The organism is Nocardia amamiensis (genome assembly GCF_015477605.1).
GTDB lineage: Bacteria > Actinomycetota > Actinomycetes > Mycobacteriales > Mycobacteriaceae > Nocardia > Nocardia amamiensis_A.
Genome location: NZ_JADLQX010000039.1, coordinates 1 through 56,739 on the forward strand (window position 1 = coordinate 1; position 56,739 = coordinate 56,739).

The following is a 56,739-nucleotide window of genomic DNA, read 5'->3' on the forward strand; positions in this document are numbered from 1 at the left end:
ACCGCCCCCAACTCCACGCGATCCGACAACCCGGTCCAAGGATGCATGCCCGATACAAGATCACATCACCAACATGTGTCACCACGACCGCGACGAACCACTTGCCTTGTCAAGCAACGGCATTGGCACACGGCGTGGTGGTGGTTGTCTCCGACGCGCGTCTCGTAGCGCGCCACGGAGCCCATCGGCTGGATGCGCCGGACCAGTCCGGCGGCGGTCAGCGCGCGCAGCACGTCGTACACGGCCTGGTGGGACACGGCACCGAGAGTCTCGCGCACCTGAGCGAGGATCGAGTCCGTGTCGGAGTGCGGATGGTCGTGCACCGCGGTCAGCACCGCCAACCGTGGTGCCGTCACTCGCAGGGCCGCCCCGCGCAGCATGCGCTCGAAGTCCGAAGTCGTGGGCACAGTCGTAGTGTGCCGCCTTTTCTGGAATCGATCAAGTCTCTGCACAAATGCAATCTTGCAAATGTTGACATCGCCTGCTGTTGACAACATATGATGTCAGAACTCCGCGCAGCCTGATCAACTCGATGCAGACGTCATCGCGAGAGCTGTGGGCATGCAGGCGCTTGAACCGATTCAGCAACGACCGTGGCAAGGGAGTAAGGGTGAGGGCGAAACCACCCGCGCTGGGATATCTCCGCAAGGATGTGTCCGGCGTGTCCCAGACCTGGGATGAGGCGCAGCTACAGAGCTTGGCGAAGCGGCTGGGCTACGAGTTGTCCAAAACCGTGACCTTCGGCGCCGCCACCGACGAGCCGGTGGGCCGATTGATCGACGTCGTCCGAACCTGCGCGGTGGATGCGGTCATTTCACCAGGGCTGCACCACTTCGACGGGGCGGTACCCGAGGAACTGGTGGAGGTGTGCGACCTGATCACCGTGGCACCGCAGCAGACCTTCTCGCGAACGGTCCTGAAGAAGCTCTGGGCCTAGGTCGCATTCCCTGCCGCACGCCGCGCGGTCGACCTGGAATTCCTTGTACCGCAGGGCCTTCCGCTCTGGACCAAGTGTGACCACAGACCTGCACCGCGTTGCGCCGACATGGAGCACGCCACGATCACGCGGTCGCTCATTTTGCGCTCCAGACCTGACGGACAATCAGGTCAATCGTCGATAAGGGGATGCTCCTCACCCCATTTGAGCATCGCGTACAAGACGTCGCTGAGGCTCTCGCCCTCCTCGGTGAGCTGGTAGACGACGCGGGGCGGCACCTCGGCGTACACGGTCCGGGTAAGGATCCGCTGGTGTTCCAGTGCACGCAGGCGATCGGTGAGGGTCTTGGCGCTGGGGGAGCCCAGGGCGGTACGCAGGTCGCCGAAGCGTTTCGGGCCGGAGAGCAACTCCCGGACGATCAGCGTCGTCCACTTCCCGTCGAGGACCTTCAGCGTGCGCTCGACGCCGCACCCGCGCGGTGCGCAATCGAGCAGCCGTTCGACCTGCACATCCCCAATAGTTTCCATCCTGACACTATATAACTTTCTGGGTATTGGTTCACTGTGAAAACTAATGTCGCTGGCATGAAGAAACAAACCGTGATCGTTCATGGCGCGACTGGCGAACAAGGAGCCGCTATCGTCCGTGGCCTCCTGAGCGCGGGACACCGCGTGCGGGGCATCGTCCGCCGCGTCTCCGGCTCCCGGCTGCACCCGGATGCCGAGCCGGTTCAGGCGGACCTACTCGAACCCGGATCGCTCGCCGCGGCGTATTCCGGCACCGACGCCGTAATCGTCCAGTTGCCACTGGTTTTCGCCGCCGAACCGGCTATCCGGCAGGCCGAAGCGGTGCTGGCCGGGCTCCGGGACGCGGGGGTGCGGCGGGCGGTCTTCAATACGGGCACGATGCTGCCGACCGCGCCCGTGGGGGTGCCCTTCGTGGATGCCCGCGTACTGGTGTCGGCCGAACTGCGCCACAGCGTCGAGGTAGCGACCGTCGTCGGGCCCGCCCGCACCTACATGGACAACCTCGCCGCCCCCTGGTCCGCTCCACTGGTACGTGCCGGCGAGGTCGCCTACCCGCTTCCGCGCGACCTGCCCGTCCCGTGGGTCGCGCTGGACGACCTGGGGACCGCCGTCGCCGCCCTGGTCACCTCGACAGCTCCTGCGCCATTCCAGATCGTGGCGGGTCCGCAGGCCCTGACCGGAGACCAGATCGCCACCGAGCTCGCCGCGGTCCTGGGTCACCCCGTGCGGTGGAACGCCATAACTCCCGCCGCCTATCAGGAGATGCTGGCCCCGCATCTAGGGGCCGAGGTCGCCGAGGGTGTCGCCGCGGCATACACACCACCGCCCCCGGGAACGCCTCCGCCTCCGCAACCCGACCCCTCGGTGGTGACGACCGGCGCGACCACGCTGCGGGACTGGGCGGCGCGCCAGACCTGGCCCGCTTACGCCGCAAGGCCCGTTCTTCGTCCTTGACCCGGGAATAAGGGCTGGTCCGAGAATTGTGTGGCCCGCCCGCCGCCGCGGCGGGCGGGCCACTTCCCCGTTGCCGAGCGAACGCCGCCACGTTCACCGGGCACGGCCATCGTACGCAATGGCGAGGCCGAATTGGGGAAGGCACGCAAGATACCGCGGGTCGATCCGATCGCGTTCGGCCGCAACTCGATCCACCTGCGCATCGAGACCGGCGTGTTGCCATCCGCTCTCGGCGTGTCGAGTTCGGGACCATGCCGTTATAGCCTGGCCCTCGACTGTTCAGGCCTTTGTCAACGTCGCGGAGTTTGATCGGGTTATGGGGTAGCTGAAATGCGGCTGCCGGAGGGGTGATTGGGGCCCGACCATGGACAAGCGCAACGAGGTTGGTGATCGGGGGCACGACCCGGACGATCATAAGTATCGGATGCGGATCAGCCGGTTGGCCATCGACAAGCTCGGAATAAAACTCTACGACCGGGTTTCGGCGGTGCTCGCAGAATTGATCGCCAATTCCTACGACGCCGATGCCACGCTGGTGGAGGTGTCGCTTCCGTGGGGTGTGACGTTGGCGGGCACGGTTCGTGCCGCGGAGGAACCGCAGTACGAGATCGCGGTCACCGACAACGGCCACGGTATGACCGCAGCGGAGGTGAACGAGCATTATCTGATGGTCGGTTCCGACCGCCGGATGCGGATGGGCTCGGATTTGTCACGCGAGCAGAAGCGCCCTGTGATGGGCCGCAAGGGCATCGGAAAGCTGGCCGCCTTCGGCATCTGCCGGACAATCGAGGTGATTACGGCGGGCGGCGGCGCCGCGGACCGGACATCGCACGGTTGGCCGGTGTCGCATATCGTGATGGATCTGCACGATATGCTGTCGGACACCGAACGCGACTACTATCCGGCGGTCGGTGCACGGGACGGAACTTTCGCTCCGCATCGCGGCACCACAGTGATCCTGCGGGATTTCTTCCGCAAGCGGGTGAATTCCGGTCCTGAACTGAACCGGCAGTTGGCGGCCAGGTTCGGGATCGAGCGTCCGGACGGGCGCGTAGAGGTCCGCAACAGCGCTGTCGCGGATTCGGCGGAGAGTTTCATCCTGAGCGATCTTCCGATCGACGTGATGGAGGAAACCAGGATCGACGTGCGGAACCGACCGGTCGACGTCGGGCACCAGTTCCTTCCGGTCGCGGGATGGGTCGCCTACTCCAAGCAGCCGGTGATCGACGCCGCACGTATCCTCGTCGCGCACAAGGACCGGGCCGCACTGGAAGATCACGCCCATGTCGAGAGCATCGTGCGCCCTGCCTCGTTGTCGTCGCTGGACAGCGACACTCGCATCGATCGCCACACCTGGCGGGAATTGCTGGACTCGACATTACGGGCGCACCGCGACTTCCTCGAACGTGTCTACGCGATGCGCGGCGAGGAGGACGATACCCAGACGAGTGGAGCCCGAGCCGGTTGACACCGAACAGTGTCCGGGACGTGTCAGCACTATGGGGCCGGGTATGTGGCGTCCCCGGCCCCGCTCGGTCAGCTCGCGCTGCCGCTTCCGGCTTGGAGCACGGCTGTCAAGAGGTCGGCGAGAACGGTGAGGATTTCCACAATTACTCCATTTTGTCCGGAAACAGGAAAGCCAGGAGTCTGTACGCCGCGGTTGTACCTCGCGTGAACGCAACTTGAACAATAAGAGTCGAATTCGACGGGCTGCAGATCGAATTTTGTCGATCGCGGCCGCAATTCCGCGATAGCGACGGGGAATTCGCCGCGTGCGTCAGGATCGGCGTGCCGTAGCCGGCCACATCATTTTCCATGGCGCTGGTCGACCGGATCTCGGCCGCCGACGCCGGAGGTGAACTCGCGCCATCGCCATGGTCCGCCGGCATCGGCGGCCAGCGGTGGGGTGTCTTCTCCTGCCCCCGCGCGCAAACCGGCGAGCAACTCTTGCAACGCTTCGACCGCGGTGTAGCGCGGCGTCCACCCCAGCTCGGCCCGGGCCCGTCCGGTGTCCAAGATCGGTAGACGCATTACCGCGTCGAACAACGCCGGCGCCGCAGGCAGCAACCGCGCGTGCCATCCCACAGCGAGCATTCCGCGCATCAACGGAGGCGGCACCGACACCGCGCGGGCGTCGAACAGCTCGGCCAAGCGCGATCGGTCGAGCACCGGTTCCGCGGCCAGATTGAACGGACCATGGGCGTCGGTCGTGACTGCGCGCGCATAGGCGCGGCCGATATCGTGGCTGTGCGCCGCCTGGAACCGCAGGCCGCGCGGAATCGGCAAGATCGGAGTGAGTCCGGGCCGAACAAGAGGATTCGGCAGCAATGGACCAGCAAACAGTCGGCGCTGCTGACTGGCAGTTTCCCGTCGGAAAATGAACGCTGGTCGCATCCGAACTGTTCGGCGATCCGGGTACTCGGCCTCGAATCGATCCAGCAAACGCTCGACATAGGCTTTCTCACGCATATAAGCCGCAGGAGGCCACCCGTCGGTGGGCCAGCTCTCCGGCACCGGCTCGTCATCGCGGCAAGGGGAGTAGGCACCGACCGACGAGGCGTACACCAAGGCGGGCACCTGCGCCGCCGCTACCGCTCGCAGCACGCGTTCCGTGCCGCCGACATTCGCACGCCAGGTGACCATGGGCTGATGTGTGGGCTGGAACAGCCATGCCAGGTGAACCACCACGTCGGCGCCGTGGAAGTGGGATTCCAGGTCGTCGGTGCGCACATCCGCGCGCACCCATTCGACGCCGTCGCGAATTTTACCCGGCACGCGCCGCGCGATCCCCACGATCGAGCCGACCCCCGCTTCGTCCGACAAAGCCTCCAGAACGCTGGTTCCGACGTTCCCGGTGGCACCGACGACGACAACTCGCATTGTCCGCTCCTTCACTCGGCGGCGGGATCTGTAAGCGACTTACCCCAGGTCTCGGCAACGACACCCGAGCCATTCGGTCGGTGGCTCATCGTCAGCTGCCGGTATCGCTGCGTCACCGATGGCAATCGGGGTACGCCTCCGAATAGGGAGTTACCGAGCCAGGAGGAGCTATGGAACGCGGAAGCAGCAAACACGGTCCGCAACGTGACGACGAACTGGCCCGCGAGTTGGAGGGCACTTTGCGCGGCAACCGGTCCAGCCGGGCGGAGGAATGGCGCGAGCCGGAGCCGCCGGCCGATGACGACACGCTCATCAACGAACGAGTACAACGAACGGAACGTCCGCCGGAGACCGTCGAGCCGGAATGACGCCCGCGAGGTCGAGCGGTGGTCAGGACTCAGCCGAGTCGAGCCGCGAGCCGGGATCGCCGAAAGTGGCGGCGGACAACTGGTCGATCTTCCGCTCGATCCGCTCGATGTCCGCCGCGTCCGCCCGGAAGAGAAGGTGTTTCGCGCCGAGCAGCAGGATCGCTTGGAAGACGAGTTGCAGCCATTCGCTCTGCCAGTTCTCGAATGTGCTGGCGAAAAAGTGCGCCCAGAATCCCGGCCACTCGAAGGGCTGCCCATGGACCTGCTGAAGGCGGTGATAGTCGTTGAATTGGCTGACGAACTGTCCGATCCATGAACCCGCGAAGAGCAGAACCAGCAGGTAGACCGCTCCCCAGCGTCGCAAATGAGACATACGCCAGCGATACCCAGGGGGAGTCGCCACATGCCGCTGTATCGGTCGTTGCGGCGGGTGACTTATTCGGTGCGGAACCGCGCATCCACCGCCACGTCCGGACACCGCTGCCCGAGCGGATGGCATCGCAGGACCGAACCACCCGCCGTGGGCAGCGACTGATCAGATGCCCGACTTCGCGAGGCGCGCGGCCAGCAGTTCCTTGCCTAGGCGCCCACCTTTTCGGCTATCGGCCTGCGCTTTGCGGAAGAACTCCACGAGCTCGCTGTCTCCGTCGCGTTCCGCATCCTGGATGAACGTGTCCAGACGCAACGCGTTCTCCAGGGACGCCTCGACGAACCAGATCAGGTTGTAGTCCTTGTCGCGAGTCCCGGTGATGGTCCCGGTTTCTCTCTGCTCGGCCATATCCACTCCTCACCTCGTCGGCTTGCATATCCGCTCGATCGCCTACCCCGGCTGACGGCGACCAAACCGTCGCCGGCCCTGGGGACATGCGCAGCGCGGGATTGCTGCACGGTCGCCCTGCTCACCCGCAGGTGACCTTGCGGCCGGTCGCCATCGTGGCGGCGGCCGCGAACCGTAGGTGAAATCGAGTCCGGTTTCAAGGACTTGACGTAGATCACAATTTGAGGTTGAGTTCAGTTTCAATCGCGGCCCCGACCTCGGTCGGAGCCCGAATCCGAACCATGACATCACGACTCGAGGAGCCGCATGGCGTCACAGATCGGCCTATGCATCGTGACGGCGAGATGTTCGGGGTATCGCGCTCGCCCCGGTCATCGCGTGCCCGACCGCCGGGGGAGTGGCCGAGGTGCGTGATTTCTCCGCCGCAGTGGAATTCGAAGGAGCGACCATGCCCAAAGTTTCGCCGGAGACGGCTCGGCACACCTTCCGTGCTCTCGAACCGATTCACGGGATGATCTACTTCAGCCCGTACGGGCAAGAGTGCTATGCCGAAATCGGCTTGAAACAGCGTGGCATGACATACTTCGCACCGCGTTCGGCGCCGATGGGACCGGTCCCCGCGGAAGTCACGATCGCGACGTTCTTCAATTTCAATCCTGTGGCTGTCCATGCGGCGCTGCCCGCGGCCTGGCAAATCGCGAGCCCTGCTGATGTTCTCGCAGCGAGGTACGAGGCCGCCGACCGGTCGCTGCGCCGAGCATGGGGCGAGGACGTCGACAGCGGAGCGGTTCGCGAGGCTGCCGACCTTGCGCGCCGTGCCGCGGAACGCGCATGCGAGCGGCCGCAAGGACGTCCGCTCTTCGCCGGACACGCGCAACTGCCGTGGCCGAGCACTCCACACATGGTCCTGTGGCACGCGCAGACCTTGCTGCGCGAGTTCCGCGGAGACGGCCACGTCGCGCTGCTCTTCACCGAAGGTCTCGACGGCCTCGAGGCGCTGATCACACACAGCGCGACCGGGATCATCAGCCCGGAAGTCCTCCGCGTGACCCGGTACTGGAGTGAACAGGAGTGGGCTGCGGGAGTCGAGCGGTTGCGTTCTCGCGGATGGCTTCTCGATGGCCCCGGCCTCGCCCTCAGCGCGGAGGGGAGCCGGCGCAGGCAATCGATCGAACTCCGGACCGACGAGCTCGCCGTGTACCCGTACGAAGAACTCGGCGAGGAGGGATGTTCGCGTCTGCGCGAGCTGGGTCTGCCCCTGACGAAGGCGGTTGTGCAAGCTGATCTGGGTTTCCCGGCCGAGCTGGTCGCACGGCACACGCGTGCCCAGTGACCGATGTGCCGAGACGTGGCAAAGGAAATGCGGATGAAAGTCGATATCGCAGCGTGGGAAGCCCTCGGATCTCGTCATATCGCGACCAACGGGATCGAACTACAAATTGTCGAACACGGGAAGGGACCGGCGGTAGTCCTCTGCCACGGATTTCCCGAACTCGCATTCTCATGGCGCCACCAGGTTTTCGCGCTCGCAGAGGCGGGGTACCGCGTTGTCGCCCCGGATATGCGCGGTTACGGAGGTAGCTCGCGACCCTCCGCGATCGAGGCATACGACGTGCTGACCATCTGCGGCGATCTGGTGGGATTGTTGAACGCCCTCGACATAGACGATGCGGTATTCGTCGGACACGACTGGGGTGCCGCGGTGGTCTGGCAAATGGCGCTGGTGCATCCGGACCGAGTGCGGGCCGTAGCTGGACTCAGCGTTCCGCCGGCATCGCGCGCACCGGTACCACCGTTGAGCATTCTCCGTTCTCGGCTGGGAGATTCGTTTTATATGTCCTGGTTTCAGAAGCCAGGTGTCGCCGACTCCGTCCTTGCGCAGGACGTGCGATGGACTCTCCTGAATGACGAAGCGCTCTCGCCGGAGTCCATGGCGCAGCGGCCGAGCGGAGAGCTACCGAGCCGCCCGTGGTTGCCGGAGGACGAACTACAGGTGTTCATCGACGCGTTCGAGCGAACAGGCTTCAGCGGAGGACTCAATTACTACCGCAACATCGACCGGAATTGGGCCCTTGCGGCCCCGTTCGACGGCCACGTCATCACCCAGCCGGCACTCTTTCTGACCGGCTCCGACGATCCGGTACGCCAGTTCATGCCGGCTGACGCCTTGGAATCGCTGCTCACAGACCTGTGGGGACACATCGTGGTGGCGGGCGCAGGCCATTGGATTCAGCAGGAGCGACCAGAGGTGGTCAACGACGCGCTCGTGAAGTTCCTCGGTCGCGTATCCGAAATTTCTCGAACGTGAGGTTCGAGGGCACCAAGAAGAAGGAAAGAGATGAGGAAAACGATTGCAGCAGCGACGCTGCTCGTCTCCGCGCTCGGCGTGACAGCCGGGACGGCATCGGCCGCACCGGACCAGGCCGGTGCGGTGGGATACAAGCTATCGGTCGGCGAGAAATCCACAGTGATCGATCTCGAGGCCGGATCGCTCGCCGTCGAAGATGGGGCATTGAAGATCAAGGCGCCTGGCGGCATGGTCCTGGCCGGTACGGAATTGTCTTTCCGGGTGGATGATTTCGTCTTCCCGATCGCCGCCGACCTCCAGGGCCGCACTGCTACCTTGACGCCGCAGTTCGATCTCGAGCACGCGGCCTACAAGCCGGTGGCGCTGCCCTACGAAGACCAGGCTCCCTGGAGGACCCAGTACGACCGGGAACAAGCCGCTTGGGCGCGCTTGTCCTCGACGATCCTGATGGGTGCGACGATCGGTACCGCCGTTGGTGGCATCGGCGGCGCGGCGGTCGGCTGCGTGCTGGGTGGCATCGCTGGGGCAACCGTCGCTTCCGCGGCGATTATCGGCTTGTTCGGAGCCTTGATTCCGGCAGCCGCCATCGGATGCCTGGGTGGAATCATGGCTGTCGGTCCGCTCGGGGCGATCGCGGGCCAGCTGCTCATCACGGCTCCGGTCGCGATCATGGCGGCTGTCCAGTACTTCACGACGATCAACCAGCCGATGCCGGCTCCGGCTCCGGCTCCGGCGAAGTGATGCCGAGTCGCACGTCGTCGATTCGGTGAGGCGATTGTCCTGCCCGGTCGGTTCCAATCGGCCGGGCAGGGCGATCCCGAAATTTGAAGCTGGGGTCAGATTCGACTAACGTCGATATGGTTGCGACCCCATGCTCGAGCATGCCGGGAGTGGTCTCGGCCCAGTGGTCGCCACCGTCTCGGAGCGTGAATGCAGATCGACGACGCGTGTGCGACGATCACTGCGAGCATCCGGGGCAGACAGGGAGGGTATGCATGGCTAGGACGGTCGAGAACGAAGCGGCATTGGGCGAGATTCCCTCGCTTGTCGATACCTCCGTCCTCCGGGAACCTCCGCTCACTGCCCGCGGTCTTCGAACCCGGGCGGCGCTGGTGGCGGCCGCCCGAGTGGTGTTCGAACGCGACGGCTACCTCGACGCGCGGCTGTCGGATATCACAACCGAGGCGAAATGCTCCACGGGTAGCTTCTATACGTATTTCTCGAGCAAGGAAGAAATCCTCCAGGCGGTGCTCGAAGCATCCCAGGACGACATGCTGCATCCGGGAATGCCGCGTCTGGATGCCGACGAGGCGTCGCCGGTGGCGGTGATCGAGGCGAGCAACCGCGCCTACTTCGAGGCGTACAAGCGAAACGCGAAGTTGATGCTGATCCTTGATCAGGTGGCCGCGATCGATCCGAAGTTTCGCGAAATGCGCCGCCGCCGCGGACGCGCGTTCGCCGACCGTAACGCTCGCTCCATCAGGGATCTGCAGGAACGCGGCCTCGCCGACCGCGAACTCGATCCGCATACCGCGTCACGCGCGCTGTCGGGCATGGTCGGCCGGATGGCGTACTACGCGTTCGCCCTGGAAGAGGAAGCGTCGCTCGACGAGCTCGTTCGAACAGCCACGCGGCTATGGGCGAATGCGCTGAAACTCGACGAGGCCGCCAGCTGAGCCTGCGGGTGGGGACCGCACTGTACGTGCCGGACTCGCCGGAGGCGGCATACCGAGCGGCCGCTGCTACCACGACCTACCTGCATCTCGCATAGACAGCGGCGGGCTGTCGCGATGACTGCCGCGCCGTCGTCCACCGCGATGTGACTCACGTCATACGAACCGAATCGGTGGTGGTCTTGACCACTACGCGGGCGATCCAGCATGGTGTCGAGAGCTAAATAAGCGCTCAGTAAGTTGCGCGGAGGTGGCAGCCAGGGCATGGCCACGGCGCTCGAAAGGATTCACCGATGAAGAGGTTCGAAGGCAAGACCGCGATCGTGACCGGCGCCAGCCGGGGCATAGGTCTCGGCATCGCGCGGCGGCTGGTCGATGAGGGCGCGAATGTCGTGATCACCGCCCGCAAGCAGGAGGCTCTGGACGCAGCGGTCGAAGCGCTGGGCGGCCCGGGGCGGGCGCTGGCGGTGGCCGGCCGCGCGGACGACGTCGCCCATCAGGCCGAGACCGTCGCGCGTGCGATCGATACCTTCGGTGGCGCCGACCTCCTGGTCAACAACACCGGCATCAACCCGGCTTTCGGCCCGATGATCGAGCTGGACCTCGACGCCGCTCGCAAGATCGTGGAGGTCAACTGCCTGGCCGCGCTGTCGTGGGTGCAGCAGGCCTACCGGGCGTGGATGAAGGACTACGGTGGCGCGGTCGTGAACGTGTCGTCGGTCGCCGGTCTCAAGCCCGCGCCGGGTATCGGCTTCTACGGTTCGAGCAAGGCGATGCTCACGCACATCACCCAGGAACTCGCGGTCGAACTCGGCCCGAACCTGCGGGTCAATGCCGTGGCTCCGGCGGTGGTGAAGACGAAGTTCGCCACCGCTCTCTACGAAGGCAGGGAGGACGAGATCGCCGCGGCCTATCCGCTGAAGCGGCTCGGCGTGCCCGAGGACATCGGCAGTGTGGTCGCGTTTCTGCTGTCCGAGGACGCGAGCTGGCTGACCGGCCAGCTGCTGGTCGTCGACGGTGGCATCACCCTGACCGGCGGGGTGTGACATGACGTCGATGAAGGCATGGCGGGTACATGAGCTGGGCGAGCCGAGTGCGGTGCTGCGGCTGGAAGAGGTCGAGCGCCCGGAGCCCGGCCCGCGACAAGTTGTCGTGCGGGTCGCTGGTGCGGCGGCGAACTTTCCCGATGTGTTGATGTGCCGCGGTCTCTACCAGGTGAAGCCACCGTTGCCGTTCACGCCCGGTGTCGAATTGTGTGGCGAAGTGGTGGCGGTCGGCGCCGAGGTTGCCGAGATCGCCGTCGGTGAGCGTGTACTCGGGGGTGCGGTGCTCCCGCATGGTGGTTTCGCGGAATTCGCGATCATGGATGCGGCCCAGACCTTCCCGGCGCCGCGGTCGTTGGACGATGCGGAGGCGGCTTCGCTGTTCATCGGTTATCAGACCGGGTGGTTCGGTTTGCATCGGCGCGCGGGACTGAAGGCCGGAGAGACACTGCTGGTGCATGCTGCCGCCGGTGGCGTCGGCAGCGCGGCCGTCCAACTGGGCAAGGCCGCAGGTGCCCGCGTGATCGGTGTCGTCGGCGGAGCCGAGAAAGCCTCATATGCCGAAGAATTGGGTGCCGACGTGGTCATCGACCGGCACCGGGACGATTTCGTCCAGGTCGTGAAGGAGCTGACGAACGGCCGCGGGGCCGACGTGATATACGACCCGGTCGGCGGTGATGTCTATCAGCGCTCCACGAAATGCATCGCGTTCGAAGGCCGGATCGTGGTTGTCGGATTCGCCGGTGGCGACATCCAAACCGCCGCGCTGAACCACGCGCTGGTGAAGAACTACTCGATCGTCGGCCTGCACTGGGGGCTGTACAACACCTACGACCCGGCTTCGGTGTCCGAATGTCATCGCGCACTGACCACCCGCGCCGCCGAGGGGCTGATCCGGCCCTTGGTGAGCGAACGACTGCCACTGGACCAGATCGCCGACGGAGTACAGCGACTCGCCGACGGCAAGACCGTCGGCCGCGTCGTCTACGCCCCGTAAGCCTGCCTCTACCTGAAATACCCTCCCCGAGGAGCACAAGATGAACAATGAGACCCAGCGGATCGCCATCGTCACCGGCGCGGCACGAGGCATCGGAGCCGCCGTGGCCCGCCGCCTCGCGCGCGACGGCATGGCCGTAGCCGTGCTCGACCTCGACGAAACCGCCTGCAAGACAGTCGTCGAGCAGATCGAATCGGCGGGTGGCCGCGCGCTGGCGGTCGGAGTCGATGTTGCCGACGAAGCCGCGGTGACCCAGGCGGTCGAGCGGGTCGCCGCCGAACTCGGCCCGCCGACCGTGCTGGTCAACAACGCCGGGATCACCCGCGACAATCTGCTGTTCAAGATGAGCGTCGAGGACTGGGACGCGGTCATGAACGTGCATCTGCGCGGTTCGTTCCTGCTGGCCCGCGCCGCGCAAGCGCACATGATCGACCAGAAGTGGGGGCGGATCGTCAACCTCTCCAGCACATCGGCGCTGGGCAACCGCGGTCAGGCGAACTACGCCGCGGCCAAGGCCGGATTGCAGGGATTCACCAAGACCCTCGCGATCGAGCTGGGCAAGTACGGGGTCACCGCGAACGCCATCGCCCCGGGCTTCATCGAAACGGAGATGACCGTTGCGACCGCGGAGCGTATGGGCATCCCCTTCGAGGAGTTCACCAAAGCAGTCGCGGCTCAGACTCCGGTTGCCCGGACCGGCACGCCTGACGACATCGCGCACGCCGTCTCTTTCTTGGCCAGCGAAGGTGCTGGATTCGTGTCCGGCCAGGTGATCTACGTGGCCGGCGGCCCGCGGAACTGATACGGAAGGAACAGGAGCAATGCGAGTATTCCAGGGCCTGACCGAGCTGGAGGCCGCGGTCGGTACCCACCTCGGATTCAGCGGCTGGCACACCGTCACGCAAGAGCAGATCGACCAGTTCGCCGAAGCGACAGGCGATCACCAGTGGATCCACGTGGACCCGGAGAAGGCCGCCGCGGGACCGTTCGGCAAGACCGTCGCGCACGGGTTCCTCACGCTGTCGCTGGTGCCGATGCTGACCCAGCAGGTCTACACCGTGCAGGGACTGTCCATGGGCGTCAACTACGGCACCGACAAAGTGCGTTTCCCCGCACCGGTCCCGGTCGGATCCCGGATCCGGGCAGGAGTGGAGTTGCTCTCCTTGACCGCGGGTGCTTCGGGCTGGCGGGCGGTTTCTCGAGTGACGATCGAGATCGAAGGCTCGAACAAGCCTGCCTGCGTGGCCGATTCCGTCGCGGTGTTGGTGCCCTGATGCCCGCCGAGCAGGACTCTTCGGACTTACCCGGTCTCGACCTGCACCGTCTGGCAGCATGGCTCGCCGACGCCTCCCCAGGCCTGGTCGCGGGCCCGCTGCACGGACGATTGATCGCCGGCGGTAAGTCGAATCTGACTTATGAGGTCACCGACGGGACATCGAACTGGATCGTGCGGCGTCCGCCGCTCGGCCATGTGCTGGCGACCGCGCACGACATGGGGCGGGAATACCGCGTCATGAGCGCTCTGGCCGACACCGATGTTCCGGTCCCCATCACATATGCCCTGTGCTCGGACGCCGAGGTCATCGGTGCGCCGTTCTACGTCATGGAACGCGTCGTCGGCACCCCGTACCGCTCGTCGGACGAACTGGCGGCCCTGGGCGTGGACCGGACCCGTGTGATCGCGACCGGAATGATCGACACGCTCGCCGATCTCCACGCGGTCGACCCCGCCGCCGTCGGACTCGGCGATTTCGGCCGCCCAGAGGGGTTCCTCGAAAGGCAGGTCCGGCGTTGGCAGAATCAGTTGGACGCGTCGCGAAGCCGAGACCTTCCCTCGGCGGCGAAACTGCACGATCTGCTTGCCCGGGACCAACCGGAGCAATCGCCCACCGGGGTCGTGCACGGCGATTACCGGCTCGACAACGTTCTCGTCGACTCGGGCGACCGAGTGGCCGCGGTCATCGACTGGGAGATGGCGACCATCGGTGATCCGCTCACCGATGTCGCGTTGCTCATGGTCTACTTGCGTTCCGGCGAGCTGGGCATTCCTGTGGTCACCAATGTCGCGTCGGCACCGGGATTCCTTGGTGAATCCGAGTTGCTGGAGCGGTACGCGCAGCGAAGCCACCGCGACTTGAGCCGGATCGGGTTCTACCTCGGACTGGCCGCGTTCAAGCTCGCCGTGATCAGTGAGGGCATCCATTACCGCCATATCCACGGCAAGACCGTGGGTCCTGGCTTCGAGCACCTGGGAGATGCCGTCGAACCGCTCCTGCAGGCCGGAATCGGGTATCTGACGGAGGACTATCGCTGAGGATCGACGACGCGGTCCGCGATGATGGGCACCTGATCGGTTCAATGAACTCCTATCTTCCCAGAATTGAAGTTGACGCCAGTTTCAATTATGGTTCGAGTTGGATCCATACCGGCTAGACCAAGAGGAGCGGGCTCGGATGATCGACGTCGCCTGTCCGACGACGTGCTGTACGGGTACCCCGACCTCATCGAGGCAGCCGTGATCAGCCTGTCCGGCGAGTCCCGCGGCGAGGAGCCATCGCAATGATGCCTCGCGTCGCTGGAGCGATACCGGAACCGGACAGCGCATAGGTCATCCGCGATGCCACCGCCGCAGCAGTGCGGAACCATCATTGAGCGAAGGAGCCCGATGTTCGAGCTTTCCGATACAGGCCGCAAATACCAGGAGGACCTGCTCGCCTTCATGGACGAGCACGTCTACCCCGCGGAGCCGGTCTACGAAGCGCAGATGCAGGAATCCGGTGATCCGCATTTCCACCCGCCGATCCTGGAGGAGCTCAAGACCGAGGCGAGGAAGCGCGGTCTGTGGAATCTGTTTCACCCACACCCGGAGTGGGGGCCCGGCCTGACCAACCTGGAATACGCGCCGCTGGCCGAAATCATGGGCCGCAGCGCGCACCTTGCTCCCGAAGCGACCAACTGCAATGCCCCGGATACCGGCAACATGGAAGTGCTCACCCTTTTCGGCACTGCCGAGCACAAGGAGACGTGGCTTCAGCCGCTGCTGGACGGCACGATCGCGTCGGCGTTCGGGATGACCGAGCCGGAAGTCGCCAGTTCCGACGCCACCAATATCCAGTTGCGGATGGAGCGAGACGGGGACGAGTACGTCCTCAACGGCAGGAAATGGTGGACTTCCAACGCTCTGCACAAGAACTGCAAGGTGCTCATCGTGATGGGCAAAACCGATCCCGCGGCGCCACCGCATCGCCAGCAGAGCATGATGGTCGTCCCGATCGATACGCCCGGGGTCACCGTCCTGCGTAACCTTCCGGTATTCGGCTACCAGGACCGGGAAGGGCACGCCGAGGTCCTGTTCGAGAACGTCCGGGTGCCGCGAACGGCACTGCTGGCCGGCGAGGGTGACGGGTTCATGATCAGCCAGGCACGGCTGGGACCCGGCCGGATCCACCACTGCATGCGGTCGATCGGAATGGCCGAACGCGCGCTGGATCTGATGATCGATCGCGCGCAGGCGCGCACGACTTTCGGTGAGCCGGTGGCCAACCGCGCCAATATCCAGGACTGGATCGCCGAGTCGCGCATCGAGATCGAAATGGCCCGCCTGCTCACCCTGAAGGCGGCATACCTGATGGACACCGTGGGAAACCGCAACGCGCGCATCGAGATTGCCGCGATCAAGGTGGCGGCGCCACAGGTCGCCCTGAAGGTGATCGACCGGGCGATACAGGTGCACGGCGGCGGTGGCGTTTCCGACGATTTCCCGTTGGCGAGTATGTATGCCCACCAACGGACTTTGCGTCTGGCCGACGGCCCCGACGAGGTGCACAAGCGCACGATCGCGCAGATGGAATTGCGACGCCGGGACCCCTCTTGGGGCCGGAGCGCGTAACCACTGGCAACGAGAGGAAACACGTGACCAAGACCCAACAGGTGCGGCTTGCCAAAAGGCCCTCCGGGAAAATCGACGCGGATACCTGGAGTCTGACGACCGAAGAGCTTCCCGCCATCACGGCCGGACAGATTCTGGTGAAGATCGACTACATCTCGCTCGACCCGGCCATGCGTGGCTGGTTGAACGATGTGCGTTCGTATGTGCCGCCGGTGGGCATCGGAGAGGTCATGCGATCACTGGACATCGCGACCGTTGTCGAGTCCACGCATCCGGACTTCGCGGTCGGGGACACCGTGAGCGGCACGTTCGGAGTGACCGAGTACGCGATCAGCGACGGCCGGAATGTGCAGCGGGTCGACCTCGGCGTCGCAGCGGGGCCGACCTGGCTCAGCACCCTCGGAATGCCTGGGATGACCGCGTATTTCGGGCTGCTCGAGGTCGGCAAGCTGCGCGCCGGGGACACTGTCGTGGTGTCCGCGGCGGCCGGTGCGGTCGGCAGCGTCGCGGGCCAGATCGCCAAGGCCAAGGGTGCGACGGTCATCGGCATCGCGGGCGGCGAGGAGAAATGCCGTGTGCTGACCGAAGAGCTCGGGTTCGACGCGGCGATCGACTACCGCAACGAGGACGTCCTGCGACGGCTGCGCGAAGTCGCCCCCGACGGGATCGATGTGTACTTCGACAATGTCGGCGGGGACATCCTCGATGCCGCGCTCGCCAATCTCCGGCGCGGCGCCCGGGTGGTGATCTGCGGTGCGATATCGGCGTACAACGCGGACAAGCTGCCGCCGGGGCCTTCCCGGTACATGTCCCTGCTGGTCTTCCGGGCATCAATGACGGGGTTCGTGGTGTTCGACTATGCCGATCGATACGGTGAGGCGATCAGCCAGATGTCCGAGTGGCTGGCCGGCGGCCGCATCAAGAGCATGGAACACATCGTCGAGGGCGGGATCCCGCGGTTCGCCGAGACGCTCGACATGCTGTTCACGGGAGCGAACACGGGAAAGCTCGTACTCGCTCTGTGACAAGGGCCGCCCGCGGGCCGACCGTGGGCGAGCTCGTACTGACGACATCGCGGTGCAGAATGACGGCAAAGTCCGTTTTCTGCGCCGCGATGTTTTTTGGCAGGACCCGCCCTCGAGGGGAAGTCGACTAACTCCGTCGACGTGCGCCGACGATGCGCAGGGCGAGGTCCGCATAGAAGTTCGCGATGTCCTCGGGAGACCAGGAGCCGTCCTCGTGATACCAGCGAGCGATATCGATGCCGAGTGACAAAAGCGCGGTAGCGGCCATATGCGGATCGGCCGTATCGAAGACGCCGGTCTCGGTACCACGTGCTATCAGGGTGCGGAGCTCGCCGTGGATATCGCGGCGCAGATCTTTGATCTCCTGCTGATGCGGCGCGTCGAGGGCGGCGATCTCGTAGTTCACGACGCGGGCGACGACATGGGCCTTGGCGTGGTGTTCAGCGAAGTCGTACATGACCGCGAGCAATTGACCGATCGGGTCGTCGGCCGAGCCGACGGCGGCACGCACGAGATCCAGCGTGGCCTGGTGACCGGTCTTCGAGATCTGATAGAGCAGTTCTTCCTTGGAACGGTGGTGCACGTAGATGGCCGCGGTGCTCAAACCGGCGAGAGAAGTGATATCGCGCGTCGTCGACCCGTGGAAGCCTCGTTGCGCGAAGGCAATGGCGGCGGCCTCGAGTAGTCGGGCACGGGTTTCGTCCGCGCGTGGGCGGTCCTCGGCATCGGTCACTCGCATAGTCTCTCACCTGTGCGCGTGGTGTTCGGTGGCCGCGGCGCCTGCGCACCTGGCCTGAACACCGACAACATAGGGAGCCGGCGATGTCACAGGACATCGCCGGCTCGTTCGAGATCGGTCAGGATGTGACGGATGCGGAGGCATGCCCGCCGGTCGTCACGGGCTGCTCGCGCGAAACGGTTTCCGGTAGGACCCAGGCGCTGCCGAGCGTGCACAGCGCCATGATCATCATGAAGGCGGAGACCGATGCGGTCGATCCCGTCGCCGCGAGCAGCGAGGCCATGAGGAATGGCGTGCCACCACTGACCAGGATCGCGGCCAGCTGGTAGGCCAGCGTTATGCCCGAATAGCGGATTCGAGGCTCGAATAGTTCAGCGAGGTACGCCGCTAGCGGGCCGTACACCAGTCCCGAGCCGATGCCGCTGCCGACCGTGGTCGCGATCAGGATCGCAGCGAGCGAGCCGGTGTTCACCAGCCAGAAGAAGGGGAATGCCCAGAGTGCCATGACCGCCGCGCCGGCGAGCATCAAAGGACGGCGACCCACGCGGTCGGACCACGAACCGGACAGATAGATGACGGGCACGCTGACGGCGGAGGAGATCAGGGAGACCGCCAGCAAGCCGTTGCGGCCCAGCCCGAGTTCCCGGACACCGTAATCGAGTACACCCGCGATGCTGATGTAGAAGACGGCGTTCGTTCCGAACAGCAGGCCGGCGCCGAGCAGAACCTTCTTCGAATGCTTCTTCACCACTTCGAGAATCGGCGCTTGCGCGATCGCGTTCGAGGCATCGTCGGCACGCTTCTGGAGCTGGCGGAATTCCGGCGAGTCCTCGATGCGGAGTTGGATGAACAAGACCACCACGAACAGGATGGCGCTGGCCAGGAACGGGATGCGCCAACCCCAGGCCAGGAAGTCGGCCTTCTCGACGAGTGCGCCGACCAGAAGGAACGCGCCCGTGCCGAGCAGCAGGCCAGACGGCACGCCCATCTGGCCGAAGGTGCCCGCTTGGCCTCTTCGGTTCGGCTTGGTGGTTTCGGTGAGCAGCAGGGTGACCCCGCCCCACTGGCCACCAACGGCGATGCCCTGAAGGAACCGCAGGGCAACGAGCAGTATCGGCGCGGCCACCCCGATCGAGCCCGCGGTCGGCAGCATGCCGATCGCACAGGTGGCCGCCGCGACCAGGATCAGGCAGGAGACCAGTGCCGGCTTGCGGCCGTAGGTGTCGCCGATGTGCCCGAACAGCAGGCCGCCCAGCGGTCGGGCGATGAAGCCCGCCCAGAATGTGCTGAACGACAGCAACGTGCCTACCAGCGGTGACGCATTGGGAAAGAACAGCTTGCCGAATACCAGGGCAGCAGCCGTTCCGTAGATGAAGAAGTCGTACCACTCGATCGAACTTCCCACCAGGGCAGCGGCCATGAGGCGCCGTAATTTCTTTTGATCCGGTGTGCCGGAATCCGTGTTCGGAGTCATACCTAATCTCCATGTCGGGGACGAAGCCGATGTGACGCTGGCCACGCTCGGTGCGCGGCACGTTACTTGAACTTGAATTCGAATTCAACTACGCGAGCAGCGAGGCTGCGCAAACTTCGAGCATCAGACAGAGCGGTCTGTTCGCTCGTGCTGTCAAGGTCGACAATTTGCCCTGGTAACGCGCGCCTGCTCAACCACGACGTCCTTGGTGGCACATGGCTTCGTCGGGGGGCCTGTCCGTCTGCTGATTGATGATGGAATGGGGATAGGACGTGGCTTTCCGCGAATTCTTCGCGCGACATCGCATTGCTTCGGCTGTTGTCGCGCCGGCCGTGTTGGGGGTGACGGCGGTCGTCGCCGCCTCATGGGCACTGACATCGACACCGCACACCGAGGACACGCAGCTCAAGGCATCCGTCACGGAGTGCCACGACATGGTGACCATCTCGGTGGCCGGTCGCAACGACACTCCGGTCGCGGGGACCACGAAGATGCTTGTCGATGCCAACGGCAACGCATTGCCCGCCGCGCTGTCCGGTGACCACAGCAGCGAGTGGGTCGATCCGGTGGTCAACGCGCCGGCCGGCGCCGTCGATCCTGGCTCATATGCCGCTGTCTACATCGCGTACCCGGCGAACATGGCCAGCTACGAAGACGCCGTCACCACCGGTGTCGCGAATACCGAACAGGTGATGCGGGAGATCGCGCAGGCATGTCCCGACACCAAGTTCTCCATCGTCGGGTACAGCGAGGGCGCCGACGTCGTCCGCCGCGTCGCGATGGAGATCGGACATCAGGAGCCCGGCCAGGACGGCGAATACGGGATCGTGGATCCGGCTGATGTCGTCGGTGTCGTCATCCTCGCCGACTCGGGGCGCTCGGCGGGGGACGGGCCGTTCCCCGGTGCAGAGGACCCGTTCGGCAGTCCCGACGGCTTCGACCAGCGGTACCAGAACGGCGCGAAGCCCGTACCCGGTCAGGGTGCGCTCCCGGGGACCAGCGGTGACTTCGGTGCGCTGAACGGCAAGATCGCGTCGTTCTGCTCCGATGGCGATTTGACCTGCTCGGCGCCGGAGAACATTTCCCTGCTGCAGTTGGTGGTCAACGTGGGCAGGCAGTTGAATGTCGACGCACTCGAGGAAGACGGTCTCACCCCGGCGACCGGGCAGGACGTCGCTGTTGTCCTCAGCCGCATCGCGCTCGCGGCGTTCGCGGACATCCAGTCGCAGCCGAACTGGATGCAGAGCGACGAGACGTTTCTCGAGGTCCTGCTGAGGGTGTCGGACCCGGCGTACAAGCCGGGCGAGCCGCCGAAAACTCCCGCGAAGGCGGAGTCGATCGCGACCAACGAGATGTCGCCGCTGGCCTACCTGCCGCAGAAGGTGCTGAACGAGATCATCGGCCTCATCCTCACGAACCAGAACACGATCCCCGTGATCATGAGCGACCCGTATCAGCTCACGCTGGGCCCGAACCACACCGGTCACCACTTCGACTACTGGCACGACTCCGATCCCGCGAACGGCAAGCCGCTGACCTCTGCCGAGTACGCGGCTGCCTGGCTGACCCACCTGGCGCAGCGGGCGCAGGCGGGAGAGCCCGTCGACACGACAGCCAAGCCGGAACCGGCGGACCTCGCCGCCGCGTACAAGGCGGCGGCGACCTCCTCGGCGGCACCGACATCCTCGGCACCGACCTCCTCGGCGGCGCCGACGAGCCAACCGGCCAAGAACCCGAGCGCGTCACCGACCACCAGCGCGGCCCCCACGAAGGCCGAGGTCAGCGGCGCGCCGACCAGCCCGGTCCCGACGACATCGGTGCCGTCGTCCCAAACGCCTAGCACGACGGTCACGGCTCCGGTGGCGCCATCACCGGCTTCCTCTTCGGTCGCGGCGCCCACCACGACCACGGGGCCGACTACCACGACAACGGAACCGGTGGCTCCGACCACCACGAGCGCCAGCCCTAGGCAGTGAGTTAGCCGCCGCACCGGATCGATGAGATCGCGAGCGTCCTGCGAGGCGGACGCTCGCGATCCGCGGCTGTTCACCTGAAGTCGCGCCCCGGGCCTGCGGTGCCGGTCAGCTGGGCGCGAATTCTTGCTGGAACCAGCGGAGAATCTCTGGAATGGCGATCTTGGCTGTGGCGGAGTGGTCCACGTCGCCGAGGTTGTGCAGCGTGACGTCGTCGCTGCGCAGGGCACGGAGGCAGTGCTCGGCGTTGGAGTAGGGCACGGCGTGGTCACCGCTGGCGGCGTAGAGGTGGACAGGCACCTCCGGAATCCAGTCACAGGTGCCATCGCTGTCCGCGAGCGCCCTCGCGGCAGCGCCGGTGGGATTCGCGGCCCACTCGACGAAGCGAGGGGTCAGCAGTCGCACCGGGGTGATCGCCAACGAGGTCACGATCGTGATCTCGTTCTTGGTGCCGTCGAAGAGCTGCTCGACCCGGTCGGCGTAGGGCTGCTGGAAGGCCTCGGCCGGATCGTCGTAGAGATCGTGGATGCGATTCATCGATGTGATCCAGTAGGCGATGAACAGGACCGCGGCACCCGGGGTGACGCGCCCGTCGAGCGCCGCGGGCGCCTGAACGTGACGCAGGTCGTATGGACCGCTGACCGGGGCCACTGCGGCGACCCCGAAGCTCGGGACCGCGCCCGCCTGGAGCGCCTTGCCCAACGCCATCGCGGCGTGACCGCCCTGCGAGAAGCCGGTCAGCAGCACGTTCGGATCCAACTCACGACGGTGCCGCGCGGCCAGTGCAGCAGTGGCGCGTAGCAGGTCGGCGGAGGCACTGACTTCGGACGGCGCATGGGTGTACGGATGCCGCCCCGGGCCGTTGCCCAATCCCAAATAATCCGGTGCGACCGCCGCATAGCCCGCGGCCGCGAACATCACCGTACGGAGCCGGTCGGGCAGGTTGCGGGAATCGATGGACGGTGCGTCAGTCTTCAGCACCATCGTGCCGTGCCCGTAGCTGACCACCCGCAATCGGCGCGAATCACTGCGGGGCAGCACCACCAACCCGCTGGCAGTGGTCGGTTCGCCTTGCGGGGTGATCGTCCGGTACTCGACGCGAAACGCGTCGACACCGTTACGGACGGGAGTATTGATCCCTCCGTCGTTCAACAGCGCCGCAGTCTGTTCGGCTGGCAAACCGAGCAGGGGAGTGGTCGACACAATCTCGCCCCGCTCCTGCGGCGGCAGATGTTCGGGGCTCCCGCATCCGGCGACGGCACCCAATAGGACGAGGACCGCGACCAGACAGCGCCTCGGACCGTCCATAGTCGATCCTTCCGATGCTCGTCAGTCGGTTCGACTCCATCATCGCGCTTTCATCGGACTATGGGATCGGGAAGGTGGGTCGGCAACCGGCCCGGGCTATACGCGCCCATTTCGCCGACTTGAGCGTCCGTCCAATTATGTTCCGGTACCTCGAGTTCGGGTGCGGTCGGGAATTCTGGTCCAAGCGACTCGTGTCAGCAATCCGCGAGGAAACTTCTATGGCAGGGTGGTCGCCTATGAAGACAATCCTGATCACGGGGGCAACATCGGGTATCGGTCTCGAATCCGCTCAGCAACTGGCCGCGGACGGGAACCGGCTTGTCTTGGTCGGACGGAATCCGGAGAAGCTCGCCGATACGGCGAAGCTGGTCCGGTCCGCGGGGGCAGCGGACGTCGACACGCTGGAGTGCGATTTCGCCTCGCAGTCGTCGGTCCGGCAGCTGGCGAAAGCGGTTCTGGCCGCGTATGACCGGCTGGATGTGCTGGCCAACAACGCCGGCGGCTACCACAAGACTCGAATCGAAACCGAGGATGGCATCGAGGCCACGTTCGCGGTCAATCATCTCGGGGGTTACCTGCTCACCGAACTGCTCACCGATTTGATGGTGCGCAGCGCCCCGTCGCGCATTGTGTTCACCTCGTCGGTCATGCATTTCGGTGCCACCATGGATTTCGCGGATCTCGGCTTCCGGCAGGGATATTCGGGAGAGAAGGCCTACAGCCGCTCCAAGCTGGCGAATGTGCTCTACGCCCGCGCGCTGGCACGGCGCCTGGCGGGCACCGGAGTGACGGTCAATGCCTTCCACCCGGGCGCGGTGGCGACCGGAATCTGGGACTCGATGCCGTGGTTCGGGCAGCCCTTGGTCGCGGTCGCCAAGCGCTTGTTCATGATCACGGCCGCCGAGGGCGGCCGGGCACTCAGCTACCTGGCCGCCGATCCTGAAGTCGCCGCGGTCAGCGGCCACTACTTCCAGAAGAACCGCGTCAAGACTCCGTCGCGCCTGGCGCAGGATGACGCGGTCGGACAGCAGCTGTGCGACGTCAGCGCGGCCTTGGCCGGGCTGGCCGGGTAGCGGCAGCAGTCTCACAGTCCACGACACCGTTGTCGACGAGCATTACACAACCTTCGTCGCCGACTGAAGCAGAAAGCAGGGGACCATGCTTCGTACTCGTTTCGAGTCGATCGGCTCGTACACACCGACGACTGTCCGTTCTACCGAGGATCTGATCGCCGAGCTCGCGGTGCCGAGGTCGTTGGACCTGGAGCGCATCACCGGGATCAGGAATCGGCGCGTCTACGACTCTGCTCCGGACCGGTATGAGTCATCCTTCGAACTGGCGTTGCGGGCGATCGAGGACTGTCTTCAGCACTCCGACTACGCGGCCGACGAGCTGGACGTCGTCATCTCGGCCTCCATCACGCGCACCTGCGGTAAAGAGATCTTCTGTTACGCACCATCATTCGCGCTGATGCTGGGCAACGCCATCGGCGCGAACACGGCACAGCATTTCGATGTGTCGAACGCCTGTGCCGGCATGATCACCGGTGTGATGGTCCTGGACCGCATGATCAAGGCCGGTGTGGTGCGCAACGGCCTGGTGGTCAGCGGCGAGCAGATCACGCCGATCGCCGAGACGGCTCTGCGCGAGATCAGCCAGCCCTACGACCCGCAATTCGCGGCGTTGACGGTGGGGGACGGGGCGGTCGCGGTCGTGCTCGACAACCGCGGCGACGACCGCGACGAGATCCACTACGTCGAACTCATGACCGCGGCCGAGGGCGCCGAGCACTGCATCGGCATGCCCAGCGACCGCGGCAGCGGGATCGCGATGTACACCGACAACCGCGCCATGCAGAACGAAGCCCGCTACCAACAGGCCATCGACCGTATGGCCGACTTTCTGGCCGATACCGGACGCACCTGGGAGAGCGAGAAATACGACTACTGGATCCATCACCAATTCAGCGCGCCCGCCATCGAGTACATCTCGGATCTGACCGAACGGCATTTCGGCACGCCGATGCCGCAAGCTCTCAACGTGCTGCACGACTTCGGCAACACCGCTTCGACCTCGCATTTCCTGGTGCTGCACGAGCATCTGAGACAGGAAAAGATCCCCAGCGGGTCGAAGATTCTGATGATCCCGGCGGCGTCGGGAATCGTCTCCGGATATCTCGCCGCGACCATCTCCCGTTTGGAGGCATGAGCATGGCAACGACGATCATCTCGGCCGCGACGAACTGCGACCTCGACACCGGCAGCTACTTCGAGCTGGCCGCCCGGGCGGCGCGCACCTGTGTGGAGCGCTCCGATGTCGGCCTCGACGAGATCGGAATGCTCATCAACGCGGGCGTTTTCCGGGACAGCAACATCTCCGAGCCCGCGGTGGCGGCGCTCATTCAGAAGCGGATCGGCCTCGGCCTCGCCTACGAGTCCGGGCGGGCGCCGACTTTCTCCTTCGACCTGATGCAGGGCGCCACCGGCCTGCTGCACGCCATCGTGGCCGCCGAATCCTTCCTCGCCACCGGCGCGGTGGAATACGCGTTGCTCGTCGCGGGCGATGCCCACCCCTCGACCATGCGGGACGTCGCTGATTTCCCGTACGGCACCGGTGGCGCCGCTCTACTGCTCGGAAATTCTCCTACTGCACGCGGTTTCGGCCGGATTCACACCTGCCACACCACCAGCTCGGACGAGCCGATCGCCTGGGTGGCGCTGGGCGAGGCCGGGACCAACGGGCGTTCTGTCATCTCTGTCCGTGCCGGAGCGGACGACCCGGTGGATCTGGCCGCAACGGTCGTACAACCCTGTCTGGACGAGGAAGGAATCGATGGCGGCGATTTCGCCGAGGGGAGCGCGGTGCTGCTGGCCCCAGCCCAGGCCCTCCGATTCCGTTCCCGCTTGGCGGATGCACTCGCCATCCCGTCGCGGTCGGTCGTCGGCTTCGACTCCTCGAACGGAGATCCATACACCGCCGCCCCGGTGCACGCCTACCTGAACGCGCTGAATACCGGCCTGCTCGACACTGCGCGCACCGTGATCTTCCTGGCCGCTGACGGGACGTCGGCGGCGTGTCTCGCTTACCATCCGCAGGTGGTATCGCCGACCAGGCTGGCGTGTAGGTGAAACGCGAACGCTGATAGTCGTGCTCTCGTCGAACTGATTGGATGGAGCGCGCTGATCGGTAGCGCGGCGGCTACCCGCTACGGGCCCGCGACCGGGTTCAGGCAGCTGGCCGGTGGATCGACGAGGAAGCAGATGGCCGGGCCGCGGGTGGGGCGGTAGGCAGCGGGGACTCCGCCCGCGGCCACGATCTGAGCGTAGGTGCCGACCGCGTCGGTGGGATGCCGGGTCAGCGTCGGGTCGGTACGCACGTTGACCGTGTAGAGACCGAACCGCGGTGTGTAGCTGCCCCATTCGTAGTTGTCGGTGATACTCCAGTAGTTGTAGCCCATAACGTCGATGCCGTCGGCCTCAGCCCGCTGGATCCAGTAGACGGTATCGCGGAAATGATCACTGCGGGTGTAGCCGTCGCCGCGCGGAAGACCGTTTTCAGTGGGCATTCCGTTCTCGACAATGTAGATCGGCTTGTTCGGGAAGCGGCGCGAATAGTGTTGCAGCGCATAGTAGATGCCTTCCGTTCGCAACGGCAGCTCCCAAATGCGCGGCCCCGGCAGATTCGGCATCGCCGACCCGCTGGCCCGCACGATGGAATCGAGCAGCGCCTGCGCCGGATCGTAGGCGAAGTAGTAGTCGACGCCCACGTAATCGAGACGGTCCGCGATGCGGTCGACGACCGCGCCGTTGACTTGGGCTTCCGAGCCGGCGACATAGCCGACGTTGCTTGTCACCTGGGCGCCGGGCTGCACCTGGTGGATGTAGTCGTAGATGGCGTTGTGCGCGTGCGCGATCCGCTCCTCCATCTGGGCCGCATCGGCTGCGCCCCTGCGGATCTCGTGCACGATGTAGGCGACCGGCTCGTTCACGGTGACCCACAGCGGATCGTGCGATGCGTAGCGGTCGACGACCCTGCGCATGTTGGCCAGCCAGTCGCCGACCATGCCGGGACTGCGCCAGCCGCCGCGGTCTACGGCCCAGCCCGGGTAAACCCAGTGGTCCAGCGTGATCATCGGCCGCATGCCGGCCTGCTCGATACTGGCGATGACCGCGTCGTAGAAACGGAACGCGCCCTCGTCCCAGACCCCAGGCGCGGGCTGGAGCCGGGCCCATTCGATTCCGATTCGGAACACCCGTACGCCCAAGTCGGCCGCCAGGCGGATGTCCGAGGCGTAGCGGTCGTAGAAGTCGACCGAATCGCGCAGTTCGTCGTATTCCGGGTTCGCGGCGATGTAGCGCGTCCAATTGCTGTCGGGCGCATGGCCTTCGGACTGGAATCCAGAGGCAGCGACACCCCAGAGGAATCCCGGGTCGAGTGGCGGCAAGCCGGCGGCAGGCCGTATCGGTGGCATTGCCGGGGACTGTGCGCAGAGCAGTAGGGTCGACGCCGCGGCGGCGAGCGCGGCCAGGACGTACCGATGGAACCTGGATCGCATCGACTCAGGGTAACTGGATACTCGCTTCCACACCGTAGAAATCAGCGTGTCGCCGGGTGCACGGTCCCAGTGCGACACGTTCGTTCGCTCTGATCACCGGCTTACCCCGCGCTGACCGCCGCCACCTGCTGTTCTTCGCTTCCGGCGGAACGCGAGTCGCGGCGGAAGCGGCCGGGGGCTACGCCGAATTCGCGGCGAAAGGCGTTGGCGAAGCCGAATTCCGAGGCGTATCCGACTTGGGTGGCAATGGCGGCGAGCGGCGCGTCGGTGTCGCGCAGCAGCCGGGCCCCGCTGCTGAGCCGCCACCACGTCAGATACGCCATGGGTGACTGTCCGACCATAGCGGTGAACTTGCGCGCGAAAGCTGTTTTCGACAAACCGATCTCGGCGCCGAGGTCGCGCACTGTCCACCGGCGAGCCGGATCGGTGTGGATGTGCGTGAGCGCCGCGGCGAGCAGCGGGTCGGTCAATGCCGCGGGCCAGCCCCGGTCGGGCTGGCGGGTGGCCTCCTCGTCCAGCCAGGCGCGCAGGAGGTACACCAGCAGCAGGTCCATCAGAGCAGGTAGCGCCGAGTAGCCGCCGGGCCGGGGATCGGCCAGCTCCGCGCCGAGGAGGTCGACCGCGGCTCGCAGATCATGGTGGCCCGACGACGCACGCAGGTGCACGACGTCGGGCAGGGTGCGCAGAAACGGATGCGCTTGTCCGCGATGGAGCCGGTAGGCGCCGCAGAGCAGGTGTGCGCGGATGGCGGCCGGGTTGCCGGGGCCTTCGTCCGATCCGCCGGGCGGCTCCGGCGGCAGCTCATCGATGCCTCGATCGGGGCGGTCACTCATGCCGTGCACCGAGCCGTGCGGCAGGAACACGACATCACCCGCGTGCAAAGGGATGGGTTCGCCCGCTGGCGGGGTGAGCCAGCACGAACCGTGCAGCAGCACATGGAATCCGGCACCGGGGTAGGGGCCGAACCGGTTGCCCCACGCTCCGCTGCGTCGCGTGCGGGTGAATTTCGCCCGGCCGGTGCGCACGGTCGCGATCACCTCACTGAAGACATCCACGATCCCGAGCTTACGAGAAGCGGCCACGCCGTGGTCTTTTCACGTATTTTCCAGGGTCACTGAAGCATGGATGCGACTGTCCGGAGTTCATAGCGTTGGTGTCGCTGCACAACTTCGGGTGCAGCGCGAGGAAAGCGAGCAGACGTATGAGTACCGCAAAGACAGGCGAGAACATCTCGGTGGACACCATCGAGCTCGGGGACGTCCACATCACGCGCGTCGTGGAATGGCATGCTCCGATCGCGCCGGCAATGGCCGTGTTCCCGGACAGCACCGAGCAGATGTGGCGGTCCAATCAGGACTGGCTGGCGCCGCATTTCTGGGATCCGGAGACCATGTTTTTCAAGGCGTACATGCAAACCTGGGTGCTGCGCAGCGGGGGCCGCACCATCCTCGTCGACACCGGCGTCGGCAATGACAAAGAACGCCCGTATATGCGAGTGTGGTCGCATCTCGACACCGACTTCTTGAGCCGGCTCGCGGCTGCCGGTGTCGAGCCGGAGGACGTGGACGTCGTCGTCAACACCCATGTGCACGCCGACCACGTCGGCTGGAACACCCGCTTGGTCGATCGCGAATGGGTACCGACATTCCCGAACGCGGAATACCTGATCGCCCGAGCGGACTTCGAGTTCTGGAACCCGGTCAACGGACACCCCAAGCGTGGCTCGCTGGGTGGCATCAGCGGCGCGCTCGGCAACCAGAACATGTTCGAAGACAGCGTGCTGCCGGTACACGAGCACGGCAAGGCGGTTCTGTGGGAAGACTCCTACCGCATCGACGACAACTTGGTGCTGGAACCCGCACCCGGCCATACGCCCGGCTCGGCCGTGCTTCTCCTGGAGTCGCGAGGTGACCGGGCTATGTTCATCGGCGATCTCATGCACACTCCGCTGCAGTTCGTGGAACCGGAGTGCGAGGCATGCCTGAGCGAAGACGAGCCGGCGGCCGCACGGCAGCGACGCCGTTTTCTGGAACGAGCCGCCGACACCAACGCCTTGGTGCTTCCCGCGCACCTGCCCGGCCCGGGTGGCGCGCTGGTGCGCCGCGACGGCAGCGCCTTCGCGATCGAACGTTGGGCACCGTTCAGTCCTTTTGGTTTGTGACGCTCGGCTTCTGGTTGGCGGCAGGATTCGTCGATGGAACCGTCCGCTGGGCGGGCTCGCCGTGATACTCGTGCACGACCCGTCACAAGACGGCCTGGCGGGTTACGCGCAGAAGGGAAATCTCATGACAACCGGGCTGCCCGCATTCCCCGCCCCGAACGAGGACCTGCTCGACACCTGCCTCCGGCTCCGCGAGATCGCGCCCGTGGTCGAGGTGGAGTTCCCCGGCGGCGTACCCGCCTATCTCGCCCTGACGTACGACGCCGTACGCGAGATCCTCGCCGGGGACAACAAGACGTTCGCCCGGGAACCGAAGCACTGGCCTGCCCTGTACGACGGTTCCATCCCGGAGGACTGGCCCCTGCGTGCCGTCGTCCAGGGCGAGCACCTGTCCACCAAGGACGGCGACGACCATCGGCGGCTCCGCGGCCTGATCAGCAAGGCGTTCACCCCCGGCCGGGTGCAGGCGCTGGAGCCGCGGATTCAACAGATCATCGACCGACTGCTGGACGACGTGGTGGCCGAGGGTGACGGCGTCGACCTGGTACCGACCTTCACCGAAGCGCTGCCGATGGCGGTGATCTGCGAACTGTTCGGCGTGCCGGAGCCGGAACGGGATCGGCTGCGGCGTTGGACCTCGACGCTCCTGGCGCACACGACTCCTCCCGAGGAGGCGTTCGCGACGCAGAACGCGCTCATGGCGTATTTGTACGAACTGGCGGAGCGCAAGCAGCGCGAGCCCGGCGACGACCTCACCACAGGTCTGGTCCAGGCCCGCGACCAGGACGACAAGCTCACGTCCGAAGAGCTGGTCGCCGTCCTGTGGATCATGCTGGTCGCCGGCCACGAGACCACGGTCCACCTGCTCGGCTACGCCATCCTGGCGTTGTCCGAGCACCCCGATCAGCTCGCGCTGGCCAAGGCCGACGACCTGTGGGCCGACGTGGTCGAAGAGACCGTGCGATACCGTCATTCGGTGATGATGACCAGTTGGCGGTTCACACTGACCGACGTGACCATCGCGGGCGTGACCATCCCCAAGGGCAACGCGGTCGGCGTGGCCTACCAGGCCTGTGGCATCGATCCGGCCGAGTACGGCGAGACCGCGAACGAGTTCGACATCACCCGGAAGCAGCGGGCCGGACATCTCGGGTTCGGCCACGGTCCGCGGTACTGCATCGGGGCCGGGCTGGCCCGCCTGGAGGGGCGGCTCGCGCTGGCCTCGCTGTACCGGCGGCTGCCGGAACTCACCCTCGCGATCGAGCCGAAGGACATCCCCTACTCGCCGTCCTTCTTCACGATCGGCCCGCTGTCGGTGCCGGTCAACCTCGGCAGCGTGCGGGACTGACGAGTCCAGGGCCAGGTCATCAGGGCCCACACAGCCAGTAAGAGGGCGGCCACGGTGACCAGGTACCAGGGCCAGGGGCCGAGCACATCGAGCAGCGAGGGAGTCGAGGGCTTCGCGTTGACGAAGCCGTAGTTGGTGTCGGCGATGGCGTTGAAGACGAACGTCACCGCCGTCCACACCATGGTGACTGTTACGGCGATCCGGTAGCTTCGCCAGTCCGGGTGTATGCCGATGCCCCAGGTCAGGTAGATCGCCGCCCAGACCACGACCAGGTGAACCGCCCAGAAGGCCAGGAATTCGTAGTGTGGGAAGTCCGGGCTGTGCAGCGCGGGTGATATGAGCGCCTGCGTACTCAAGGTGAGGCACCAGTAGTAGGTCAGGGCGTACGCCCAGTGCCGGTGCGACCACAGCGCGTACGCGGCGGCCATTGTCGCGAGATCGGTCAATCGCAGCGGAACCGAGCGGCCGACCGTTGGCGGGACCATCGTGGAGAGGTAGATCGCCAGGTATAGTGCGAATATCGCGGCGCCCGCGACACGCCCGAATCGGCGTGTGCTCTCGGGGCTACGGTGTGTTCGCCCGACGCGGACGACCAACGCCGCCCCGACCGCGAATACCGCCAGCACCACCCAGTGCGACGGCCCGTATGCGGAGAACTCCCGCTGCGCCGATAGCGGGTCCACGTATTGATCTTATAGGCGTGAGCACGCCCCGTCGAAGTCCCGCCGCTCCGGCGTGGTCGTGCGCCGTGCGCTGGCCGCCGATGTTCACCGATGTTTCACCCGGATCCGGTCGGTGGGCGGCAGGATGGAACAGTGCAGCGGATATGGGCAGCGGGTGCCGTGGTGACGCTTCTGTCGGCTGGTCTTCTGCCGACCGGAGCGGGTCCGGTGTCGGCGGATGGTCCGGGACGGTTCGATCTCCAAGCGCATCGAGGCGGGTTGGGGCTGGTGGTGGAGAACACGCTGCCCGCGTTCGCGAATGCGTTGGAGCTCGGGGTGAGCACGCTGGAGCTGGACGTGCAGATCACCGCGGACGGGTATGCCGTGGTCACCCATGATCGGGATCCGAGTCCGGCGAAGTGTGTGGATACGGCGCCCGCCTTTCCGGGCGATTCGAAGTATCCATATGTGCCGGGGTCGACCTACATTCGGGATCTGACGCTGGCGCAGGTGCGGACGATCGATTGCGGCTCTTTGCAGTTGGCCGATCAGCCCGAGCAGCGGACCGCGCCCGGGGCACGAATCCCGTTGCTGTCCGAGGTGTTCGATATGGTGCGCGCGTATCGGGCCGATCAGGTGATGCTGAATATCGAGACCAAGGTCGAGGCGGCCGCGCCGGAGCAGACCGCGCCGCGCGAGCAGTTCGTGCAGATCGTTGCGGCGGAGGTACACCGGGCCGGAATGGTGCAGCAGGTCACCATCCAGAGTTTCGACTGGGGCGCGCTGATGCGTATGCGGGAGGTGGCGCCCGACCTGCCGATCGTCGCGTTGACCAGCGGCCAGCAGAATCTGCAGGCCGGTGAGCCGGGCGCCTCGCCATGGCTGGGCGGGATAGATATCGACGACTTCCCGGGATCGCCGCAGGAAAAGTACGTCGCGGCCGCGGCATCCATCGGCGCCGCGGCGGTGTCGCCGGTGCACGGCAGCCCCCAGAACGGCACCGTCACCGACCCGGCCTATCGGCCTTTCACCACAGCCGAACTCATCCGCGCCGCGCACCGCCATGGGATGCGCGTCGTGCCCTGGACGGTAGACGACCGCGCCACGATGACAGCGCTGCTCGATCTGGGTGTGGACGGCATCATCACCAACCGGCCGGACGTACTCCGCGCCCTCCTGGCCGACCGGGGCCAGCCACTGCCGCAGGCGTATCACCGACCCTGAAGTCGAAATATTTTGCCGCACTCCGGATCTGGGAATAAGCACGGTAGCAGGCTGGGTAGGCTACCCAGCAATCGAACAGTGATCGGAAGTTGCCTCGAGTTATCCACCCATGTCCAGACAACGGAAGAGCAACGCATGACCAGATACGCACATTATGTCGGCAGCATGCCCGCGGAACTGATGACCAGCGACCGCGCCGTATTGGAATGGTTTGCCGACCATAGTGAGGGATCGCCCGTCACCGCGGTGCCCTGTGACCTGGACCCGGACTGGATCATGGAGTATCTGGTCGCGCGCCGGAAATATCCCGACATCTTCGAAGTCGTCCACTCGGGTGAGTACACCGACTACAGCGACTTCCCCAGCTACGGTCTGCGCTCCGGCCGCACGTTGGAGCCGCGACATGTGTCGATGGGCCGGGTCCAGCGCATCGGTGAAGTGGTCGCCGCGTTCGAATCGTTACAGCGTGACCGACCGGAGTTGGCCGAGACGAAAGTCCAGATCAGCCAGCCCAATCCGTTGGATCTCGCCTTGTTCGTGTTCGCGGGCGCGGCGGTCGCCGCTGGTCTTCCCGTCGGAAAGGCTTTGCGGCGCTCCACTCTCGTTGTCGACGCGCTCCGCCATCTGCCGGTATTCACCGAAGCGGTGCTACAGGAGATGACCGAGATCATCGATCGGCACGGCGATCGGGTCGTCTGGCAGCTGGAGTCGCCCATCGCGCTGCTGAGCATGGTCAAAGCCGAGCAACTGCATGCGCAGTGGTCGCTTGCCTGGCTTGTCGCGCGGCAGCTCGCGGGCTTTCTCGGCCGGATGCAGGAGATCGGGGCGGACACGATCGTGCACCTCTGCTACGGCGACTACCAGCACAAGAGCCTGCTGAGCCCACGCTCTCTGGCGTCGGCCGTGAAGCTGCTCAATCAGACTGCGCGACTATTGAGCAAACAGGGGACGCCACTGCCTCCGGTGCATATTCCGTGCGCTTACGGCGCTGAACCGGCACCGCTGGACCCCCGCTTCTACGCACCCTTGCACAAGCTCGACCCGGACTGGCGTGTGATCGCCGGTGTCGTCTCACCCGACTCCGCCGAGGACAGCGCCCGCGCGCTAGCTCTCTTCGAGAAGACAGCTGCGCGAACCGCTTACGGTGTCGCCACCGCCTGCGGGCTCGGACGTTGCAGTGTCGATGCCGCACAAAATGCGGTCGCGACCACCATCGCGGTAGCAGACACCGACGAATTGTACAGCTAAGAGTTTCCGGAAGCCCTTGCGCCGCAACGTGTTAGGTTGCTGCCTGGCTTCCGGCGGTGGCTCGCTGCGACCGCGCAAAGCCGTGAGCCTTGTCCTGAACAGGCTTCCGACGTTCGTTCACTCGCAGCTCCCAATCGTCGAGATGCTTTGTCGGCGCACGGAAGCCGCCTGGCGTGCCACTATGAGCCTGGTCGACAACGATTTTCACGTTTCACATCGCACGCTAGGATACCCTTTGCTACAGTAAGCAACGTGTTCCGTTCTGGTCTAGCTAACCAGCGGCAACACTCACTCCGGGTTTGCCTACGGCCGTGGCACCCGGAGTCGATCCGGTTTCCGGTGCGGGCGCACTATCCGTTATCAGCAGTTCCAGGGAGTTTGCTATGGGGTACAATCCGCATGTTCTGGTAATAGGTGGCGGCCCAGCCGGTTCGACCACAGCAGCTCTGCTCGCGCGAGCGGGCATTCGAGTGACCCTCCTGGAAAAGGAGAGGTTTCCTCGATATCACATCGGCGAGTCCCTTCTGGCGTCGTGCTTGTCGACACTGCGCCTGTCCGGCGCCTATGACGAGGTTGCCGCGCACGGTTTCCAGGTGAAACGGGGCGGGGTTTTTCTGTGGCAGAACGATACCTGGCTATTGGACTGGTCCAGGCTCGTGGACGCGGACGCTTGGTCATGGCAGGTCGACCGCGCGGCGTTCGACGATATCCTGCTCCGTAACGCGGCAAAACAGGGCGCCGAGGTAATCGAGCAGGCCACCGTGACAAATGTGCTGTTCGACGGCGACCGCCCGACAGCCGTCGAATGGACCGGGCCCGATGACGACCAGACCCGGACCACCGAATTCGATTTCTTGGTCGACGCTTCGGGACGCGCGGGCCTGTTGGCGAAGCGGCATTTCGACATCCGGCGGCAGCACAAGGCCTTCCGGAACACCGCGATCTGGTCGTACTGGACAGGCGCCCGCTTGCATCCGGACAGTCCGGAAGGCGCGATCAACGTCGTTTCGACCCCCGAAGGCGGCTGGATCTGGCACATCCCCTTGTCGGACGGCCGCTTCAGCGTCGGCTATGTGATTTCCAAGCGCCAGTTCGCCGAGAAGCGTCGTGAGCACGAATCACTCGACTCGTACTACCTCGATGTCATCCGTGGCAATGCCAAACTGAGCGAGTTGCTCGAGGGGGCCCAGCAGGTCGACAGCGTCCGGGCGGAGCAGGATTACTCCTATGTCGCAGATCGGTTCTACGGTCCGGGTTACGCCATTGTCGGTGACGCCGCGTGCTTCCTCGATCCGTTGTTGTCCACCGGCGTGCATTTGGCGACGTACGGTGCGCTGACCGCGTCGGCGGCCATTGCGACCGCCTTGCGGGGCGAGATGAGCGAGTCCGAGGCACTGGGCTTTTTCGACTACACCTATCGACGGGCGTACTGGCGATTCCTGATCCTGGTTTCGCGAATGTACGAGCAGTACGTCGGGTCGCAGGAATATTTCACGCATGCCAGCAGCCTCACCGAGGCACACGAGGGCGACACCCCGCAGGAGTCGTTCACCAGGATCATCGCGGGACTGACCGATGTGGACGAATCGTCGGGAGAACAACAGCGGACCGATACCGACGCCATCGTCACCGAGGCCGAACTCCTCGACGAGGAGCCGGCCGAGGTGAACATCAAATACATGGGCCACCTGGATATGTCGCCGGTATGGAATATCTGGCGCGATCCGCTCGGGGCGGACACCGCCATGGGCGAGGTGCGCATTACGACCGAACCGGTACTCGGCCTGACCAGCAAACCCCGCTCCGCCGCGGAGATGGAGGCCATTGTCCGACCATTCATTCCACCGAAGGGCGCCGACGTCACCACAGCTTAGCCCAGGCTTTCCAGTGAAAATCACTGCGCGGAGCCGACAATTGTGACGATCACTCGATCCGTCCCCGAACCTCCGGGCGATGCCTCGGCCGGTGGTTCGGGTTTCCGGATGAACAGAGATGAAATCGGGCGGTTCGGCCATCCACTCACCAGGATGCTGCTGGCCAGCGACGGCTCCACAATGCCGGTACTCGAGGCGATACTCAGGACGGAACTCCAGGTTCGTGTGCTCCGTCAGGACGATATGGCGGCCAGCCGGCTACCCACCACCGTTACCGATGCATTGCAGGTGTCCGGCGCCGACCGCGTCATCGTCCGCCGCTCATGCCTGATCAATTCCGACAGTGTGGCCGTGTCTGTCAATCATGTCGTCATCGTCCCCGGACCCGCGGCCCCGTACGGAGTCGACGATGTCCGGATGCCGATCGGTTACAGCTTGATTTCTCGGGGCGTATTCCAGCGTCGTAACATACTGCGGGCGGGCTTGACGAGATGGCCGGATGGCCGCCTCTGTGCGGCGAAGGCATATGTCATCGTGCTTGTCGATCGGCCGCTCTGCTATATCCGGGAATCCTTCAATCCCAACATCATTCCTCCGGACCACTCCTACACCGCCGACCGTGATCTGCTGTGGGCCGACGAGCCGGAATCGGTACCCGACCGCACCCGCCAGCACGGCTAGCGCCGCCCTCCGACTCGTGCCACCAGCTGCAGGTCGCCAGAGTTGACCTTCGACGCAATGTTGCTAGCGTGTGCGAGTCGCCCGGTGCTGGACGGCAAGTAGCGGAAGGCTGTAGTAGGTTCGACCCCGTCAACGACAAGAGGACTGATGAATCCAGGGACCGCCGTGGTGTTTTCATGGTTCTGACCCATCACCGTGTTCAGCGCCGTGGCGGTCGTGGTCGATCGGTTCGGCGGGGCTCTCCGCTCGATCTGGCACCCGACACACGCTGATCTCGCCGGACACGTCATCGAAGCACGTGTCCGCGCTCTCCGATCACTCTCGTCGAATTCCTGCCCATCGTCTGGAGCCACGTCTTTGACCACACCACAGTCCCCGACATCCACGCCGTACACCGATTCGACCGGAACGTGCCCCGTCCAGTACGGACCGGTCATCGATACCGATGACCGCCGAGTTCCGCTGTACACCCCGGAGTTCGTCGCCGACCCCCATCGCGCTTACCGCGAGATGCGTCGCCGGTACGGCTCGCTCGTTCCCATCGAGTTGGCACCCGGTGTGCCCGCCACCCTGGTGATCGGCTACCGGACGGCGGTGCGAATCCTCAACGACCCCAACCACTTCCCAGCCGATCCACGAACCTGGCAGAAGAACATTCCCGCGGATTCTCCCGTCCGGCCGATGATGGAGTGGTACCCGGCGGCGCGGTACAACACCGGAGCCACGCATGCTCGCTACCGGCAGGCCTCCGTCGCGAGCATCGACGGGATCGACACGCATGGGCTGCGTCCCGCCGTCGAGAGAATCGCCATCCCGCTGATCAACACCTTCTGCGAGTCCGGATCCGCCGACTTGGTGACCCAGTACGCGTTTCCCCTCGTCCTCGAGGTCCTCAACCAGATGGTCGGCTGCCCCGCCGAGATCGGGCAGCGCGTCGCGACCGGCATGGCCGCGCGCTTCGATACGGTCAACCCCGCGCAGGGCATGATGATGCTCAAAGAGGCGCTGATGGAGTTGATTCAGCTCAAGCGGCAACATCCCGGCGACGACGCTACCTCGCGGCTGGCGCATCACCCGGCCAACCTCAACGACGTGGAGATCTTCGCGCAGCTGATGAGCTTCTACGGCGCCGGCTTCGAAGCCCAGCGCAATCTGATCACCAATACCCTGCTGCTGATGATCACCGACGACCGGTTCCGCTACGGCAGCGATGTTCTCGGACGGAACCTGTCGACCGAGCACGCGCTCGACGAGGTGCTGTTCAACGACCCGCCGATGGCGAACTTCTGCACCACATACCCGCGGCAGCCGATCATGATCGACGATGTCTGGCTGCCTGCGGACCAGCCGGTCGTCATCAGCCTCGCCGCGTGCAACAACGACCCCGAGATCCGCGGGACCGACGAGCCCGGCGGCAACCGCATCGGCAATCGCTCGCATCTGGCGTGGAGCACCGGGCCGCATGCTTGCCCGGCGAAATCGATCGCGTACCCGACGGTGCAGAACGCCATCGATCAACTGCTCGACGCCCTGCCCGAGATGGACCTCGCGGTTCCCGCGGACCAGCTCGTCTGGCGGCCGGGTCCCTTCCATCGAGCGATGACGTCGATGCCGGTCGTCTTCCCCAAGTCCGCGCCGTTGACCTTCTTTTAGGAAGCCTCGCCTGGGAGCGTGGCCTACACGGCCGGCGCGGTGAACGCCACGACCGCGGCGTCGAGCAGTGTCACGAAGCCGCCCCGAGGCAGCAGCGCGGTGCGTCCAGCGGGTGCCATATGTCGGATTCGGCTAGGCCGCTGGCTCGGCCTCAGCCGAACCGACACCCGCAGCTTCGGAACTCACGCGTCGGCCGATACCGTCGCAGACCGCACGTTCGGAAGACCGAGATTGTCGCGCAGGGTGGTCCCGGTGTACTCGGTGCGCAGCACGCCGCGGTCCTGCAGTAACGGAACCACCTTGTCGACGAACTCATCGAGGCCCCACGGCACCAGGTGGGAGCCGAGGATGAAGCCGTCGGAGCCGTCGTTCTGCACGAAGGCATCGATCTGCTCGGCGACCTGGGCGGGAGTTCCGACCAGCGGGCCGCGTTCGAACTGGTCGATCACCACCTCGCGGAGCGCGAGTTTCTTCGTCTCGGCGACTTGGCGCAGGCGTTCGACGGTGGCGAAGCGGTCCTGGTGGACGAAGGCGCGCCCCTGGATGATCGGCGGGGCATCCGGATCGGGGTCGACATCGGGTATCGGTCCGTCGGGGTCGTAGCCGGACAAGTCGCGGTTCCAGATCTGTTCCAGCAGGATCAGCGCGGTCTGCCCGGTGACCTGCTCGTTGCGGATTGCGTGGAATTTCTCGATCGCCTCGGCCTGGGTGTCACCGAGAACGAAACTGGCCGACGGCAGGATCTTGATGTCGTCGGCGGCACGTCCCGCCGCGACCGCGCGTGATTTGATGTCGCGGTAGAAGTCCGCCGCCTCCGGCAGCTTGCCATAGGGGGAGAAGATGGCATCGGAATTGGCGGCGGCGAAATCGCGGCCCTGCGGTGAGACACCGGCCTGCAGGATCACCGGTCTGCCCTGCGGGCTGCGTGGCACGGTGAAGCGGCCGGAGATATCGAACTGGTTACCCTGGAAGGCGAACGCCCCGGCATTCGGGCGGGCCAGGAACCGGCCGGACTCTTTGTCGGCGACGAGGTCCTCGGCATCCCACGAATCCCACAGGGCGCGAACGGCGTTCAGGGTATCCTCGGCGCGCACATAGCGGTCGGCGGGATCGAGGAATCCGCCGCGGCGGAAGTTCTGGCCGGTGAATGCGTCGAAGGAGGTCACCACATTCCAGGCGGCGCGTCCGCCGGAGAGGTGATCCAGGCTCGCGAACTGGCGGGCCAGCTCGTAGGGTTCGTTGAAGGTCGCGTTGATCGTGCCCGCGAGCCCGAGACGTTCGGTGACCGCGGCGATCGAGGCCAGCACAGTGAAGGGGTCGGGGCGGCCGATGATGTCCTGATCGAAGATCTTGCCCGCGCGTTCGCGCAGGATGAGACCTTCGGCGAGGAAGAAGAAGTCGAACTTGCCGCGTTCGGCGGTGCGCGCGGTGTGTTCGAAACTGCTGAAATCGATCTGGCTGCCCGCCTCGGGATGCCACCAGGCGGTGTGATGGTTGACGCCGCCGAGGTAGGCGCCCAGGATGACTTGCTTACGGGGAGTGCTCATGGTCGCCTCGCTCAGGCAGTCGCGTAACGGTTGGGGACGGTGGTGGGCAGCCCGAGCAGCGCGCGCAGCGAGCCCTCCGGGTAGTGGGTGCGGAACGCGCCGCGGTGTTGCAAAGCTGGGACGAGCCGGTCGGCGACGGCGGTCAGATCGTCAACCGCGACACCGGGCCGCAACCGGATTCCATCGACACCCTGCTCGCTCCATTCGATGAGCAGTTCCGCGAGATCGTCGGCGCTGCCCGCGAAAAGCTCGGCATCGGAGGTGAATTCGGCTCCGGCGACGTCGTTCAACCGCGCTAGGCGTTGCGGTCCGCTCGCCTCGTCGGTGTCGAGGAAGACGACGATGTCGGCATAGACCCGCAGCGGTTCGCCGGCGCGTTCCGCTCGTGTCGCGGCGGAGGCCACCTGATCCGACACCGGGCGGGGGCCGGCCTCACGCGTCGGGGTGACGAAGACCAAATCTGCACTGCGAGCGGCGAATTCGTATACCGAGGGGGAGTGCGCCAGCGCTGCCACAACCGGCTGCCCCTGCGGCGGCCGCGGCGTGATGGACGGCCCGCGCACGTTGAAGAAGCGGCCCTCGAAGTCGATGTAGTGCAGTTTGTCGCGATCGATGAAGCGACGGGTGGCCACGTCGCGAATCTCGGCGTCGTCCTCCCAGCTGTCCCATAGTCGCCGCACCACCTCGACGGCGTCAGCGGCTTCGTCGAACAGATCGTGCTCGTGACCGGGATGGGTGCCTGATGCGAGCGCCTCCGCGATCTCGGTGGCGGTGAGGTCGCGCACTGTGCGGCGGCCGAAGTGAGCGGCCTCCTCGGCCGTCCCCGACACCCGCACCTGCCAGCCCGCCCGCCCGCGTGACGTGTAGTCGAGCGTGGCGATCGACTTGGAGACGTGGAACGGTTCGGTGTGGGTGACGGTCACGGTCGGAATGAGCCCGATGTGCCGGGTGACCGGGGCGACCCGCGCGGCGATGAGGTGGGCGTCGATCCTGGCCCGGACCCGGTCGACGGCATCGTCGGAGGGCCCGTGCCGTTCACCGGGAATCGTCAGACTGTCCTCGATGCTCACGAAATCGAGTAGTCCGCGCTCTGCGGTGGCGACCAGATCCGTCCAGTACCCGGGGCTGAACAATTCGGCCGGCCGGGAGCTCGGCTCCCGCCACGCGGCTGGATGCCAGCCCGCTCCGTCGAGCGCGACGCCGAGATGCAATCGGTTCGGTGCCATCGTCTCCCGTTTCTGTGCATGCGTGCGTGTCGTGTCCCTCAACGCACGAACCGCCGGGGGGGGGGGGGGGCATTCGACGCTGCCGCTGCCCGTTCTTCGCCGAGCGGCGGCCGGCCGCGCGCACAGCGCGGTCGAAGACGAATACCGCCTGGCCACGTGGTACCTGCGGCGGTGAACACACCGCGCGAGTCGGACCCGCCACGCTTGGTGTCAACGGTTGAGATCAGCTCGAGCCAGGGGAAATACCGGCGGGCCTCCTACGCCGATGGCGCGGGCACATTGCGGAGGATGAGGTCTCGGCCGTCCGGCCAATAGAAATCGTGCAAGGCGATGCTGAGTTGTGATGCCAAGGGATCGGCATCCCACACGACGTGGACCAGCTTGCTGCGCTGATGCAGGGGCGGCTTGGCGTCACCCCCGCCCTGGAATGGCACGTCCTCGAGTGCCGCGCCGCTGAATTGGTCGCTGATTCGGAACGTCATATTGGAGAAGTCACTCGCGTCGGTGCGTTCTACATACGCCGTGATGGTCAGTGACGGCCTCTGCTTGAACTGCCACTCGCTGACCGTGCGTTCCACCGACACGACGGTGTATTTCCAGCCGTATCCCTCGACCGTCCAAGGCGGTGCACCCGCTGCATCCACGATAACGGGCGTCCTGGACCTCAGGAATGGCAACGGAAGATCCAGGCTGGGAATGGAGATATCCAAGCGGGGCACGAGTATCGTCCCCACCCCGAGCGTGATGAGAGCGACCGTGACTGCCGCGCCGAGTCGAAGTCGCCATCGCGCCTTGCCAGGGGACGAGGGCTGCCTCGCCGGTCGATCTGCGCCGGCGACCGGAGGCCGAATCGTGCTCGGCGGTAGTTCTCTGCGGCGGTGTCCATCGGTCTGACCCACCGGTCCCGAAGCTCGGGTGGACGCACGCGCGGTTTCTTTTGCCGTTGGCGTGGTTTCTGGCGCCGTCTTTACGCCTGCCAAGACCGCGCGTGCGACCGTGGCTACTTCTGGCACGTCCTGCGCCGCAATGCTTTTCAGCACGGACCGGGCGCCCGACTCGGTGTTCGGGTCGGCGAGGAATTCACTGAGGGTTCTGACCGCTGCCGCGCGGATGGTCGGATGAGGACTGGCGAGTCCGTCGCGCACATGTGCGGGAAATTGCCATCCGAGTTGTGCGGGGGCACGTGGGTTGCGGGCGAGGATGATCGAGCCTTCGGCACCATACAGCCACAACTGCGGAGTCTGATGGCCGCCGTGAGCACGCACGTAGTTCGCAGCGTATGTGTGTGCTTCCTCGACGCTGATGTAGCCGTCGCCGTCGCGGTCCGCGCTGCCGTCGGCCATTCCTTTGACCAGCCCGGTGGTGAAGGCCGATACGGTGACCGCGTCCGGGGGGTCGTCGGACAGGGGGACGCCTTCGTAGGAGTATTCCTCCGCACGGGAGGCGGTCAGCACGGCCCGTCCGCGGGAGTTGCCGACCAGCTTGCGTTCGAGGTCGATGTCATCGGCGGCCTTTGTCCGGTCGAACGCGCCGGAAAAGCAGCAGTCCAGGATGACGACCTGGCTTCGGGCGCGGCACTCGTCCAATCGGTTGAGCAGCCAACTCGATTCGATTGCGGTGGAACTGAGCAGTTTCTTATTGGTGTTGGCCGCCGCGAAATACAGGCTTCCCCGCCGGTCGAGCACACCGTGACAGGACAGGTACACCAATACGACGTCCTCGACGCGGCGCCCGCTGAGAAACTCGTCGATCGCGCGGCGGATCGTGTAGTCGTGCTGATCGAGAACGTCGGTCACGGTGAACCCGCCGATGCGCGGGTCGGCCAGAACCTTGCGCAAGGCAGCCACATCCTGCGCGGGCGCCCGCAGCGCCTGCAGACCGGGATCGTCGTAGCTGCTCGTGGCCACCAGCAGCGCGACGCGGGCGCCGACCCGATCAGGTGCTGGAGCCATGACGTGCCAGCCACACCGCCAGCAGTTGCTCCTGCTGCGCGGCGGTCGCGCCGGTCAGCTTGATGGTGTCGCCGTCGATGGTCAGCTCGACGCCACGCTCGGTCCGGGCCAGCCAGTCCCGGATCTTGGCGAACACCGCCTTCAGCGCCGCCGGACCGAACTTCACCCCCAACGTCGCGACCAGCCCCGAACCGGACTTCGCGCCATCGGGCACGTCGCCGTCCACCAGCTCGGCGGCGTCGATGTCGAGATCCAGTAGCTCGCGCCGCAGCGAGAAGGCCGCATCCAGCTCGTCGCCGTCCTCCGGCACAACCCGAACCAGCAGATCCCACTCGTCCCGCATACCGGCCTCCCCATCGACTATGGTTGCCCCACATCGTAAATGCCGCCTGACGACTCCGCGCCACAGTCGAAGACCAAGGTTGGTTGTGCGATTGTGTGCTGGATCAGTGCCGGGATCTTTCGGGCTCGCAAGTGCGGTCAGCGTCGGACGGCATCGAGGATCGCACCCTCGCGGTCGAGGACAGCGCGAACCGCATCGTGGTCGTCGGGGGTCAAGGAAGCTCGGCGCCGTTTCCAGAGAGACAGGCTTGCGGCCAACCCGGGATCAGCCGTGCCGTGAGCACGGCAATGCTCGGCCAGCGCCACCCGTAACCGTGGGGACGTCGTGAGGTGTCCAGCGAGATCGATGAGGGTTGTCAGCGTCCGGCAAGCGGAACCGAACTCGAGGGCCGCGGCGAGCGGGCTTATCGCGGGCTGCCTCATCGTCACCTCGGGTAGTCGTGGGTCCGGAGACAGTTCCGCCTCTGCAACCTTTGTCGCCAGGCTGGCATGCCTCCGACCCCGGCGTCCTGAGGCGAGACCAGGACCGAGCGCGCGATCGAATCTTCCTATCGGCGAGCGTCGAGCCGCATAGCGGCAGTCAGCGCCGTCCGGTGCAGTAGCCCTCGGGGGTGTACTGGCAGGGCCGCTCGTTGCGACCTCTGTACCCGCCATGATTGCTGCTTCGGCTGCGCTCTCCCACGCCGGAGCCCCGCCGATCGGCAGGGTCGTGCGAGTACTTGTCCGCGGTGACGGCCACGAACGGCTCGGGCGCGACGATGGCTGGTGTCACCAGTGCGCCTCCGATCAGAGTGGCGGCGACCACTCGACGTACCGGGCGACGCTTCTTTGCGTTCTCCATGGCATATTCCCGTCGTATAACGTGCCGTTAGATAGCGATACGATAGTCGACGGCACACCGTCTTCGGAAGACCTGGGAGAAGATGGATCAGGAATCGAGAAGCGTCCGTCCCCGAGCCGCACCTAGCGTGGCTGCCATGCACATCACCGTCCTGCCTTGCGCTACCGCCGTCCGCTTGGGGTCAGCGCGCGGGGCGGCGATCAGGTAAACAACGGGCCTTGCCTCGGACGCGCCGACGAACGAGGGCCCAAACGTCCTGGTTAGATCGAGCAAGGCGCCGCCTACGGGTACCGGGAAGGCGGCCCTGCCCAACAGATGGAGACACGATGAGCACAGCATCGCGAAGCGGCGGTGGTCGGGTGACGGGTGGGCGCACCGCCACGACGGACGGGCAGTCCCCTGCACCGCATCTTGCCGACAGCCACGATTTGATCCGCGTGCACGGCGCGCGCGTGAACAACCTCCAGGACGTCAGCATCGAGATCCCGAAGCGCAGGCTGACGGTCTTCACCGGCGTCTCCGGCTCGGGCAAGAGCTCGCTGGTGTTCGACACGATCGCCGCGGAGTCGCAGCGGCTCATCAACGAGACCTACAGCGCCTTCGTGCAGGGCTTCATGCCCACGCTGGCGCGCCCGGAGGTCGACGTACTCGACGGGCTGACCACCGCGATCATCGTCGACCAGCAGCGGATGGGCGCCGACCCGCGCTCCACGGTGGGCACCGCCACCGACGCCAACGCGATGCTGCGCATCCTTTTCAGCCGACTGGGCAAGCCGCACATCGGCCCACCCAGCGCGTACGCATTCAACGTCCCCTCGGTCCGGGCCACCGGTGCGATCACGGTCGAACGCGGTGCGGGCAAGACCAAGGCCGAGAAAGCGACTTTCACCCGTACCGGCGGCATGTGCACGCGCTGCGAAGGACGGGGCACGGTATCCGATATCGACCTCACCCAGCTCTACGACGACTCGAAGTCGATCACGGAGGGCGCCTTCACGATCCCGGGTTGGAAGTCCGACAGCTGGTGGACCGTGCGGCTCTACGCCGAGTCGGGGTTCCTCGACCCGAACAAGCCGATCCGCAAGTACACCAAGAAGGAGATGCACGACTTCCTCTACCGCGAGCCGACCAAGGTGAAGGTCGAGGGCGTGAACCTCACCTATGAGGGACTGATCCCCAAGATCCAGAAGTCGTTCCTCGCCAAGGACCGAGAGGCCATGCAGCCGCACATCCGGGCGTTCGTCGACCGGGCGGTCACCTTCCAGACCTGCCCCGAGTGCGACGGCACCCGGCTCAGCGAGGAGGCCAGATCGTCGACGATCAAGCGGATCAACATCGCCGATGCCTGCGCGATGCAGATCAGTGACCTCGCGGAATGGGTCAGCGGTCTCGACGAGCCGTCGGTGGCGCCGCTGCTCGCCGCGCTGCGGCACACCCTCGACTCGTTCGTGGAAATCGGGCTGGGCTACCTCTCGCTCGACCGGTCGTCGGGCACGCTGTCGGGCGGCGAAGCGCAGCGCGTCAAGATGATCCGCCACCTCGGCTCGTCGCTCACCGACGTCACCTACGTCTTCGACGAGCCGACCACGGGCATGCACCCCCATGACATCCAGCGGATGAACGACCTGCTGCTGCGGCTGCGCGACAAGGGCAACACGGTGCTCGTGGTGGAGCACAAGCCGGAGACGATCGCGATCGCCGACCACGTCGTCGACCTCGGCCCTGGCGCGGGTACGGCGGGCGGCACCGTGTGCTTCGAGGGCACTGTCGAGGGGCTGCGATCCAGCGGCACCATCACCGGCCACCATTTCGACGACCGGGCCGCCCTCAAGAAGACGGTGCGCAAATCCACCGGCACGCTGGAGATCCGGGGTGCGACGACCAACAACCTCCGGGAGGTCGACGTCGACATCCCGCTCGGGGTGCTCTGTGTCATCACCGGTGTCGCCGGCTCCGGCAAGAGCTCACTGATCCACGGTTCCATCCCCGCCTCGGCGGACGTGGTGTCGGTCGACCAATCGTCCATCCGCGGCTCGCGGCGGAGCAACCCGGCCACGTACACCGGTCTGCTCGAGCCGATCCGCAAGGCGTTCGCCAAGGCCAACGGCGTGAAACCGGCGCTGTTCAGCGCCAATTCCGAGGGCGCCTGCCCCACCTGCAACGGCGCCGGTGTCATCTACACCGACCTGGGGATGATGGCCGGCGTCACGACCACCTGTGAGGACTGCGAGGGCAAGCGGTTCCAGGCATCGGTGCTGGACTACCACCTCGGCGGCCGCGACATCAGCGAGGTGCTCGCGATGTCGGTGACCGAGGCCGAGGAGTTCTTCGGCTCCGGCGAGGCACGCACGCCGGCCGCGCACGCCATCCTCGATCGGCTCGCCGACGTGGGGCTCGGCTACCTCAGCCTGGGCCAGCCGCTCACGACGCTGTCCGGCGGCGAACGGCAGCGGCTGAAGCTGGCCACCCACATGGCCGAGAAGGGCGGCGTCTACGTCCTCGACGAGCCGACCGCAGGCCTGCACCTCGCCGACGTCGAGCAGCTGCTCGGCCTGCTCGACCGGCTCGTCGACTCCGGCAAGTCGGTCATCGTCATCGAGCACCACCAAGCGGTGATGGCGCACGCCGACTGGATTATCGACCTCGGCCCAGGCGCCGGTCACGACGGCGGCCGGATCGTCTTCGAAGGCACACCCGCCGACCTCGTCGGCGCCCGCTCCACCCTCACGGGCGAGCATCTCGCGGCCTACGTCGGCGCCTGACCAGGCCCTCGCGAACACCGAGACGAGTTCCTCGGCGACGACGGAGCGACGTAGGATCCGCTATGTGACCCGGAAAGCCGACTCGGCGCAGCAGCTGCGTGATCTAGCGCTGTTGCGCCGCGTCCGCGATCGGATCGACCGCGAGTACGCGCAGCCGCTGGACGTCGAGGCGCTCGCCCGTGGCGTGCACATGTCGGCCGGGCACCTCAGCCGCCAGTTTCGGCTGGCCTACGGCGAGTCGCCGTACTCCTATCTGATGACGCGGCGCATCGAGCGCGCGATGGCGCTGCTGCGTCGCGGCGACCTCAGCGTCACCGAGGTCTGTTTCGCGGTCGGCTGCCAGTCGCTGGGCACCTTCAGCACTCGCTTCACCGAGTTGGTCGGTGTGCCGCCCAGCGTCTATCAGCGCGAGGCGGCGAACGCGACGGCGGGGATGCCGTCGTGCGTGGCGAAACAGGTGACCAGACCGATCAGGAATCGAGAAGCGCGCACCTCTTAGCCCCGTCTAGCGTGACTGCCATGGACATCACCATTCATTCGAGTTTCCTCCCGCAGGACGACCCGGAGGCGGCCCTGGCCTTCTATCGCGACACCCTCGGCTTCGAGGTCCGCAAAGACGTCGGTTACAGCGGGTTGCGCTGGATCACCGTCGGCCCGGTCGACCAGCCCGGAACTAATATCGTCCTGCATCCGCCGGGCGTCGACCCCGGTATCACCGACGACGAGCGCCGCACCATCACCGAGATGATGGCCAAGGGCACCTACGCCGCCATCCTCCTGGCCACCAAGGACCTCGACGGCACCTTCGAGCGGGTGCAGGCCAGCGACGCCGAGGTGGTCCAGGAGCCGACCGAGCAGCCGTACGGGGTTCGCGACTGCGCCTTCCGCGATCCCGCGGGCAACCTGGTCCGTATCCAGGAACTGAACTGAGCCGTCCGGCAACGCGGGATCGGAGGCCGCAGCTCGCTCTCTGTGGCCGCCGATCCGGCCCGCCTGATCGCCCTCGACACCATCGGCGGATCACATCTCGTCGGCCGTCGAGCGGCAAACCACTGGAGCACCGGATTTCGAGCCGTTCGCCGGTCGCCGCCCGGAGCCACGTCAGTACGGCTCCCGCGAGGTATCCGGTCGCATCCGACCGGCGTCGATCAACGTTTGGCGGGCCGCCTTCTTGCGTGGGCACTGATCGGCGCGGCATCCCCTGTGGCGCTGCATAATCCAGTGCGCTTCAGCAATACTCAGTTCATGGTCGGGTGCCTCGTGCGGCGACCCCGCCTGCCGCAGTTCGGCGTCGGGCTGCGCAGCTGGAATCCGTTCGGGTCGGCGTCCGGCGCGCCATTCGGCCTGCACGCGGTCGATGATCGCTTGCGCTGATGTGTCGTCCTGCTCGGCTTCTCGCCACCAGTTGAACGGCATCACATTTCACCCCTGCTGTGTGCTTGTCGTTGGGCGCACGCCACCCGGCGGGGTGATGGTCACCGGTGGCCGCTCACGGCTGGCGGTGCGTCCGATTCGAGAGGCAATGGCGGACGCGCCCGCCGGGTGGGTGCTGGCTCCAAGAGTCGCTCGAAAATCTCCGTCCGAGACCGGGGAATCGGCTACTGCGGGTCTACAGATCCGCCTACCATCCGCGTATGGGGACTGACGGCGGCTTGCCGCCGGACATCGGGGAACGTTTACGAGCCATCAGGCAGGCGGCAGGGCTCTCGTTGGCAGCGTTGGCGGCGCGGATACCGTTTTCGCGTAGCTACCTCGGCCATATCGAGACCGGCGCGCGCCCTGCATCGGCCGAGGTGGTCGCCGCTTACACGCGTGCCTGCGGCGAAGTGACATGCGATCCTGTCACACTCGTAAGCGTGTTGGGTAGAGCGGATGTCGACCGGCGGTCGTTCCTACGCACGTCCGTCTACAGTGCGGCGCTGTCCGCGACCGCGCTGGCATCGCAGTCGGACATGGCCCGGTTGATCCGAGTCGACGACTCCGCGCGAGTCGGCATGGCGGAAGTTCGAGCCGTACAGGGCATCACAGATGCATTCCTGCGGTTGGACGAGGTGAAGGGCGGCGGTATCGGCCGAACCGCTGTCGCCGAGTTCCTGAGCACCGATGTCGCATCGCTGCTGCGCTCGCGGTTCGCCGATTCCACTGTCCGGTCCGCCGCGTTCAGCGCTGCCGCTGAGCTGGCGTACTTGGCTGGTTTCAAAGCGCACGATGCCGGGGAAGATGGCATTGGGCAACGGTATTTCCTGTCTGCGTTGCGGCTCGCGGAGGAATCCGGAGTGCCGGGGCAAGACGGCTTCGTATTCCGCATTCTTGCCTTGCAGGGCAGCGATATTCGACAACGCAAGTTCAGCGTTGCGCTCGCCGAAGAATCGGTTCGCCGCGCTGCTGGTCACGTCGGGCTTGATGCGATGGCGTTGTTCACTGTCGCTGTAGCTCGCTGCCACGCAGAGTCTGGAAACAAAGCCGAAGCGATGGCCACGCTGCGGCAGGCTGAGCCGTATCTCAATCCGGAGATGACCGACGGGCAACCGCGCTGGATGTCGCTTTGGTGTCCGAACAAGGCAACCGTGGTCCACCAGGCCGCGAAGACGTTCCTGGCGGTGGGTGAACGAGCTGCTGCCGAACGGTTCTGCGAGTTGGCTACGTCCATTTGGAGCCCGCAGACACATGCGCGGGTATACGCGCTTACCGCCGCCGAAACAGGGCTTATCCGCTGGCAACTGGGTAACCATGCCGACGCGGTATCGATGTGGCGGCCTGCCCTGCCTATTCTGTCGACGGTGTCCTCGGATCGGGCGTCGAATGTTCTGCGAAAGGTGCGGAAGGCCGCACCGGAACTGTTTGCCAGCACGCCAGCGTGACAATGGGCGCCGCTGAGATCGAAGCTATCTTCGTGCAGCCGCGATGAGCCGCTTCTGACGATGCACGGTTTCCGTCTGCCCGGATCGGGCAACACGACCATCGTGTATGCCGACAGCGCGCGCCACCGGAGTTCCGTCATGGTCACGGAAGAGGACCTGCGCCGGCCGCTGACCGCGAGCGATTCGATCGCATGCCCGATCCTCGTGGAGGGGCGGCGGTGGGATTCGCCACAGCGGCATCGCGGCGATCGACGGCGAACGTGGGCATGGCGACTCCTCGAGACGGAAGGCGAGGCAGCGCAGTCTTGTTCGGAGGGAAGACGAAAAGGAGTTCGGTCTCTTGGAGGAAGTGCTACGCCCGCTCATTGTGGTCTCAGCAACGGTCGCGATCACTATTACCGCTGGCCTGCTGATGGATCGGATGCTGCGTTACAGCGCACGGAGACGACCCGGTACTCATCTGCCCACGCTGCTTCGTCGCTTGCAGTTGCCCATGCAGATATTGCTCGGCTCGGTGGCATTGCATGCCACCTATCCCTTGGCGCAGCTCGATTTGCGCCAGGACACGATGATCCGAACCGTCTTGGCCACGACGGCGATCATCTCGGCGGTGTGGCTGGTGACCCGCGCTGCCGACGCCGTAGCGGAGAGCCTGTTGCGCTCCTATGCCGGACGTACCCGGGAAGTCGCGCGGGTGCGGCAGTTGCGCACCCAGCTGGGCCTGGTGCGCCGCATCGTGACATCGGTGCTGGTTGTCACGACCGCCGCCGTGGCAATCCTGCTGCTGTTTCCGAGCCTGCGGACGCTGGGTACGTCATTGCTGGCTTCCGCTGGCGTGATCGGGATCATCGCCGGCGTCGCCGCTCAGTCGACGCTGAGCAATCTCATAGCCGGGTTGCAGATCGCTTTCGGTGACTCGGTCAAGATCGGGGATACCGTCGTCGTGGAGGGGGAGTGGGGCACAGTCGAGGAGATCACGCTCGCGTTTCTCACCGTGCGGATCTGGGACGACCGCAGGCTGACGATGCCGGTCTCCTACTTCAACAGCAAACCGTATGAGAACTGGTCGCGCGGCGGCCCGCAGATCACCGGCACGGTGTTCTTGTACTTGGATCACAGCACGCCGGTACCGCTGCTGCGTGAGCACTTGCACGAGTATCTCCGCGAGCGCGCGGATTGGGACGGCCGCGACTGGAATCTGGTGGTCACCGACAGCACGCCGACGAATATCGTGGTGCGTGCGACGATGTCGGCAGCCAACGCGGACGACGCCTGGGACCTGCGCTGCGCGGTCCGCGAGGAACTGCTCGACTGGCTCGGCCGACACCACCCGCACGCACTGCCGAAGATCCCGACCGCGATCATCGACTCTGCCACCGGCGACCGCAAGATGGCGCTGGCCGCCGACCGTTCCAGCGAGGAACGCAACGGTTTCGGCGACTGACCTAGGCGGGCCGGGGCGCTGAATCAGACGCCACGACGAACGAGTACCGGGTGAGATCGGGTCCATGGGGATTGAAAGGATCTCGACGGCACCTTCGATCGGGTGCAGGCCTCCGTCGACGCCGAGGTGGTCAAAGAGCCGACCGAGCAGCCGTACGGGATTCGCGACTGCGCCTTCCGTGATCCCGCGGGCAACCTGGTCCGTATCCAGGAGCTGCGCTGAGCCGTCGGCAATGCGGCCATGACCTTCGCGACGCTACCGGCCCGGCCTGACTGAGCACGCTCGGCGCTCCTAGCCGAGTCACCATGCGCCGGGTCACATCTGGTCGGCCGTCGACTCGGAAGCCAGGTGCAGCACCGGGTTTCGGGCGGTTCGGCGGTAGCCGCCCGGAGCGGTGCCGAACTCGCGCTTGAACGCTTTGGCAAAAGCGAACTCGGAGGTGTAACCGGCGCGGGTGGCGATCGCGGCGAGCGGCTCGTCGGTGTCGCGCAATGCGCGGGCCGCCGTGGTCATCCGCCACCAGGTCACGTACGCCAGCGGCGACCGACCGACAAGCTGGGCGAACCGTTTGGCGAACGCGGCGCGAGACAGCCGCGCCCGCCCGGCCAGTTCCTCGACCGTCCACGGGTGCGCCAGATCGTCGTGAATGTCTCGCAGCGCCACCGAAATCGACGCATCGGCGAGCGCCGCCGCCCAGCCGGTCGAGCCGTGGTGGGCCTGCTCGTCGTACCAGGCGCGCAGGAGGTACAGCAGCAATGTGTCCAGCAAGCTGGGCACGATGACGTCGGTGCCGTAGCCCGGCCGCTCCAACTCCGCGCCGAGTAGCTCGGTCGCGGCCCGCAGATCCGGATGCCGCCCCACCCGAGCCGGCAGGTGGATGAACTCGGGTAACTCGGTGAGCAGCGGGTGCGGCATCGACTGGTCCATCAGGTAGGCACCGCACAGCATGATGACCTCCGCGTCCTCCGCATCCTCGCCCGCTGCCGGGGCGGTGAGCGTTTCCCGCGTCGTCAGCCGGGCAGCAGTCTTCGGCGAGTCGGCCAGGACGTGCTCGGCCGCGCTCGGGCGCAGGAGCACCACGTCCCCGACGCCGAGCGGAATCGGTTCCGCTCCGGAACGCAGCAGCCAGCACGAGCCCTGGAGCACCACGTGGAAACCGGCCCCGGGAGCGGACTCGAACCTCGAAGCCCACGGCGCTCGCTTGCGCGTCAGGTTGGAATGCGGTCGACCCGTTCGCATCGCCACGATCACATCGCTGAGCACGTCCATCAGGCAACGCTATCGCACGAGGTGTGCGGTAGACGATCAGACATAAATTGAGGATTTCTCGACATTGTTCGTATTCCTCAGTGTTCATATGGTCATTCATGTCAACCACCTGAAGACGAAGGAACCGACATGAGAATCGCCGTCTACGGCGCCAGCGGGCACACCGGAAGGCTCATCCTCGCCGATCTTCGCCGACGCGGCATCAGTCCGCTGCTGGTCGGCAGGGACGCCGACCGGTTGCGTGCGGCCGCAACCGAGTCCGGCCTGCCGGATGCCGCCATCCACGTCGCCCAGCTCGACGATCAGGCACTGGCACAGGCGTTCCGCGACGTCGACGTCGTGATCAACGCTGTGGCGCCATTCATCGAGTTCGGCGAGCCGGTGGTGCGTGCGGCCATCGCGGCCGGTGCGCACTACGTCGACATCAGTGGGGAACAGGCGCACATCAAGCGGGTCTTCGACACCTACTCCGAGCCCGCCCGGCAGGCGGGCGTGACGGTGGTGCCGATGGTCAACGACGGAGGTTTCCTCGGTGACCTGATCAGCTCGCTGGCCGCCGCGCGGGTCGAACGCCCCGAGCACGTGACGCTCGCACACCGGATCACCGGCGGCACCGGGATATCCCGTGGCAGCGGCCGGACCGCGGTCGCCAACGCCGACACATTCGTCTCCGGCGGCGAGATCTACACCAGGGACGACTGGCGGACCGGAACACCGGCACGAACGACCAAGGTGACCTTCCCTGGCGACTCGCAGCCCTCGGAGGTAGTGAAGTTCGCTCTGAGCGAGGTGGTCACGGTGCCGCGGCATGTGCCAGCCGACCACGTCGAAGGGGTCGCCGACGCCGAGATCGCGACACTGTTCCTCAACATCACCACCGAACTCGCCGAAGCCCTGCCCGAGTTCCCTCGAGACGACCCGGACAGCCCGGACCGGTTCCTGGTGTTGGCCGACGTCACCGGATCGGGTGGCACTGCCCGCGGCTACGTCGAGGGCACCAACACTTACCAGTTCACGGCAATCGCCGCGGCCGAAGCGGCGGTCCGGCTCGCCACCGATGGCGCTCAGCCCGGCGTGCTCGCGCCGAGCCAGGCGTTCGACCCAGCAGACATCCTGGAAGCTCTTGCGGCGCATGGAATTCGCTGGTCGGTGGGGCCAACGCCATAGGCAGGGGCACGTGTCCCCACAGCCTGAGCGATTCGACAATCAGTGGCGGTGCGTCACGAGAACTGTCGGGTCGGGAGGCGTTGCTCCGGTGTGAGGGGGCACCGGAAAACCGATTGAGGCCGGATGCGCCGGTCCATAGGCTCGGCGCATGAACGGCGATTCCCGGCTGCTGAATGTGGTCGATGTCGAGGCGACGTGCTGGGAGGGCAAGGTGCCTGCGGGCGCCGTCAGCGAGATAATCGAGATCGGTTTGACCGTCGTCGATCTCGACGCGGCCGCTCGGATTGCCAAACACCGCATCCTGGTGCGGCCGACCCGCTCCACGGTCAGCGAGTTCTGCACCGAACTCACCGGACTCACTCAGGCCGAAGTCGATACCGGTATGGAGTTCGCCGACGCGTGCCGCCTACTGGCGAGCGAGCACCAGGCCGGAGTTCGGCCGTGGGCCAGCTGGGGCGACTACGACCGCAAACAGTTCGAACGGCAGTGCGCCGCCACCGAGGTCGAATATCCCTTCGGACGACGCCATACGAATGCCAAGCAGGTATTTTCCGAGGCGTACGGACTGAACCGCCGCCAGGGCATGGCGAGCGCACTCCACATTGCCGGGCTGCCCTTGGAGGGCCGTCACCATCGCGGCGAGGACGACGCCTGGAATATCGCCGCTCTCGTCTTGGACCTCATCGGACGAGACGGCTGGCGAACCACCTCGGGCGGATGACGAACCAGTCGCATGACGTGCCCCGGCAGCTCGCGCGGGCGGACGACGCGGTCACGGCGAGAGGGTGGCCGACCCGGCTACCAGCACCTCGACGTGCCTACCGCCGGCCTGAAACGCGTGCGGACTTGGTTTCCGCGATGATCGCGGCTCCCATCCAGCGGCGCAGATATCGCCGTAGCTCATCGTCGCTCCGTGGTGGGTTACCCGGAGAGATGAAGAACGACTGCATGGTGCGCAGGACGTATTCGACGAGCTCGTGCAGAGATGCGTCGTCGTACCCGTAGTTCTCCCAGTCGACGTCGAAGCGTCTGATCATCGTCATTCCGAAGGCCCGCGCCTCTTGGGAGGTGAGGCCTTCGGGATGGGCGTTCGAGTACGTGCCGGTGAGCAGAATGCCCAGATGCGGCGTTCGGCGCACCTCGGTGAGCGTGTAGACCACGCCCTCGGTCATCGCTTCGACCGGGTCTTCGATACCGCTCACGTGCTCGGTCAGCCGGTCGAGAAATCCATCGACGGACGCGATCGCCGCGGCCTTCATCAGAGCGCCGGCACTGGGAAAGTAGCGGTACACCGTCTGACGGATGACGCCCAGGGACTCCGCGACGTCGGCGATGCTGATTTCCGCACCCGTTCGTCCGATCAGTTCCACCGCGGCGGCAACAATCCGACGGGACGCCTCCTCGTCGTTGCCGGGCGGACTCCCGCCCCACCCGCGCCTTCCTGCCACTGTCCCGCTTCCTCGGCTCCACCCATCTCGGTCGCACGCAGCCCTCCGCGTGGAAAGGCCCGCCGACTATCCGGATCAGGGCCCGACCGTACCAGAGGGCGGTCTGGTGGCCGGTCATGCGAGTCGAGCGGCGACCACGAATCTGATCATACACAAGCTCGCCTTTGTGTATGATCAGCCCATCATGGCTGCGGCGTACCCCGAACAAGGCCGCCGACCAGCCCACTTCCGTACAACGAGGTATCGCAAAGTGACCGATCTTCATGTCCGAAAGATGAGTTTCGCGTTCGCGGACTACGACGTGCCCTTCCTCTGGAACCCAGCGAATCCGGCCTTCTCGAGCATGGCCAACGCGGTCTCGTTCCTGGCGATCGGCTTCGAAAAGATGATCGTGAAGATGATTCTGCAAACCAAGCCGCTGATCACCGACGCCGCGGTCGCCGAGGAGGCGGATGCGTTCATGCGTCAGGAAGGACAGCACTCGGCCGCGCATCGCCAACACGTCAAGGCCCTGATCAAGCGGTACCCAGGGCTGCAGGAGACGCTCGACGAAGTGATCGGCGAGTTCGACCGGCTCACCAGGGAGACCTCGCTGAACTACCGGCTCGCCTACACCGCCGACTTGGAGGCGACCTTCACCCCGGTGTTCAAGCTGATGCTGGACAACGATTCGACTCTCTTCCGTCCCGGAGACGACCGGGTCGCGTCACTGTTCATCTGGCACTTCGTCGAGGAAGTGGAGCATCGAAGTTCCGCGCTCATCATCTTCGATTCCGTTGTCGGCAGCGATCTCTACCGGATGCGCGTGGCTCCGTCCATATTCCGGCACGTCATGAAGGTCATCCGGATGGCGTGCGAAGGCTTCAACCAGCATGTCCCACTGGAAGATCGGAAGATCGATGCGCTCTCGATGTTCGCGTCCTACCGGCGTAAGCAGAGCCTGCGCAGGCGGTTACCGCTGCTCAGCGCGGAGGACCACGGCCCGATGGACCGCGCGTTCGACCATCTACCGCTCGGCGAGCAACTGACCGCGTTGGCCGGAATCGTCCGCAGCCAGTTGCCGAAACACAATCCCGCCCACGAAAAGCTGCCCGCACTCGCCGACGTGTGGTTCGAGCGCTACGACGCCGGCTACGACGTCACGCACTGGTACACCGCCGACGCGGCCGCATCGTAGGAGGACCGATGTCCGATCATTGCGCACCCACCTTCGAGCAGCTGGCGACGGCACTCGGCTTCTCCTGTCCGGAGGCCGGGGGAGTCGTCGAGGTCCGCAATCCGCTGGGGTTGGAGAACTGGACCCTGCCGGTCCTCGAGTTCACCATCGTGCTGGGCGCGGTGCTCGCACTCGTCTTCGCCATCGTGCGCCTGCGCCGGAACGGCGATCCCACCAACCTGGTGCTGTGGTTCGGCGCCACCGCATACCTGTTCATCATCGAACCACCGCTGTACTTTCCCGCGGCTTTCGGCATCGAAGACCACGTGGACACGATGTTCGCGCACAACGTGTTCACCGTGGAATTCCTGTGGGGCCGGCTCCCGCTGTACATCATCGCGATCTACCCGCTGATGGCCACGCTGGCGTTTGAAATCGTAAGAAC

General features: G+C 65.6%; 53 protein-coding genes and 2 pseudogenes (1 of these 55 only partly in view). 36 read left to right on the plus strand and 19 right to left on the minus strand.

Translation table 11 applies throughout. The features are described from left to right. Positions 1–122 precede the first annotated feature (122 nt). A pseudogene (locus IU459_RS32320) lies at positions 123–407 on the minus strand (Fur family transcriptional regulator); the annotation flags it as partial. 203 nt (positions 408–610) lie between these two features. Here IU459_RS32320 and IU459_RS32325 point away from each other — a divergent pair. Then, positions 611–937: a hypothetical protein gene (locus IU459_RS32325; protein WP_195133383.1), complete on the plus strand. Its 327-nt coding sequence runs from the start codon at positions 611–613 to the stop codon at positions 935–937. Positions 938–1,107: 170 nt separating this feature from the next. Here IU459_RS32325 and IU459_RS32330 read toward each other — a convergent pair whose 3' ends face one another. Next, positions 1,108–1,464, minus strand: a complete 357-nt coding sequence (locus IU459_RS32330) for a winged helix-turn-helix transcriptional regulator (RefSeq protein ID WP_228838837.1) — start codon at positions 1,462–1,464, stop codon at positions 1,108–1,110. 57 nt (positions 1,465–1,521) lie between these two features. Between IU459_RS32330 and IU459_RS32335 the strand changes: the two genes are divergently transcribed. Continuing rightward, positions 1,522–2,418: an NmrA family NAD(P)-binding protein gene (locus IU459_RS32335; protein WP_195133385.1), complete on the plus strand. Its 897-nt coding sequence runs from the start codon at positions 1,522–1,524 to the stop codon at positions 2,416–2,418. Between the two features lie 424 nt (positions 2,419–2,842). After that, positions 2,843–3,886 carry an ATP-binding protein gene (locus IU459_RS32340; RefSeq protein WP_195133386.1) on the plus strand — a complete coding sequence of 348 codons (1,044 nt, stop codon included), beginning with the start codon at positions 2,843–2,845 and terminating at the stop codon, positions 3,884–3,886. A 338-nt stretch (positions 3,887–4,224) separates the two neighbouring features. On the opposite strand, the gene IU459_RS32345 is transcribed toward IU459_RS32340, so the two are convergent. Then, entirely contained in the window at positions 4,225–5,298 is a 1,074-nt protein-coding gene (locus IU459_RS32345) for an NAD-dependent epimerase/dehydratase family protein (RefSeq protein WP_195133387.1), read from the minus strand. 170 nt (positions 5,299–5,468) lie between these two features. On the opposite strand from IU459_RS32345, the gene IU459_RS32350 reads away from it, so the two are divergent. Then, positions 5,469–5,666 carry a hypothetical protein gene (locus IU459_RS32350; RefSeq protein ID WP_195133388.1) on the plus strand — a complete coding sequence of 66 codons (198 nt, stop codon included), beginning with the start codon at positions 5,469–5,471 and terminating at the stop codon, positions 5,664–5,666. A gap of 22 nt (positions 5,667–5,688) precedes the next feature. On the opposite strand, the gene IU459_RS32355 is transcribed toward IU459_RS32350, so the two are convergent. Continuing rightward, the gene (locus tag IU459_RS32355) at positions 5,689–6,039 is read right to left on the minus strand and encodes a DUF6766 family protein (protein ID WP_195133389.1); all 351 of its coding nucleotides are present in this window, start codon (positions 6,037–6,039) and stop codon (positions 5,689–5,691) included. A gap of 162 nt (positions 6,040–6,201) precedes the next feature. Continuing rightward, positions 6,202–6,444, minus strand: coding sequence for a hypothetical protein (locus tag IU459_RS32360; protein WP_195133390.1), 243 nt, complete (start codon positions 6,442–6,444; stop codon positions 6,202–6,204). A 448-nt stretch (positions 6,445–6,892) separates the two neighbouring features. Here IU459_RS32360 and IU459_RS32365 point away from each other — a divergent pair, with 448 nt between their 5' ends. The 11 genes from IU459_RS32365 to IU459_RS32415 all read left to right on the plus strand — a co-directional run bounded on the left by IU459_RS32365 (position 6,893) and on the right by IU459_RS32415 (position 17,379). Next, entirely contained in the window at positions 6,893–7,777 is an 885-nt protein-coding gene (locus tag IU459_RS32365; RefSeq protein WP_195133391.1) for an SCO6745 family protein, read from the plus strand. A 33-nt stretch (positions 7,778–7,810) separates the two neighbouring features. Continuing rightward, a complete protein-coding gene (locus IU459_RS32370; protein WP_195133392.1) occupies positions 7,811–8,752 on the plus strand; it encodes an alpha/beta fold hydrolase in 942 nt (313 codons plus the stop codon). Between the two features lie 30 nt (positions 8,753–8,782). Next, complete coding sequence (locus tag IU459_RS32375; protein WP_195133393.1) at positions 8,783–9,493, plus strand: hypothetical protein; 711 nt, start codon at positions 8,783–8,785, stop codon at positions 9,491–9,493. 254 nt (positions 9,494–9,747) lie between these two features. After that, on the plus strand, positions 9,748–10,428 hold the full coding sequence (locus IU459_RS32380; RefSeq protein WP_195133433.1) for a TetR/AcrR family transcriptional regulator: 681 nt from the start codon (positions 9,748–9,750) through the stop codon (positions 10,426–10,428). Positions 10,429–10,718: 290 nt separating this feature from the next. Beyond that, complete coding sequence (locus tag IU459_RS32385) at positions 10,719–11,471, plus strand: SDR family oxidoreductase (protein WP_195133394.1); 753 nt, start codon at positions 10,719–10,721, stop codon at positions 11,469–11,471. A 10-nt stretch (positions 11,472–11,481) separates the two neighbouring features. Next, positions 11,482–12,465 (plus strand): NADPH:quinone oxidoreductase family protein, encoded by a 984-nt coding sequence (locus IU459_RS32390; RefSeq protein ID WP_195133434.1) that lies wholly within the window; start codon positions 11,482–11,484, stop codon positions 12,463–12,465. Positions 12,466–12,505: 40 nt separating this feature from the next. After that, on the plus strand, positions 12,506–13,267 hold the full coding sequence (gene fabG / locus IU459_RS32395) for a 3-oxoacyl-ACP reductase FabG (protein WP_195133395.1): 762 nt from the start codon (positions 12,506–12,508) through the stop codon (positions 13,265–13,267). Positions 13,268–13,286: 19 nt separating this feature from the next. Continuing rightward, complete coding sequence (locus tag IU459_RS32400) at positions 13,287–13,739, plus strand: MaoC family dehydratase (protein ID WP_195133396.1); 453 nt, start codon at positions 13,287–13,289, stop codon at positions 13,737–13,739. Continuing rightward, complete coding sequence (locus IU459_RS32405; RefSeq protein WP_195133397.1) at positions 13,739–14,779, plus strand: phosphotransferase family protein; 1,041 nt, start codon at positions 13,739–13,741, stop codon at positions 14,777–14,779. Before IU459_RS32400 ends, IU459_RS32405 begins: the two co-directional genes overlap by 1 nt. Before the next feature lie 351 nt (positions 14,780–15,130). Then, positions 15,131–16,354, plus strand: coding sequence for an acyl-CoA dehydrogenase family protein (locus IU459_RS32410; RefSeq protein ID WP_195133398.1), 1,224 nt, complete (start codon positions 15,131–15,133; stop codon positions 16,352–16,354). Between the two features lie 23 nt (positions 16,355–16,377). Next, positions 16,378–17,379: an NADP-dependent oxidoreductase gene (locus tag IU459_RS32415; protein ID WP_195133399.1), complete on the plus strand. Its 1,002-nt coding sequence runs from the start codon at positions 16,378–16,380 to the stop codon at positions 17,377–17,379. 127 nt (positions 17,380–17,506) lie between these two features. Here the strand turns inward: IU459_RS32415 and IU459_RS32420 are convergent, their stop codons facing one another. Together IU459_RS32420 and IU459_RS32425 are read right to left on the minus strand one after the other, a co-directional pair. Beyond that, entirely contained in the window at positions 17,507–18,118 is a 612-nt protein-coding gene (locus IU459_RS32420; RefSeq protein ID WP_228838839.1) for a TetR/AcrR family transcriptional regulator, read from the minus strand. Between the two features lie 118 nt (positions 18,119–18,236). Further along, on the minus strand, positions 18,237–19,592 hold the full coding sequence (locus tag IU459_RS32425) for an MFS transporter (protein WP_195133400.1): 1,356 nt from the start codon (positions 19,590–19,592) through the stop codon (positions 18,237–18,239). Between the two features lie 272 nt (positions 19,593–19,864). Between IU459_RS32425 and IU459_RS32430 the strand changes: the two genes are divergently transcribed. Next, on the plus strand, positions 19,865–21,568 hold the full coding sequence (locus IU459_RS32430; RefSeq protein WP_195133401.1) for a cutinase family protein: 1,704 nt from the start codon (positions 19,865–19,867) through the stop codon (positions 21,566–21,568). Between the two features lie 105 nt (positions 21,569–21,673). Here the strand turns inward: IU459_RS32430 and IU459_RS32435 are convergent, their stop codons facing one another. Then, a complete protein-coding gene (locus IU459_RS32435) occupies positions 21,674–22,873 on the minus strand; it encodes a lipase family protein (protein WP_195133402.1) in 1,200 nt (399 codons plus the stop codon). 236 nt (positions 22,874–23,109) lie between these two features. Between IU459_RS32435 and IU459_RS32440 the strand changes: the two genes are divergently transcribed. From IU459_RS32440 to IU459_RS32450, 3 genes are all read left to right on the plus strand, one after another. After that, positions 23,110–23,946, plus strand: a complete 837-nt coding sequence (locus IU459_RS32440; protein WP_195133403.1) for an SDR family oxidoreductase — start codon at positions 23,110–23,112, stop codon at positions 23,944–23,946. Between the two features lie 85 nt (positions 23,947–24,031). Beyond that, positions 24,032–25,081, plus strand: a complete 1,050-nt coding sequence (locus IU459_RS32445; RefSeq protein WP_195133404.1) for a 3-oxoacyl-ACP synthase III family protein — start codon at positions 24,032–24,034, stop codon at positions 25,079–25,081. Between the two features lie 2 nt (positions 25,082–25,083). Continuing rightward, the gene (locus IU459_RS32450) at positions 25,084–26,001 is read left to right on the plus strand and encodes a hypothetical protein (RefSeq protein ID WP_195133405.1); all 918 of its coding nucleotides are present in this window, start codon (positions 25,084–25,086) and stop codon (positions 25,999–26,001) included. Between the two features lie 77 nt (positions 26,002–26,078). Here IU459_RS32450 and IU459_RS32455 read toward each other — a convergent pair whose 3' ends face one another. Together IU459_RS32455 and IU459_RS39855 are read right to left on the minus strand one after the other, a co-directional pair. Next, positions 26,079–27,428, minus strand: a complete 1,350-nt coding sequence (locus tag IU459_RS32455; protein WP_195133406.1) for a family 1 glycosylhydrolase — start codon at positions 27,426–27,428, stop codon at positions 26,079–26,081. Positions 27,429–27,529: 101 nt separating this feature from the next. After that, positions 27,530–28,483 carry an AraC family transcriptional regulator gene (locus IU459_RS39855; RefSeq protein WP_195133407.1) on the minus strand — a complete coding sequence of 318 codons (954 nt, stop codon included), beginning with the start codon at positions 28,481–28,483 and terminating at the stop codon, positions 27,530–27,532. A 146-nt stretch (positions 28,484–28,629) separates the two neighbouring features. Between IU459_RS39855 and IU459_RS32465 the strand changes: the two genes are divergently transcribed. Both IU459_RS32465 and IU459_RS32470 read left to right on the plus strand, forming a co-directional pair. Next, positions 28,630–29,589 (plus strand): MBL fold metallo-hydrolase, encoded by a 960-nt coding sequence (locus IU459_RS32465; protein ID WP_228838840.1) that lies wholly within the window; start codon positions 28,630–28,632, stop codon positions 29,587–29,589. A 124-nt stretch (positions 29,590–29,713) separates the two neighbouring features. Next, positions 29,714–30,937 carry a cytochrome P450 family protein gene (locus IU459_RS32470; RefSeq protein WP_195133408.1) on the plus strand — a complete coding sequence of 408 codons (1,224 nt, stop codon included), beginning with the start codon at positions 29,714–29,716 and terminating at the stop codon, positions 30,935–30,937. Here the strand turns inward: IU459_RS32470 and IU459_RS32475 are convergent. Continuing rightward, positions 30,868–31,620 carry a YwaF family protein gene (locus IU459_RS32475; RefSeq protein ID WP_195133409.1) on the minus strand — a complete coding sequence of 251 codons (753 nt, stop codon included), beginning with the start codon at positions 31,618–31,620 and terminating at the stop codon, positions 30,868–30,870. The genes IU459_RS32470 and IU459_RS32475 overlap by 70 nt on opposite strands. Before the next feature lie 162 nt (positions 31,621–31,782). Here IU459_RS32475 and IU459_RS32480 point away from each other — a divergent pair, with 162 nt between their 5' ends. The 5 genes from IU459_RS32480 to IU459_RS32500 all read left to right on the plus strand — a co-directional run bounded on the left by IU459_RS32480 (position 31,783) and on the right by IU459_RS32500 (position 38,279). Further along, entirely contained in the window at positions 31,783–32,823 is a 1,041-nt protein-coding gene (locus tag IU459_RS32480; protein WP_324199113.1) for a glycerophosphodiester phosphodiesterase family protein, read from the plus strand. A 135-nt stretch (positions 32,824–32,958) separates the two neighbouring features. Then, positions 32,959–34,071, plus strand: a complete 1,113-nt coding sequence (locus IU459_RS32485; protein ID WP_195133411.1) for a hypothetical protein — start codon at positions 32,959–32,961, stop codon at positions 34,069–34,071. 383 nt (positions 34,072–34,454) lie between these two features. After that, on the plus strand, positions 34,455–35,945 hold the full coding sequence (locus IU459_RS32490) for an NAD(P)/FAD-dependent oxidoreductase (protein WP_195133412.1): 1,491 nt from the start codon (positions 34,455–34,457) through the stop codon (positions 35,943–35,945). A 153-nt stretch (positions 35,946–36,098) separates the two neighbouring features. Next, positions 36,099–36,626 carry a hypothetical protein gene (locus tag IU459_RS32495; protein WP_195133413.1) on the plus strand — a complete coding sequence of 176 codons (528 nt, stop codon included), beginning with the start codon at positions 36,099–36,101 and terminating at the stop codon, positions 36,624–36,626. A gap of 357 nt (positions 36,627–36,983) precedes the next feature. Beyond that, the gene (locus IU459_RS32500) at positions 36,984–38,279 is read left to right on the plus strand and encodes a cytochrome P450 (RefSeq protein WP_195133414.1); all 1,296 of its coding nucleotides are present in this window, start codon (positions 36,984–36,986) and stop codon (positions 38,277–38,279) included. Between the two features lie 182 nt (positions 38,280–38,461). Here the strand turns inward: IU459_RS32500 and IU459_RS32505 are convergent, their stop codons facing one another. The 5 genes from IU459_RS32505 to IU459_RS32525 form a co-directional block, all read right to left on the minus strand. Further along, positions 38,462–39,826, minus strand: coding sequence for an NtaA/DmoA family FMN-dependent monooxygenase (locus IU459_RS32505; RefSeq protein ID WP_195133415.1), 1,365 nt, complete (start codon positions 39,824–39,826; stop codon positions 38,462–38,464). Between the two features lie 11 nt (positions 39,827–39,837). Further along, positions 39,838–41,052: an LLM class flavin-dependent oxidoreductase gene (locus IU459_RS32510; RefSeq protein ID WP_195133416.1), complete on the minus strand. Its 1,215-nt coding sequence runs from the start codon at positions 41,050–41,052 to the stop codon at positions 39,838–39,840. Between the two features lie 257 nt (positions 41,053–41,309). Continuing rightward, positions 41,310–43,004, minus strand: coding sequence for a caspase family protein (locus IU459_RS32515; protein WP_195133417.1), 1,695 nt, complete (start codon positions 43,002–43,004; stop codon positions 41,310–41,312). After that, a complete protein-coding gene (locus IU459_RS32520) occupies positions 42,988–43,347 on the minus strand; it encodes a hypothetical protein (RefSeq protein WP_195133418.1) in 360 nt (119 codons plus the stop codon). Before IU459_RS32520 ends, IU459_RS32515 begins: the two co-directional genes overlap by 17 nt. A gap of 579 nt (positions 43,348–43,926) precedes the next feature. After that, the gene (locus tag IU459_RS32525; RefSeq protein WP_195133419.1) at positions 43,927–44,187 is read right to left on the minus strand and encodes a hypothetical protein; all 261 of its coding nucleotides are present in this window, start codon (positions 44,185–44,187) and stop codon (positions 43,927–43,929) included. Positions 44,188–44,513: 326 nt separating this feature from the next. Here IU459_RS32525 and IU459_RS32530 point away from each other — a divergent pair, with 326 nt between their 5' ends. The 3 genes from IU459_RS32530 to IU459_RS32540 all read left to right on the plus strand — a co-directional run bounded on the left by IU459_RS32530 (position 44,514) and on the right by IU459_RS32540 (position 47,879). Further along, positions 44,514–46,949 (plus strand): ATP-binding cassette domain-containing protein, encoded by a 2,436-nt coding sequence (locus IU459_RS32530; RefSeq protein ID WP_195133420.1) that lies wholly within the window; start codon positions 44,514–44,516, stop codon positions 46,947–46,949. A 64-nt stretch (positions 46,950–47,013) separates the two neighbouring features. Beyond that, a complete protein-coding gene (locus IU459_RS32535) occupies positions 47,014–47,448 on the plus strand; it encodes a helix-turn-helix transcriptional regulator (protein ID WP_195133421.1) in 435 nt (144 codons plus the stop codon). 20 nt (positions 47,449–47,468) lie between these two features. Further along, the gene (locus IU459_RS32540) at positions 47,469–47,879 is read left to right on the plus strand and encodes a VOC family protein (protein ID WP_195133422.1); all 411 of its coding nucleotides are present in this window, start codon (positions 47,469–47,471) and stop codon (positions 47,877–47,879) included. A 171-nt stretch (positions 47,880–48,050) separates the two neighbouring features. On the opposite strand, the gene IU459_RS32545 is transcribed toward IU459_RS32540, so the two are convergent. Beyond that, positions 48,051–48,365 carry a hypothetical protein gene (locus tag IU459_RS32545; RefSeq protein WP_195133423.1) on the minus strand — a complete coding sequence of 105 codons (315 nt, stop codon included), beginning with the start codon at positions 48,363–48,365 and terminating at the stop codon, positions 48,051–48,053. A gap of 218 nt (positions 48,366–48,583) precedes the next feature. Here IU459_RS32545 and IU459_RS32550 point away from each other — a divergent pair, with 218 nt between their 5' ends. The 3 genes and pseudogenes from IU459_RS32550 to IU459_RS32560 all read left to right on the plus strand — a co-directional run. Continuing rightward, positions 48,584–49,810, plus strand: coding sequence for a helix-turn-helix domain-containing protein (locus tag IU459_RS32550; RefSeq protein WP_195133424.1), 1,227 nt, complete (start codon positions 48,584–48,586; stop codon positions 49,808–49,810). A 349-nt stretch (positions 49,811–50,159) separates the two neighbouring features. After that, a complete protein-coding gene (locus tag IU459_RS32555; protein ID WP_324199115.1) occupies positions 50,160–51,254 on the plus strand; it encodes a mechanosensitive ion channel family protein in 1,095 nt (364 codons plus the stop codon). A 75-nt stretch (positions 51,255–51,329) separates the two neighbouring features. Then, positions 51,330–51,476: pseudogene (locus IU459_RS32560) on the plus strand (VOC family protein); the annotation flags it as partial. A 93-nt stretch (positions 51,477–51,569) separates the two neighbouring features. Here IU459_RS32560 and IU459_RS32565 read toward each other — a convergent pair. Next, positions 51,570–52,523 carry an AraC family transcriptional regulator gene (locus tag IU459_RS32565; protein ID WP_195133426.1) on the minus strand — a complete coding sequence of 318 codons (954 nt, stop codon included), beginning with the start codon at positions 52,521–52,523 and terminating at the stop codon, positions 51,570–51,572. A gap of 129 nt (positions 52,524–52,652) precedes the next feature. Here IU459_RS32565 and IU459_RS32570 point away from each other — a divergent pair, with 129 nt between their 5' ends. Together IU459_RS32570 and IU459_RS32575 are read left to right on the plus strand one after the other, a co-directional pair. After that, the gene (locus IU459_RS32570; RefSeq protein WP_195133427.1) at positions 52,653–53,690 is read left to right on the plus strand and encodes a saccharopine dehydrogenase family protein; all 1,038 of its coding nucleotides are present in this window, start codon (positions 52,653–52,655) and stop codon (positions 53,688–53,690) included. 148 nt (positions 53,691–53,838) lie between these two features. Next, on the plus strand, positions 53,839–54,411 hold the full coding sequence (locus tag IU459_RS32575) for a 3'-5' exonuclease (protein ID WP_195133428.1): 573 nt from the start codon (positions 53,839–53,841) through the stop codon (positions 54,409–54,411). A gap of 97 nt (positions 54,412–54,508) precedes the next feature. Here IU459_RS32575 and IU459_RS32580 read toward each other — a convergent pair whose 3' ends face one another. After that, positions 54,509–55,138 (minus strand): TetR/AcrR family transcriptional regulator, encoded by a 630-nt coding sequence (locus IU459_RS32580; RefSeq protein ID WP_195133429.1) that lies wholly within the window; start codon positions 55,136–55,138, stop codon positions 54,509–54,511. Positions 55,139–55,388: 250 nt separating this feature from the next. Between IU459_RS32580 and IU459_RS32585 the strand changes: the two genes are divergently transcribed. Continuing rightward, positions 55,389–56,315: a metal-dependent hydrolase gene (locus IU459_RS32585; protein WP_195133430.1), complete on the plus strand. Its 927-nt coding sequence runs from the start codon at positions 55,389–55,391 to the stop codon at positions 56,313–56,315. Positions 56,316–56,323: 8 nt separating this feature from the next. Then, positions 56,324–56,739 carry the 5' end (the start) of a hypothetical protein gene (locus tag IU459_RS32590; RefSeq protein WP_195133431.1) on the plus strand. The gene runs 745 nt beyond the window's last position, so only the first 416 of its 1,161 coding nucleotides appear in the window; its start codon is at positions 56,324–56,326; its stop codon lies beyond the right edge, outside the window.

What these genes read in the sequence shown, in the direction of transcription:
- IU459_RS32330 (WP_228838837.1), bottom strand. Translation starts at nt 1,464, where the DNA reads ATGGAAACTATTGGGGATGTGCAGGTCGAACGGCTGCTCGATTGCGCA.
- IU459_RS32335 (WP_195133385.1), top strand. Translation starts at nt 1,522, where the DNA reads ATGAAGAAACAAACCGTGATCGTTCATGGCGCGACTGGCGAACAAGGA.
- IU459_RS32340 (WP_195133386.1), top strand. Translation starts at nt 2,843, where the DNA reads ATGCGGATCAGCCGGTTGGCCATCGACAAGCTCGGAATAAAACTCTAC.
- IU459_RS32345 (WP_195133387.1), bottom strand. Translation starts at nt 5,298, where the DNA reads ATGCGAGTTGTCGTCGTCGGTGCCACCGGGAACGTCGGAACCAGCGTT.
- IU459_RS32350 (WP_195133388.1), top strand. Translation starts at nt 5,469, where the DNA reads ATGGAACGCGGAAGCAGCAAACACGGTCCGCAACGTGACGACGAACTG.
- IU459_RS32355 (WP_195133389.1), bottom strand. Translation starts at nt 6,039, where the DNA reads ATGTCTCATTTGCGACGCTGGGGAGCGGTCTACCTGCTGGTTCTGCTC.
- IU459_RS32360 (WP_195133390.1), bottom strand. Translation starts at nt 6,444, where the DNA reads ATGGCCGAGCAGAGAGAAACCGGGACCATCACCGGGACTCGCGACAAG.
- IU459_RS32365 (WP_195133391.1), top strand. Translation starts at nt 6,893, where the DNA reads ATGCCCAAAGTTTCGCCGGAGACGGCTCGGCACACCTTCCGTGCTCTC.
- IU459_RS32370 (WP_195133392.1), top strand. Translation starts at nt 7,811, where the DNA reads ATGAAAGTCGATATCGCAGCGTGGGAAGCCCTCGGATCTCGTCATATC.
- IU459_RS32375 (WP_195133393.1), top strand. Translation starts at nt 8,783, where the DNA reads ATGAGGAAAACGATTGCAGCAGCGACGCTGCTCGTCTCCGCGCTCGGC.
- IU459_RS32380 (WP_195133433.1), top strand. Translation starts at nt 9,748, where the DNA reads ATGGCTAGGACGGTCGAGAACGAAGCGGCATTGGGCGAGATTCCCTCG.
- IU459_RS32385 (WP_195133394.1), top strand. Translation starts at nt 10,719, where the DNA reads ATGAAGAGGTTCGAAGGCAAGACCGCGATCGTGACCGGCGCCAGCCGG.
- IU459_RS32390 (WP_195133434.1), top strand. Translation starts at nt 11,482, where the DNA reads ATGAAGGCATGGCGGGTACATGAGCTGGGCGAGCCGAGTGCGGTGCTG.
- fabG (WP_195133395.1), top strand. Translation starts at nt 12,506, where the DNA reads ATGAACAATGAGACCCAGCGGATCGCCATCGTCACCGGCGCGGCACGA.
- IU459_RS32400 (WP_195133396.1), top strand. Translation starts at nt 13,287, where the DNA reads ATGCGAGTATTCCAGGGCCTGACCGAGCTGGAGGCCGCGGTCGGTACC.
- IU459_RS32405 (WP_195133397.1), top strand. Translation starts at nt 13,739, where the DNA reads ATGCCCGCCGAGCAGGACTCTTCGGACTTACCCGGTCTCGACCTGCAC.
- IU459_RS32410 (WP_195133398.1), top strand. Translation starts at nt 15,131, where the DNA reads ATGTTCGAGCTTTCCGATACAGGCCGCAAATACCAGGAGGACCTGCTC.
- IU459_RS32420 (WP_228838839.1), bottom strand. Translation starts at nt 18,118, where the DNA reads ATGCGAGTGACCGATGCCGAGGACCGCCCACGCGCGGACGAAACCCGT.
- IU459_RS32425 (WP_195133400.1), bottom strand. Translation starts at nt 19,592, where the DNA reads ATGACTCCGAACACGGATTCCGGCACACCGGATCAAAAGAAATTACGG.
- IU459_RS32435 (WP_195133402.1), bottom strand. Translation starts at nt 22,873, where the DNA reads ATGGACGGTCCGAGGCGCTGTCTGGTCGCGGTCCTCGTCCTATTGGGT.
- IU459_RS32440 (WP_195133403.1), top strand. Translation starts at nt 23,110, where the DNA reads ATGAAGACAATCCTGATCACGGGGGCAACATCGGGTATCGGTCTCGAA.
- IU459_RS32445 (WP_195133404.1), top strand. Translation starts at nt 24,032, where the DNA reads ATGCTTCGTACTCGTTTCGAGTCGATCGGCTCGTACACACCGACGACT.
- IU459_RS32450 (WP_195133405.1), top strand. Translation starts at nt 25,084, where the DNA reads ATGGCAACGACGATCATCTCGGCCGCGACGAACTGCGACCTCGACACC.
- IU459_RS32455 (WP_195133406.1), bottom strand. Translation starts at nt 27,428, where the DNA reads ATGCGATCCAGGTTCCATCGGTACGTCCTGGCCGCGCTCGCCGCCGCG.
- IU459_RS32465 (WP_228838840.1), top strand. Translation starts at nt 28,630, where the DNA reads ATGAGTACCGCAAAGACAGGCGAGAACATCTCGGTGGACACCATCGAG.
- IU459_RS32470 (WP_195133408.1), top strand. Translation starts at nt 29,714, where the DNA reads ATGACAACCGGGCTGCCCGCATTCCCCGCCCCGAACGAGGACCTGCTC.
- IU459_RS32485 (WP_195133411.1), top strand. Translation starts at nt 32,959, where the DNA reads ATGACCAGATACGCACATTATGTCGGCAGCATGCCCGCGGAACTGATG.
- IU459_RS32490 (WP_195133412.1), top strand. Translation starts at nt 34,455, where the DNA reads ATGGGGTACAATCCGCATGTTCTGGTAATAGGTGGCGGCCCAGCCGGT.
- IU459_RS32495 (WP_195133413.1), top strand. Translation starts at nt 36,099, where the DNA reads ATGCTGCTGGCCAGCGACGGCTCCACAATGCCGGTACTCGAGGCGATA.
- IU459_RS32505 (WP_195133415.1), bottom strand. Translation starts at nt 39,826, where the DNA reads ATGAGCACTCCCCGTAAGCAAGTCATCCTGGGCGCCTACCTCGGCGGC.
- IU459_RS32510 (WP_195133416.1), bottom strand. Translation starts at nt 41,052, where the DNA reads ATGGCACCGAACCGATTGCATCTCGGCGTCGCGCTCGACGGAGCGGGC.
- IU459_RS32515 (WP_195133417.1), bottom strand. Translation starts at nt 43,004, where the DNA reads ATGGCTCCAGCACCTGATCGGGTCGGCGCCCGCGTCGCGCTGCTGGTG.
- IU459_RS32520 (WP_195133418.1), bottom strand. Translation starts at nt 43,347, where the DNA reads ATGCGGGACGAGTGGGATCTGCTGGTTCGGGTTGTGCCGGAGGACGGC.
- IU459_RS32525 (WP_195133419.1), bottom strand. Translation starts at nt 44,187, where the DNA reads ATGGAGAACGCAAAGAAGCGTCGCCCGGTACGTCGAGTGGTCGCCGCC.
- IU459_RS32530 (WP_195133420.1), top strand. Translation starts at nt 44,514, where the DNA reads ATGAGCACAGCATCGCGAAGCGGCGGTGGTCGGGTGACGGGTGGGCGC.
- IU459_RS32540 (WP_195133422.1), top strand. Translation starts at nt 47,469, where the DNA reads ATGGACATCACCATTCATTCGAGTTTCCTCCCGCAGGACGACCCGGAG.
- IU459_RS32545 (WP_195133423.1), bottom strand. Translation starts at nt 48,365, where the DNA reads ATGCCGTTCAACTGGTGGCGAGAAGCCGAGCAGGACGACACATCAGCG.
- IU459_RS32550 (WP_195133424.1), top strand. Translation starts at nt 48,584, where the DNA reads ATGGGGACTGACGGCGGCTTGCCGCCGGACATCGGGGAACGTTTACGA.
- IU459_RS32565 (WP_195133426.1), bottom strand. Translation starts at nt 52,523, where the DNA reads ATGGACGTGCTCAGCGATGTGATCGTGGCGATGCGAACGGGTCGACCG.
- IU459_RS32570 (WP_195133427.1), top strand. Translation starts at nt 52,653, where the DNA reads ATGAGAATCGCCGTCTACGGCGCCAGCGGGCACACCGGAAGGCTCATC.
- IU459_RS32575 (WP_195133428.1), top strand. Translation starts at nt 53,839, where the DNA reads ATGAACGGCGATTCCCGGCTGCTGAATGTGGTCGATGTCGAGGCGACG.